The organism is Streptomyces sp. NPDC028331, from assembly GCF_055565775.1.
Window position 1 is genome coordinate 167,307 of the sequence record NZ_JBVHTR010000015.1, and the last position, 44,862, is coordinate 212,168.

40 protein-coding genes and 2 pseudogenes (1 of these 42 cut by a window edge) are annotated in these 44,862 nt (G+C 72.3%); 19 read left to right on the top strand and 23 right to left on the bottom strand.

Going from position 1 to position 44,862, the window contains the following annotated elements:
- Nucleotides 1-621, top strand: the final stretch of a protein-coding gene (locus tag ACZ4SW_RS22800) for a glycoside hydrolase family 16 protein (RefSeq protein WP_468247553.1). 783 nt of this gene lie to the left of the window's left edge; only the last 621 of its 1,404 coding nucleotides appear in the window; its start codon lies off the left edge, out of view; the stop codon is at nucleotides 619-621.
- Between the two features lie 96 nt (nucleotides 622-717).
- Here the strand turns inward: ACZ4SW_RS22800 and ACZ4SW_RS22805 are convergent, their stop codons facing one another.
- Complete coding sequence (locus tag ACZ4SW_RS22805; RefSeq protein ID WP_468247557.1) at nucleotides 718-1,605, bottom strand: helix-turn-helix domain-containing protein; 888 nt, start codon at nucleotides 1,603-1,605, stop codon at nucleotides 718-720.
- 146 nt (nucleotides 1,606-1,751) lie between these two features.
- Between ACZ4SW_RS22805 and tkt the strand changes: the two genes are divergently transcribed.
- The 8 genes from tkt (at nucleotide 1,752) to ACZ4SW_RS22845 (ending at nucleotide 11,234) form a co-directional block, all read left to right on the top strand.
- The gene (gene tkt / locus ACZ4SW_RS22810; RefSeq protein WP_468247562.1) at nucleotides 1,752-3,827 is read left to right on the top strand and encodes a transketolase; all 2,076 of its coding nucleotides are present in this window, start codon (nucleotides 1,752-1,754) and stop codon (nucleotides 3,825-3,827) included.
- 19 nt (nucleotides 3,828-3,846) lie between these two features.
- A complete protein-coding gene (gene tal / locus ACZ4SW_RS22815; protein ID WP_468247567.1) occupies nucleotides 3,847-4,992 on the top strand; it encodes a transaldolase in 1,146 nt (381 codons plus the stop codon).
- A complete protein-coding gene (zwf, locus tag ACZ4SW_RS22820) occupies nucleotides 4,989-6,602 on the top strand; it encodes a glucose-6-phosphate dehydrogenase (RefSeq protein ID WP_468247571.1) in 1,614 nt (537 codons plus the stop codon). The genes tal and zwf overlap by 4 nt, the downstream gene beginning before the upstream one ends.
- Nucleotides 6,599-7,540, top strand: coding sequence for a glucose-6-phosphate dehydrogenase assembly protein OpcA (gene opcA / locus ACZ4SW_RS22825; protein ID WP_468247577.1), 942 nt, complete (start codon nucleotides 6,599-6,601; stop codon nucleotides 7,538-7,540). Before zwf ends, opcA begins: the two co-directional genes overlap by 4 nt.
- Nucleotides 7,533-9,182, top strand: a complete 1,650-nt coding sequence (gene pgi, locus ACZ4SW_RS22830; protein WP_468247581.1) for a glucose-6-phosphate isomerase — start codon at nucleotides 7,533-7,535, stop codon at nucleotides 9,180-9,182. Before opcA ends, pgi begins: the two co-directional genes overlap by 8 nt.
- Before the next feature lie 15 nt (nucleotides 9,183-9,197).
- Entirely contained in the window at nucleotides 9,198-10,079 is an 882-nt protein-coding gene (gene gnd / locus ACZ4SW_RS22835) for a phosphogluconate dehydrogenase (NAD(+)-dependent, decarboxylating) (RefSeq protein WP_468247792.1), read from the top strand.
- Nucleotides 10,080-10,085: 6 nt separating this feature from the next.
- Nucleotides 10,086-10,712: a histidine phosphatase family protein gene (locus ACZ4SW_RS22840; protein ID WP_468247586.1), complete on the top strand. Its 627-nt coding sequence runs from the start codon at nucleotides 10,086-10,088 to the stop codon at nucleotides 10,710-10,712.
- 66 nt (nucleotides 10,713-10,778) lie between these two features.
- The gene (locus ACZ4SW_RS22845) at nucleotides 10,779-11,234 is read left to right on the top strand and encodes a tellurite resistance TerB family protein (RefSeq protein ID WP_468247589.1); all 456 of its coding nucleotides are present in this window, start codon (nucleotides 10,779-10,781) and stop codon (nucleotides 11,232-11,234) included.
- A gap of 40 nt (nucleotides 11,235-11,274) precedes the next feature.
- Here the strand turns inward: ACZ4SW_RS22845 and ACZ4SW_RS22850 are convergent, their stop codons facing one another.
- On the bottom strand, nucleotides 11,275-13,065 hold the full coding sequence (locus ACZ4SW_RS22850) for a TIM barrel protein (protein WP_468247593.1): 1,791 nt from the start codon (nucleotides 13,063-13,065) through the stop codon (nucleotides 11,275-11,277).
- Between the two features lie 13 nt (nucleotides 13,066-13,078).
- Nucleotides 13,079-13,954 (bottom strand): shikimate dehydrogenase, encoded by an 876-nt coding sequence (locus tag ACZ4SW_RS22855; protein ID WP_468247599.1) that lies wholly within the window; start codon nucleotides 13,952-13,954, stop codon nucleotides 13,079-13,081.
- A gap of 157 nt (nucleotides 13,955-14,111) precedes the next feature.
- Between ACZ4SW_RS22855 and ACZ4SW_RS22860 the strand changes: the two genes are divergently transcribed.
- From ACZ4SW_RS22860 to ACZ4SW_RS22870, 3 genes are all read left to right on the top strand, one after another.
- Nucleotides 14,112-14,777 carry a TetR/AcrR family transcriptional regulator gene (locus ACZ4SW_RS22860; RefSeq protein ID WP_468247607.1) on the top strand — a complete coding sequence of 222 codons (666 nt, stop codon included), beginning with the start codon at nucleotides 14,112-14,114 and terminating at the stop codon, nucleotides 14,775-14,777.
- Between the two features lie 172 nt (nucleotides 14,778-14,949).
- Entirely contained in the window at nucleotides 14,950-16,305 is a 1,356-nt protein-coding gene (locus ACZ4SW_RS22865; protein ID WP_468247612.1) for an MFS transporter, read from the top strand.
- Between the two features lie 346 nt (nucleotides 16,306-16,651).
- Nucleotides 16,652-17,869 carry a glycosyltransferase family 4 protein gene (locus tag ACZ4SW_RS22870; RefSeq protein ID WP_468247617.1) on the top strand — a complete coding sequence of 406 codons (1,218 nt, stop codon included), beginning with the start codon at nucleotides 16,652-16,654 and terminating at the stop codon, nucleotides 17,867-17,869.
- Between the two features lie 7 nt (nucleotides 17,870-17,876).
- Here ACZ4SW_RS22870 and ACZ4SW_RS22875 read toward each other — a convergent pair whose 3' ends face one another.
- Entirely contained in the window at nucleotides 17,877-18,287 is a 411-nt protein-coding gene (locus ACZ4SW_RS22875) for a VOC family protein (protein WP_468247624.1), read from the bottom strand.
- Between the two features lie 275 nt (nucleotides 18,288-18,562).
- Between ACZ4SW_RS22875 and ACZ4SW_RS22880 the strand changes: the two genes are divergently transcribed.
- Nucleotides 18,563-19,714 (top strand): PP2C family protein-serine/threonine phosphatase, encoded by a 1,152-nt coding sequence (locus ACZ4SW_RS22880; RefSeq protein WP_468247630.1) that lies wholly within the window; start codon nucleotides 18,563-18,565, stop codon nucleotides 19,712-19,714.
- Nucleotides 19,715-19,738: 24 nt separating this feature from the next.
- On the opposite strand, the gene ACZ4SW_RS22885 is transcribed toward ACZ4SW_RS22880, so the two are convergent.
- The gene (locus ACZ4SW_RS22885; protein WP_468247634.1) at nucleotides 19,739-20,341 is read right to left on the bottom strand and encodes a TetR/AcrR family transcriptional regulator; all 603 of its coding nucleotides are present in this window, start codon (nucleotides 20,339-20,341) and stop codon (nucleotides 19,739-19,741) included.
- A gap of 103 nt (nucleotides 20,342-20,444) precedes the next feature.
- Between ACZ4SW_RS22885 and ACZ4SW_RS22890 the strand changes: the two genes are divergently transcribed.
- A complete protein-coding gene (locus ACZ4SW_RS22890) occupies nucleotides 20,445-21,329 on the top strand; it encodes an NAD(P)-dependent oxidoreductase (protein ID WP_468247640.1) in 885 nt (294 codons plus the stop codon).
- Here the strand turns inward: ACZ4SW_RS22890 and ACZ4SW_RS22895 are convergent.
- Nucleotides 21,326-21,775, bottom strand: coding sequence for a PPOX class F420-dependent oxidoreductase (locus ACZ4SW_RS22895; protein WP_468247646.1), 450 nt, complete (start codon nucleotides 21,773-21,775; stop codon nucleotides 21,326-21,328). The genes ACZ4SW_RS22890 and ACZ4SW_RS22895 overlap by 4 nt on opposite strands.
- Before the next feature lie 312 nt (nucleotides 21,776-22,087).
- On the opposite strand from ACZ4SW_RS22895, the gene ACZ4SW_RS22900 reads away from it, so the two are divergent.
- Nucleotides 22,088-23,332, top strand: coding sequence for a serine hydrolase domain-containing protein (locus tag ACZ4SW_RS22900; RefSeq protein ID WP_468247654.1), 1,245 nt, complete (start codon nucleotides 22,088-22,090; stop codon nucleotides 23,330-23,332).
- Nucleotides 23,333-23,373: 41 nt separating this feature from the next.
- On the opposite strand, the gene ACZ4SW_RS22905 is transcribed toward ACZ4SW_RS22900, so the two are convergent.
- The 4 genes and pseudogenes from ACZ4SW_RS22905 to ribA all read right to left on the bottom strand — a co-directional run bounded on the left by ACZ4SW_RS22905 (nucleotide 23,374) and on the right by ribA (nucleotide 27,903).
- The gene (locus ACZ4SW_RS22905) at nucleotides 23,374-24,429 is read right to left on the bottom strand and encodes a saccharopine dehydrogenase (RefSeq protein ID WP_468247660.1); all 1,056 of its coding nucleotides are present in this window, start codon (nucleotides 24,427-24,429) and stop codon (nucleotides 23,374-23,376) included.
- A pseudogene (locus ACZ4SW_RS22910) lies at nucleotides 24,426-24,527 on the bottom strand (NAD(P)/FAD-dependent oxidoreductase); the annotation flags it as partial. The pseudogene ACZ4SW_RS22910 and the gene ACZ4SW_RS22905, both read right to left, overlap by 4 nt.
- 107 nt (nucleotides 24,528-24,634) lie before the next feature.
- Nucleotides 24,635-27,058: a SpoIIE family protein phosphatase gene (locus ACZ4SW_RS22915; RefSeq protein WP_468247664.1), complete on the bottom strand. Its 2,424-nt coding sequence runs from the start codon at nucleotides 27,056-27,058 to the stop codon at nucleotides 24,635-24,637.
- 161 nt (nucleotides 27,059-27,219) lie between these two features.
- Nucleotides 27,220-27,903, bottom strand: a complete 684-nt coding sequence (ribA, locus tag ACZ4SW_RS22920; protein ID WP_468247669.1) for a GTP cyclohydrolase II — start codon at nucleotides 27,901-27,903, stop codon at nucleotides 27,220-27,222.
- A 55-nt stretch (nucleotides 27,904-27,958) separates the two neighbouring features.
- On the opposite strand from ribA, the gene ACZ4SW_RS22925 reads away from it, so the two are divergent.
- Complete coding sequence (locus ACZ4SW_RS22925) at nucleotides 27,959-28,771, top strand: creatininase family protein (RefSeq protein ID WP_468247676.1); 813 nt, start codon at nucleotides 27,959-27,961, stop codon at nucleotides 28,769-28,771.
- 212 nt (nucleotides 28,772-28,983) lie between these two features.
- Here the strand turns inward: ACZ4SW_RS22925 and ACZ4SW_RS22930 are convergent.
- The 5 genes and pseudogenes from ACZ4SW_RS22930 to ACZ4SW_RS22950 form a co-directional block, all read right to left on the bottom strand.
- Nucleotides 28,984-29,967, bottom strand: a pseudogene (locus ACZ4SW_RS22930) (lysylphosphatidylglycerol synthase transmembrane domain-containing protein); the annotation flags it as partial.
- Complete coding sequence (locus ACZ4SW_RS22935) at nucleotides 29,967-30,893, bottom strand: class I SAM-dependent methyltransferase (protein WP_468247682.1); 927 nt, start codon at nucleotides 30,891-30,893, stop codon at nucleotides 29,967-29,969. The pseudogene ACZ4SW_RS22930 and the gene ACZ4SW_RS22935, both read right to left, overlap by 1 nt.
- A complete protein-coding gene (locus ACZ4SW_RS22940) occupies nucleotides 30,890-32,104 on the bottom strand; it encodes a glycosyltransferase family 4 protein (protein ID WP_468247686.1) in 1,215 nt (404 codons plus the stop codon). Before ACZ4SW_RS22940 ends, ACZ4SW_RS22935 begins: the two co-directional genes overlap by 4 nt.
- Entirely contained in the window at nucleotides 32,101-32,499 is a 399-nt protein-coding gene (locus tag ACZ4SW_RS22945; RefSeq protein ID WP_468247692.1) for a 6-pyruvoyl trahydropterin synthase family protein, read from the bottom strand. Before ACZ4SW_RS22945 ends, ACZ4SW_RS22940 begins: the two co-directional genes overlap by 4 nt.
- 165 nt (nucleotides 32,500-32,664) lie before the next feature.
- Complete coding sequence (locus tag ACZ4SW_RS22950) at nucleotides 32,665-33,645, bottom strand: NAD(P)-binding protein (protein WP_468247696.1); 981 nt, start codon at nucleotides 33,643-33,645, stop codon at nucleotides 32,665-32,667.
- 107 nt (nucleotides 33,646-33,752) lie between these two features.
- Here ACZ4SW_RS22950 and ACZ4SW_RS22955 point away from each other — a divergent pair, with 107 nt between their 5' ends.
- Complete coding sequence (locus ACZ4SW_RS22955) at nucleotides 33,753-34,532, top strand: CDP-alcohol phosphatidyltransferase family protein (protein ID WP_468247700.1); 780 nt, start codon at nucleotides 33,753-33,755, stop codon at nucleotides 34,530-34,532.
- 22 nt (nucleotides 34,533-34,554) lie between these two features.
- Here the strand turns inward: ACZ4SW_RS22955 and ACZ4SW_RS22960 are convergent, their stop codons facing one another.
- On the bottom strand, nucleotides 34,555-35,010 hold the full coding sequence (locus ACZ4SW_RS22960) for an RpiB/LacA/LacB family sugar-phosphate isomerase (protein ID WP_468247705.1): 456 nt from the start codon (nucleotides 35,008-35,010) through the stop codon (nucleotides 34,555-34,557).
- 98 nt (nucleotides 35,011-35,108) lie between these two features.
- Between ACZ4SW_RS22960 and ACZ4SW_RS22965 the strand changes: the two genes are divergently transcribed.
- Entirely contained in the window at nucleotides 35,109-35,711 is a 603-nt protein-coding gene (locus ACZ4SW_RS22965; protein ID WP_468247709.1) for a DNA polymerase ligase N-terminal domain-containing protein, read from the top strand.
- A 61-nt stretch (nucleotides 35,712-35,772) separates the two neighbouring features.
- Here ACZ4SW_RS22965 and ACZ4SW_RS22970 read toward each other — a convergent pair whose 3' ends face one another.
- The 7 genes from ACZ4SW_RS22970 to ACZ4SW_RS23000 form a co-directional block, all read right to left on the bottom strand.
- A complete protein-coding gene (locus ACZ4SW_RS22970) occupies nucleotides 35,773-36,588 on the bottom strand; it encodes a TIGR03943 family putative permease subunit (RefSeq protein ID WP_468247712.1) in 816 nt (271 codons plus the stop codon).
- Nucleotides 36,585-37,598: a permease gene (locus ACZ4SW_RS22975; protein WP_468247718.1), complete on the bottom strand. Its 1,014-nt coding sequence runs from the start codon at nucleotides 37,596-37,598 to the stop codon at nucleotides 36,585-36,587. Before ACZ4SW_RS22975 ends, ACZ4SW_RS22970 begins: the two co-directional genes overlap by 4 nt.
- A 125-nt stretch (nucleotides 37,599-37,723) precedes the next feature.
- A complete protein-coding gene (locus ACZ4SW_RS22980) occupies nucleotides 37,724-39,565 on the bottom strand; it encodes a phosphatidylglycerol lysyltransferase domain-containing protein (RefSeq protein WP_468247724.1) in 1,842 nt (613 codons plus the stop codon).
- 207 nt (nucleotides 39,566-39,772) lie between these two features.
- Nucleotides 39,773-40,405 carry a hypothetical protein gene (locus tag ACZ4SW_RS22985; RefSeq protein WP_468247729.1) on the bottom strand — a complete coding sequence of 211 codons (633 nt, stop codon included), beginning with the start codon at nucleotides 40,403-40,405 and terminating at the stop codon, nucleotides 39,773-39,775.
- Nucleotides 40,406-40,545: 140 nt separating this feature from the next.
- Entirely contained in the window at nucleotides 40,546-41,355 is an 810-nt protein-coding gene (locus tag ACZ4SW_RS22990) for a helix-turn-helix domain-containing protein (protein WP_468247733.1), read from the bottom strand.
- Between the two features lie 213 nt (nucleotides 41,356-41,568).
- The gene (locus ACZ4SW_RS22995; RefSeq protein ID WP_468247737.1) at nucleotides 41,569-42,063 is read right to left on the bottom strand and encodes an SH3 domain-containing protein; all 495 of its coding nucleotides are present in this window, start codon (nucleotides 42,061-42,063) and stop codon (nucleotides 41,569-41,571) included.
- 320 nt (nucleotides 42,064-42,383) lie between these two features.
- A complete protein-coding gene (locus tag ACZ4SW_RS23000; protein ID WP_468247740.1) occupies nucleotides 42,384-43,340 on the bottom strand; it encodes a DUF5996 family protein in 957 nt (318 codons plus the stop codon).
- 218 nt (nucleotides 43,341-43,558) lie between these two features.
- On the opposite strand from ACZ4SW_RS23000, the gene ACZ4SW_RS23005 reads away from it, so the two are divergent.
- Nucleotides 43,559-44,413, top strand: coding sequence for an NmrA/HSCARG family protein (locus ACZ4SW_RS23005; protein WP_468247744.1), 855 nt, complete (start codon nucleotides 43,559-43,561; stop codon nucleotides 44,411-44,413).
- Nucleotides 44,414-44,862: the final 449 nt, after the last annotated feature.

Sequence of the window (44,862 nt, forward strand, 5' to 3'; positions counted from 1 at the left end):
AACCAGGTCGACGCGACGACCTGGGCCAACGCCACGAACCACGGGTTCTTCGTCATCCTGAACGTGGCGATGGGCGGCGGCTTCCCGGCGGCGTTCGGCGGCGGTCCGACCAGCGCGACGGAGCCCGGCCACCCGATGGTGGTGGACTACGTCCAGGTCCTTGCGTCCTCGGGCGGTGGGAGCGGTACCACGCCTCCGCCGCCGGGCAACCGGGACGCCTACGGAGCGATCCAGGCCGAGTCGTACGACAGCCAGTCCGGCGTGGCCACCGAGGCCACCACGGACACGGGCGGCGGCCAGGACATCGGCTCGCTGGCGAACGGCGACTGGGCCCTGTACAAGGGCGTCAACTTCGGCTCGACGCCCGCGAAGCAGTTCTACGGCCGGGTCGCGAGCGGTGCGGCGAGCGGGGTGAGCGGACTGGTCGAAGTGCGCCTGGACAGCCGGAGCAACGCACCGATCGGGAGTTTCGCGGTGGCCGACACGGGCGGCTGGCAGAGCTGGAGGACGGTGCCGGCCAACATCTCTTCCGTGACCGGCACGCATGACGTCTATCTGACCTTCACCAGCGGCCAGCCGAACGACTTCGTGAACGTGAACTGGTTCGACTTCGGGCACTGACCGCCTGCCTCCCCCACGGGAAGGGGGCCCCGCGCGAGCGTGGGGCCCCCTTCCCGTGCACGGAGTTCGGCGCAACCCGGCTTCCGTACACGGAGTTCAGCGCAGCTCCGCCCGGAACGCCGCCGGTGTCGTGTCCGTGTGCTGGTGGAAGAACTTGGAGAAGTTAGCGGCGTCGGGGAAGCCCACGGCGGCACCGACGCGGCCTATCGGCAGGTCCGTGTGCGCCAGCAGGCGCTTGGCCTCGAGGACGACGCGCTTGTCGATGAACCCCTTGGGCGTCTGACCGGTGGCGGCACGGACGGCGCGGACCAGGGTGCGGCGGGAGTACCCGAGGGCGTCGGCGTAGGCGCTGACGCTGTGGTTGGTCGCGAAGTCCTTCTCCACCGCGTCCCGGAAGCGGGTGAAGGTGGTGTCGGCCTGGTCGCGGGTGGCTTCGGCGGAGCTGGTCGCGAGGTGCGCGAGGCGGACCAGGAACGCCGTCAGCGAGTGCCGCAGCACCTCGGTGTGCAGGCCGAGGGGCAGCGTGGTGGTGTCCTCGTACTCGCGCCTGAGCTGGGCGAGGGCCGCCCGGAGCGCGGCGAGCTGGGCGGGGTCGGGGTGCAGCAGCGGCGGCAGATCGTAGCGGTACAGCCCCGTGGCCTCCACCGTGGCGCGGGGCAGAAAGCCCGGTTGCATGGTCAGCACGATGCCGCGGTACTCGCTCGCCCGGGAAAAACGGTGGACCTGCCCGGGGCGGATCCACAGAAGGTCGCCGTCGGTCATCTCGTACTCGGCGAAATCCACCATGTGTGTCACGGGGCCGCCAGTGAACAGCATCACCACGTGGAAATCGATGCGGTGGACGCGCTCGAGCGGCGCGTCCCGGTGCCAGGTGCGCTCCGGCTCCATGGGGCCCACCTGCATACCGACGCCGCAGACGCTCAGGTCGACCGGGAACGCGTATGTCCTGATCCCGTCACCGTCTTGGGGGGTTCTGTCCGCCATGTCCTTCTCGTGCCGCCTCGGTACCACTGTCGATGTCCCACTTTCACCGAAGGCTGACACAGGCGCACCTTCCCCGGCAAAAGTCAGACTTTTAGGTTTGAACGCGTTCCACCAGTGATTCCGCATCCAGTGAGGACTTCTTGAAGATGAGTGCGCAGAGCACCGACCGATTCGAATGGACCGAGCTCGACCGGCGTGCCGTCGACACCGCCCGCGTCCTGGCCGCCGACGCCGTGCAGAAGGTCGGCAACGGCCACCCGGGCACCGCGATGAGCCTGGCCCCGGCCGCGTACACGATCTTTCAGAAGGTGATGCGCCACGATCCGGCGGATCCGGAGTGGACGGGTCGCGACCGCTTCGTCCTCTCCCCCGGCCACACCTCGCTGACCCTCTACACGCAGCTCTTCCTGTCCGGCTACGAACTGGAGCTGGACGACCTCAAGGCGTTCCGCACGCACGGTTCGAAGACGCCCGGGCACCCGGAGTACGGGCACACGGCCGGTGTGGAGACCACCACCGGCCCGCTCGGCCAGGGTGTCGCGAACGCGGTGGGCATGGCGATGGCCGCCCGCTACGAGCGCGGCCTGTTCGACCCGGACGCCCCCGCGGGCGAGTCCCCCTTCGACCACACGATCTGGGCGATCGTCTCCGACGGCGACCTGCAGGAGGGCGTCTCCGCCGAGGCCTCCTCGATGGCCGGCCACCAGAAGCTGGGCAACCTCGTCTTCCTCTACGACGACAACCACATCTCCATCGAGGGCGACACCGCGACCGCGTTCTCCGAGGACGTGCTGAAGCGCTACGAGGCCTACGGCTGGCACACCCAGCGCATCGAGCCCACCGAGAGCGGCGACATCGACGTGCACGCGCTGTACGCGGCGCTCAAGGCGGCGCAGGCCGAGACGGAGCGCCCCTCGATCATCGCCATGCGCACGATCATCGCCTGGCCGGCTCCGAACGCGCAGAACACCGAGGCCGCCCACGGCTCCGCGCTCGGCGCGGACGAGGTCGCCGCCACCAAGCGCGTCCTCGGCTTCGATCCCGAGAAGTCCTTCGAGGTGGCCCCCGACGTCCTCGCCCACACCCGCCGGGCCCTGGACCGGGGCGCCGAGGCGCACGCCGCCTGGGACAAGCGCATCGCCGAGTGGCGCGGCGCCCAGCCCGAGCGCGCGAAGCTGTACGACCGGGTCGTGGCCGGTCAGCTCCCGGACGGCTGGGAGGAGGCGCTCCCGGCGTTCGAGGAGGGCGCGTCCGTCGCCACCCGTGCCGCCTCCGGCAAGGTGCTCCAGGCGCTGGGCGCGGTGATCCCCGAGCTGTGGGGCGGCTCCGCCGACCTCGCCGGGTCGAACAACACGACCATCGACAAGACCTCGTCCTTCCTGCCGAAGGGCAACCCGTTGCCGGAGGCGGACCCGTACGGCCGCACGATCCACTTCGGCATCCGCGAGTTCTCCATGGCCGCGGAGATGAACGGCATCGCCCTGCACGGCAACACCCGTATCTACGGCGGCACGTTCCTGGTGTTCTCCGACTACATGCGCAACGCCGTGCGCATGTCCGCGCTGATGCAGCTTCCGGTGACGTATGTGTGGACGCACGACTCCATCGGTCTCGGTGAGGACGGCCCCACCCACCAGCCGGTCGAACACCTCGCGGCGCTGCGGGCGATTCCCGGTCTGAACGTCGTCCGCCCGGCCGACGCCAACGAGACCGCGATCGCCTGGGCCGAGATCCTCAAGCGGCACTCCACCAGCCCGGCCCCGCACGGCCTCGCGCTCACCCGCCAGGGCGTGCCGACGTACGCCCCGAACCCCGACGCGGCCAAGGGCGGTTACGTCCTGAAGGAGTCCTCCACCGGGACGCCGGACGTCATCCTGATCGCCACCGGTTCCGAGGTGCAGCTCGCCGTCGCCGCGCGGGAGCGGCTGGAGGCCGAGGGCGTGGGCACCCGGGTGGTGTCGATGCCGTCCGTGGAGTGGTTCGAGGAGCAGCCCGCCGAGTACCGCGAGCGCGTGCTGCCGCCGTCCGTGAAGGCCCGTGTGGCGGTCGAGGCCGGTATCGGCCTGACCTGGTACCGGTACGTCGGCGACGCAGGGCGCATCGTGTCCCTGGAGCACTTCGGCGCCTCCGCCGACGCGGGGACCCTGTTCGCCGAGTTCGGCTTCACCCCCGAGAACGTGGCCGCCGCCGCCAGGGAATCTCTTACCGCCGCCCGCGGTTGATCCGATCGCCAGAAGGAAGATGATCACAGTGACCGAAGCAACCGCAGCAGCGGAGCCGTTGAAGCGCCTGTCCGAGGCGGGCGTGTCGATCTGGCTGGACGACCTGTCCCGCAAGCGGATCGCGTCCGGCAACCTCGCCGAACTCATCGAGACCCGGCACGTGGTGGGCGTCACCACCAACCCGTCCATCTTCCAGGCCGCCATCGGCTCCGGAGAGGGTTACGAGGACCAGCTCGCCGACCTGGCCGTGCGGGGCGTGACGGTCGCGGAGGCCGTCCGCATGATGACCACGGCCGACGTCCGGGCCGCCGCCGACATCCTGCGGCCGGTGTACGACACGACGGACGGCCGGGACGGCCGGGTCTCGATCGAGGTCGACCCGCGGCTGGCCCACAACACGGCGGCGACCATCGCCGAGGCCAGGCAGCTCGCCTGGCTCGTCGACCGCCCCAACGTGATGATCAAGATCCCGGCGACCGAGGCGGGCCTGCCGGCCATCACCGAGGTCATCGGCCAGGGCATCAGCGTCAACGTGACGCTGATCTTCTCCCTGGAGCGCTACCGCCAGGTGATGGACGCCTACCTCGCGGGCCTGGAGAAGGCCCGGGCGGCCGGGCTCGACCTGTCCGCCATCCACTCCGTCGCCTCCTTCTTCGTCTCCCGCGTCGACACCGAGATCGACAAGCGCCTGGCGAAGCTCGGCACGGACGAGGCGCTGGCCCTGAAGGGCCGGGCTGCGCTCGCGAACGCGCGCCTCGCGTACGAGGCGTACGAGAAGGCGTTCGCCTCCGAGCGGTGGAGCGCGCTGGAGAACGCGGGCGCCAACAGGCAGCGCCCCCTGTGGGCCTCCACCGGTGTGAAGGACCCGGCGTACAAGGACACCCTGTACGTCGACGAACTGGTCGCGCCGGGCACGGTCAACACCATGCCGGAGGGCACCCTGAAGGCCACCGCCGACCACGGCGACATCCAGGGCGACACGGTGACCGGCGGCTATGAGCAGGCCCGCGCCGACCTCGCGGCCGTGGAGCGTCTCGGGATCTCCTACGACGAGATCGTCAAGCAGCTCGAGGACGAGGGCGTCGCGAAGTTCGAGACGGCCTGGCAGGACCTGCTGGACGCCGTGACGAAGTCCCTGAACAGCAAGGGAGTTGACGCGGAATGAGCGACGGGAACATGGCACAGGGCGCGGCTCCGGCCGACAGCACGCTGGTCCTGGAAGCCGCACTCACCCCTCCGGACAGCGGTTCGCCCGCGTGGGACAACCCGCTGCGCGACGCCCGGGACCGCCGTCTGCCCCGTATCGCGGGGCCGTCGGGGCTCGTCATCTTCGGTGTCACCGGCGACCTGTCCCGCAAGAAGCTGATGCCGGCGGTCTACGACCTGGCCAACCGCGGTCTGCTGCCGCCGGGCTTCTCCCTCGTCGGGTTCGCCCGGCGCGACTGGGCCGACCAGGACTTCGCGCAGGTGGTGCACGACGCGGTGCGCGAGCACGCCCGTACGCCGTTCCGTGAGGAGGTGTGGCAGCAGCTCGCCGAGGGCATGCGGTTCATCCCCGGTGACTTCGACGACGACACCGCGTTCAAGCAGCTCAAGTCCGCCGTGGACGAGTTGGACGCCTCCCGGGGCACCAGCGGCAACTACGCGTTCTATCTCTCGGTGCCGCCGAAGTTCTTCCCGAAGGTCGTCAAGCAGCTCAAGAAGCACGGCCTCGCCGACGCTCCGGAGGGATCCTGGCGGCGCGCGGTCATCGAGAAGCCGTTCGGCCGCGACCTGGCGAGCGCCCGGGAGCTGAACCGGATCGTGCACGAGGTGTTCGAGCCGGACCAGGTGTTCCGCATCGACCACTACCTGGGCAAGGAGACCGTCCAGAACATCCTGGCGCTGCGCTTCGCCAACCAGATGTACGAGCCGATCTGGAACCGGTCCTTCGTGGACCACGTGCAGATCACCATGGCCGAGGACATCGGCATCGGCGGCCGGGCGGGCTACTACGACGGCATCGGCGCCGCCCGGGACGTCATCCAGAACCACCTGCTCCAGCTCATGGCCCTCACGGCCATGGAGGAGCCCATAGCCTTCGACGCGGAGTCGCTGGTCACCGAGAAGCTGAAGGTCCTGAAGTCGGTGAAGCTGCCGGCGGACCTCGGTGGGCACACCGTGCGCGGCCAGTACGCGGCCGCCTGGCAGGGCGGCGAGAAGGTGCGCGGCTACCTCCAGGAGGAGGGCATCGACCCCTCGTCCACCACGGACACCTACGCGGCGATCAAGCTGGAGGTCGACAACCGCCGCTGGGCGGGCGTGCCGTTCTACCTCAGGACGGGCAAGCGCCTGGGCCGCCGGGTCACCGAGATCGCGGTGGTGTTCCAGCGGGCGCCCCACTCCCCGTTCGACACCACGGCCACCGAGGAGCTGGGCCAGAACGCGATCGTCATCCGGGTGCAGCCCGATGAGGGGATGACCGTTCGCTTCGGTTCCAAGGTGCCGGGTACCTCGATGGAGATCCGGGACGTCTCGATGGACTTCGCGTACGGCGAGTCGTTCACCGAGTCCAGCCCGGAGGCGTACGAACGGCTGATCCTGGACGTACTGCTCGGCGACGCCAACCTCTTCCCCCGTACGGAGGAGGTGGAGGAGTCCTGGAGGATCCTCGACCCGATCGAGGAGTACTGGGCGACGCACGGCAAGCCCGCGCAGTACGCCTCGGGCAGCTGGGGTCCCGAGGAAGCCGACGAGATGCTCGCACGAGACGGACGGAGCTGGCGCAGGCCATGAAGATCGACCTGACCGACACCACGGCAAGCAAGATCAACAAGGCGCTGGTGCAGGGCCGCCGCGCCCTCGGCACCCCCGCGGTGGGCATGGTTCTGACCATGGTCATCGTGACCGACGAGGAGAACGCCTACGACTCGATGAAGGCGGCCGAGGACGCCTCGCACGAGCACCCCTCGCGGACCCTGGTGGTCATCAAGCGGCAGGCCCGCACCCCGCGCGACCGCACCCGGTCGCACCTGGACGCCGAGGTCCGGGTGGGCGCCGACGCCGGCACCGGCGAGACGGTCGTGCTGCGGCTGTACGGGGAGGTGTCCGACCACGCCGACTCGGTGGTCCTGCCGCTGCTGCTGCCCGACGCGCCCGTCGTCGTGTGGTGGCCGGTGGACGCGCCGGACAACCCGGCCAAGGACCCGCTGGGCGCCCTCGCACAGCGCCGCATCACCGACCTGTACGCCGTCGAGGACCCGCTGCGCGTGCTGCGGGCCCGGGTCTCCTCCTACGCGCCGGGCGACACCGACCTGGCCTGGACGCGGCTGACGCCGTGGCGGTCGATGCTGGCCGCCGCGCTCGACCAGGCCCGGACGAAGGTCATCTCCGCGGCCGTGGAGGCCGAGGCGGAGAACCCGGCCGCCGAGCTGCTGGCCCGCTGGCTGGAGGCCCGCCTGAAGGTGACCGTCGACCGGGTCGTCACCGCCGGGCCGGTCGTCACGGCCGTCCGGCTGGGCACCGACAAGGGCGAGATCGTCATCGACCGTCCCGAGGGCCCGCTGGCCACACTCACCCTGCCGGGCCAGCCCTCGCGCACCCTGGCGCTGAAGGTGCGCCCGACCTCCGAACTGATCGCCGAGGAGCTGCGCCGCCTCGACGCGGACGAGATGTACGCCATCGCCCTGCGCGGCGAGGGCTCGGACACCGAGGAGGCCGGCGCTCATGTCTGACCGCCCGAGGCTCGACCGCCGCCCGGAGTGGACGGCCCTGGAGGACCACCGTGCCCAGTGGCACGCGCATCTGCGGGAGTTGTTCGACCAGGACCCGGGGCGCGCGGAACGCTATGTCGTGCGCGCCGGTGATCTGCGCATCGACTACTCCAAGCACCTGGTCACCGACGAGACCCTGGCCCTGCTCCAGGAACTTGCCACCGCCACCGACGTGTTCGGGCTGCGCGACGCCATGTTCCGCGGCGAGAAGATCAACGTCACCGAGCGCCGGGCCGTGCTGCACACCGCGCTGCGCGCGCCGCGCGACGCGGTGATCGAGGTCGACGGCGAGAACGTGGTGCCCAAGGTCCACGCGGTGCTCGACAAGATGACCGACTTCGCGAACCGGGTCCGCTCGGGTGAGTGGACCGGCCACACCGGCAAGCGGATCAGGAACGTCGTCAACATCGGCATCGGCGGCTCCGACCTGGGCCCGGCGATGGCCTACGAGGCGTTGCGCGCCTACACGGCACGGGACTTGACGTTCCGGTTCGTGTCGAACGTGGACGGTGCCGACCTGCACGAGGCCACCCGTGACCTGGACGCGGCCGAGACGCTGTTCATCGTCGCCTCCAAGACGTTCACCACGATCGAGACGATCACGAACGCGACGTCCGCCCGCTCCTGGCTGCTCGACGCGTTCGAGGGCGACGAGAAGGCCGTGGCCAAGCACTTCGTGGCCCTGTCCACGAACGCGGAGAAGGTCACCGAGTTCGGTATCGACCCGGACAACATGTTCGAGTTCTGGGACTGGGTCGGCGGCCGGTACTCGTACGACTCGGCGATCGGGCTGTCACTGATGATCGCGATCGGCCCGGAGCGGTTCCGGGAGATGCTGGACGGCTTCCGCATCGTCGACGAGCACTTCCGCAACGCACCGGCCGAGGCCAACGCGCCGCTCATCCTGGGCCTGCTGGGCGTCTGGTACGGCGACTTCTTCGACGCCCAGTCGCACGCGGTGCTGCCGTACTCGCACTACCTGTCGAAGTTCACCGCCTACCTGCAGCAACTGGACATGGAGTCCAACGGCAAGTCGGTGGACCGCGACGGGCACCCGGTGCAGTGGCAGACCGGTCCGGTCGTGTGGGGCACGCCGGGCACCAACGGGCAGCACGCCTACTACCAGCTCCTCCACCAGGGCACCAAGCTGATCCCGGCCGACCTGATCGGCTTCGCGAACCCGGTCGCCGAGCTGAGCGACGAGCTCAAGGCACAGCACGACCTGCTGATGGCCAACCTGTTCGCGCAGGGGCAGGCGCTCGCCTTCGGCAAGACGGAGGAGGAGGTGCGCGCGGAGGGCGTGCCCGAGGAGCAGGTGCCGCACCGCACCTTCAAGGGCAACCACCCCACCACCACGATCCTGGCCACCGAGCTGAACCCGTCGGTCCTCGGCCAGTTGATCGCCCTCTACGAGCACAAGGTGTTCGTCCAGGGCGCGATCTGGAACATCGACTCCTTCGACCAGTGGGGCGTCGAACTCGGCAAGGTGCTCGCCAAGCGCGTCGAGCCCGCCCTCAGCGAAGGCGCCGACGTCCCGGGACTCGACCCGTCCACCGCCGCCCTCGTGGCCGCCTACCGCACGCTCAAGAACGATCGGAAGTGAACTGACATGGAATCGATGCAGTTGGGCCTCATCGGTCTCGGCAAGATGGGCGGCAACATGCGCGAGCGGATCCGCCGCGCGGGCCACACCGTCGTCGGCTACGACCGCAACCCCGAGGTCTCCGACGTCAAGAGCCTGAGCGAACTCGTCGAGAAGCTCGAAGCACCGCGCCTGGTCTGGGTGATGGTCCCGGCCGGCGCCCCCACCCAGTCCGTCATCGACGAACTCGCCTCCCTGCTCTCCCCCGGCGACGTCGTGGTGGACGGCGGCAACTCCCGCTGGACGGACGACGAGAAGCACGCCACGGAACTCGGCATCAAGGGCATCGGCTTCGTCGACGCCGGTGTCTCCGGCGGTGTGTGGGGCCTGCAGAACGGCTACGCGCTGATGGTCGGCGGCGACAAGGAGCACGTCGACCGGCTCCAGCCGATCTTCGACGCGCTCAAGCCGGAGGGGCCGTACGGCTACGTCCACGCGGGCAGGGTCGGCGCCGGGCACTTCTCCAAGATGGTCCACAACGGCATCGAGTACGCCATGATGCAGGCGTACGCCGAGGGCTGGGAGCTGCTGGAGAAGGTCAAGTCGGTGGACAACGTCCGCGAGGTCTTCCGCTCCTGGCAGGAGGGCACCGTGATCCGCTCCTGGCTGCTCGACCTCGCGGTCAACGCGCTGGACGAGGACGAGCACCTGGACAAGCTGCGCGGCTACGCCGAGGACTCCGGCGAGGGCCGCTGGACCGTCGAGGCCGCCATCGACAACGCCGTGCCGCTCCCGGCGATCACGGCGTCGCTGTTCGCCCGCTTCGCCTCGCGGCAGGACGACTCCCCCCAGATGAAGATGATCGCCGCACTGCGCAACCAGTTCGGCGGCCACGCGGTCGAGTCCGCGAAGGAGTAACGAGCCGTGGGCGACCTCCTGCTGGTCCGCCACGGCGAAACCGAGTGGAGCGTCACGGGACAGCACACCAGCTTCACCGACCTCCCGCTCACCCAGCGGGGCGAGGAACAGGCCAAGTCCCTCGCCCCGCTGCTCGCCGGACGCACCTTCGCTCGCATCCTCACCAGCCCCCTCGGACGTGCGATACGCACCGCCGAACTCGCCGGACTCTCCGGCGCCGTCCTTGACCCGGATCTGCACGAGTGGGACTACGGCGGCTACGAGGGCATCACCACCGCCGAGATCCACCGCACCCGCCCCGACTGGTACCTGTGGACCGACGGGGTGGCACCGGGCCCGCCCGGGCACCCGGGCGAGTCGCCGGACGCGGTCGGGGCCCGCGCCGACCGGGTCCTGGCCCGGATCGCGCCCGCCCTCGCCGAGGGCGATGTGATCCTCGTGGCCCACGCCCACTTCCTGCGCGTCCTCACCGCGCGGCACCTCGGGCTCACGGCCGCCGAGGGGCGGCTGTTCCAGCTCGCCACGGGCACGCTCAGCCGGCTCTCCACCGAGCACGGCCGACCCGTGATCGCGGAATGGAACACGGCCGGAACTTCCGCGACTCCCCGTCAGTTCTCCTCCGGGTTGCTGTAGAGATCTTTCAGGGACGAGGGCCCGCCCGCCGGGGGCGGGCCCTCCTCCACGACGTAGGGAGTCCACATGGCTCTGTGGGACCGCATCAAGGAATCCGCCTCGACGATGCAGACGCAGCTCGTGGCGAAGAAGAACGACCTGAAGAGCGGCGCGTTCCGCGACGCGAGCATGGCGATGTGCGCGCTCGTCGCGGCGGCCGACGGGACCGTCGATCCGTCCGAGCGGCAGCGCGTGGCGCAGCTCATCGCCACGAACGAGGTGCTGCAGAACTTCCCGGCCGACGATCTGCGCCGCCGCTTCGCGGACAACCTGAACAAGCTGACCACCGACTTCGACTTCGGCAAGGTCAGCGTGTTGCAGGAGATCGGCAAGGCGAAGAAGAAGCCGGCCGAGGCGCGGGCCGTGATCCAGATCGGCATCGTCATCGGCGGCGCCGACGGCGACTTCGACAAGGACGAGCAGGCGGTGGTCCGGGAGGCGTGCTTCGCGCTCGACCTGCCCCCGCACGAGTTCGACCTGTAAGGGCCTTCGGCGCTCTGAGCCCTGGCGCGTCCCCTTTGCGTCAGCGCACCGGTCGGCCCGCGTGCTGTGCCGCCAGCCGCACCGGTGCGTTGCGGGCGCCGTACCCCTGGTACCCGCCCTCCCGCTGGACCAGTTCGAAGAAGACGCGGCCGACGGTATGCGTGTAACAGTGCAGGAAGACGCCGTCCGCGTCGCGGTCGTGCAGGATGCCCAGCTCCCGATACGTCTCCAGCTCCCCGTCCGCGAACTCGTACCGGGCGGCCAGGTCGTCGTAGTAGTTCGCGGGCACCTCCAGGAGCCTGCCGCCCGCCGCGCGGAAGCGGCGGGCCGCCGCGACCACGTCCCCGGTGGCGAGCGCGATGTGCTGGGCGCGGGCGGCGTCGCCGGTCGGGGCGGGCCCGATGCTCAGCGCGATGCGCACAGTGCCGTCGGCGTTGGCGACGGCCCGGCTGCGGTGCAGTCCGTAGGGGTCGGCGACGTCGACGCTCTCCTGGGCTGCCAGCCCGAGCACACCGCGGTGGAAGAGGGCCGCCTCGTCGAACTGGTGCCAGGGCTGGGTGAGGGCGAGATGGTCGACGCGGTCCACGCCGGGCGCCGGGGCCTCGTGCGGGACGTCCTCGAAGTCGCCCCGCCAGTCGGGCGGTTCCGGTCGCCCGGTGGCGCAGAAGAACAGCTCCGTGCCGTCGGGCGCGGACACCGCCTCCAGTGGCGCGTCCTGCGGTGCGCGGCGGCGCGGCAGGACCGGGGCGAGCAGTGCCTCGGCGCGCCGGGCGGCTCCTTGCGGATCCGGGGACTCCAGGCCGATGGCGGCGAGGGCGGTCCCGTCGCGGCGTGCGGCCGGGCCGGTGTTGACCAGGACGCGGGCCGCGCCCTGCTCCCACAGGTCCACGGGTTTCGTACGGTGCCGGGCCGTGCGGGCGAAGCCGAGCGCGCGCAGGACCGCGGAGACCGGATCGACGTCCGGGGTGACGAGTTCCGCGAAGGCGACACCGGTCGGCACCACGGGCGGGGGCGGGGCCGCCAGTCCGGTGGCCTCCTCAAGGACGAGCAGCGAGCGGCGGGCGTCCACGGCCGTGGGGGCGGCCTCGGCCTGCCGGAAGACGTCGTTGAACACCTCGAGGGACAGCGGTCCCGCGTAGCCGGCACGTATCACGTGGGTCAGGAGCCCGGCGAGGTCGAAACCGCCCTGGCCGGGGAAGCAGCGGTAGTGGCGGCTCCACTGCAGGACGTCCATCGCCATCGGCGGGGCGTCGGCCAGTTGCAGGAAGAAGATCTTCTCGCCGGGGATGTCCTCGATGCCCTTGGGGTCGCTGCCCCGGGCGAGGATGTGGAAGCTGTCCAGGCAGACGCCGAGCGACGGGTGGTCCGCGGCCTCGACGATGCGCCACGCGTGGTCGTACGTGCTCACGTGCCGGCCCCAGGCCAGCGCCTCGTAGGCGACGCGGATCCCGAACTCCCGGGCGAGGTCGGCGAGTCGGCGCAGATGCCAGGCGGCGAGCGCGTCGTCGTCCTCCGCGAGCGGGGAGACGCTGGAGCAGACCAGCACCGTGTCCGCGCCGAGCCGGTTCATCAGCTCGAACTTGTGCCGGGCGCGGCGCAGATTGCGCTCGAACTCCTCCGCCGGGACCGCCTCGATGTCCCGCATCGGCTGGTAGAGGTCGATGGTGAGGCCGAGGTCGGCGCAGCGGGCCCGGACCTCCTCGGGGCTCAGGGGGCTGGCGAGCAGGTCGTTCTCGAAGATCTCGACGCCGTCGAACCCGGCCCGGGCCGCGGCGGTGAGCTTCTCGGTGAGGGATCCGCCGATGGAGACGGTGGCGATGGAGGTACGCACCAGGAGTCCTTCCCTACTGACGGGCGGCCGCGGTCCCGGCCAGTTCGGCGATGTCCGCGAGCATGCGCGTGGTGTCGGGTTCCCTGCCCGTGAACAGGCGGAACGCGTCCGCGGCCTGGAAGACGGCCATGCCGCCGCCGTCGAGCGTGGCGCAGCCCAGCGCGCGGGCGGTGCGCAGCAGTTCGGTCTCCAGCGGGCGGTAGACCACTTCGGCGACCCACAGCCCGGAGTGCAGCGACCGGGCAGGCAGGGGCAGTCCGGGGTGGGCGGCCATACCGGTGGGGGTGGCGTGCACGAGGCCGTCGGCGCCCGGCAGGACCGTCGACAGGGCTTCGGGGGCGGCGGCTGCCGCACGCTCGGGGCCGAAGTGCCGGCCCAGTGCGGCGGCGAGGTCCGCGGCACGCTCGGGCAGGGCGTCGACGACGGTGACATGCCCGGCGCCGAGCGTCAGCAGGGCGTGCGCCACGGCCGCGCCCGCGCCACCCGCCCCGAGCTGCACCACCCGCTCCAGCGGGGCGTCGGGCAGTCCGCGGGCGAAGGAGGCGGCGAAACCGGTCACGTCCGTGTTGTGGCCGACGGTCCGGCCGCCCTCGAAGACGACGGTGTTGACCGCGCCGAGCGCCTTGGCCTGCGGGGAGAGCGCGTCGAGGTGCGGGATGACGAGCTGCTTGCACGGGTGGGTGATGTTGAGCCCGTCGAAGCCCAGGTCGCGGGCGGCCCGGACGAGATCGCCCACGGTTTCCGGACCGGCTCCGAGCCGGTCGAGGTCGATCAGCCGGTACAGGTAGCGCAGGCCCTTCCGGTCGGCCTCCCGCTCGTGCAGGGCCGGGCTGAGCGAGGGACCGATGCCCGCACCGATGAGACCGACGAGATACGAGTCCTGGGGCACCGCGGTCCTCCTGACAGCAATGTACGAACTAGTACGTTAGTCATAGCAGCAGTGCCCGGGCGGCGGAAGACCTCCGGGGAACGGAACGCTTCCGGGCTTCTACAATCGCGGGCACGCGAACGAGCCCGCGTGCTCGCCCCTCGTCCGAAGGAAGCCGATGACCAGCGTCGACGAACCGGCACGACCGAACGGCCGCATCCGCGACGCCGCCCGCACCAAGGCCGAGATCCTCGACGTGGCCACCCAGGAGTTCGCGCGCGCCGGGTACGACGGGGCCCGCGTCGACGAGATCGCCGCCCGCACCCGCACCACCAAGCGGATGATCTACTACTACTTCGGCGGCAAGGAGCAGTTGTTCACGGCCGTGCTGGAGCGGGCGTACGGGGTGATCCGCCAGGCCGAGCAGGAGTTGGACGTCGAGCATCTGGACCCGGTCGCGGCCATCCGCCGGCTCGCCGAGGTCACCTTCGACCACCACGAGCAGCACCCCGACTTCATCCGCCTGGTCAGCATCGAGAACATCCACGGCGCCGAGCACATCGCCGCCTCCGAGGAACTGGGCACGATCGGCTCGCCGGCCCTGGAGGTGACCGGCCGCATCCTGGCGGCGGGCAGGGAGTCCGGGCTGTTCACGGCCGATGTCGACGCCGTCGACCTGCATGCGCTGATCAGCTCGTTCTGCTTCTTCCGGGTCGCCAACCGGCACACTTTTGGCGCCCTGTTCGGCCGGGACCTGGTCGCCGCCGACCAGCGCGAGCACTACCGCCGGATGCTCGGGGACATGGTGATCGCGTACCTGACGGCGGACCGCGCGGAGGACTGAACGCCGCGCGCACGGCGCGGCACGACTCTTGACACCGGGGAAACGCAGGCGCAACATCCCACGCACCGCTACTAACTATCCAGTGGGTTAATTAGCCGTATCCGGCGCCTCTCCCCGCCCCTCGCCCTCTCCCCCCGTGCGTCTACGGTGGAGTCCCCCGAAGGAGCCCGTCGTGTCCGTCCCCGTCCCGCCCGACGCCGCCGCCCCGCCCGGCCAGCCGAAGCAGGCCGCGGCGGCCGCCTGGATCGGCAGCGCCCTGGAGTACTACGACTTCTTCATCTACGGCAGTGCGGCCGCGCTCATCTTCCCGAAGGTCTTCTTCGACGCCTCCGACCCGGCCACCGCGACCCTGCTGTCCCTGGCCACCTTCGGTGTCGCGTACGCGGCCCGTCCCGTCGGCGCGCTGTTCCTCGGCCACTTCGGCGACCGGGTCGGACGTAAGAGGATCATGGTGTTCACGCTGGTCCTGATGGGCATCGCGACGTTCCTCATCGGCTGTCTGCCGACCCGCGCGCAGGTCGGCGGCCTCGCCCCCGTGCTGCTGGTGCTGTGCCGCGTGCTCCAGGGAGTCTCGGCGGCCGGCGAGCAGGCCGGCGCCAGTTCCCTGAGCCTGGAGCACGCGCCGCCGCACCGGCGCGGCTTCTTCACCAGTTTCACCCTCAGCGGCACCCAGGGCGGCCAGCTCATCGCCACGCTCGTCTTCCTGCCGGTGGCCGCGCTCCCGGAGAGGGAACTGCTGTCCTGGGGCTGGCGCGTGCCGTTCTGGCTGAGCGTCGCGGTCGCCGTCGTCGGGTACGTCATCCGCCGCAGGCTCGCGGAGACGCCTGTCTTCGCGCGGCAGGCCGGTGGCGAGGGCGTGGCCCGGCTGCCGCTGGCGGTGCTGGTGCGGGAGCACTGGGCGGATGTGCTGCGGGTGATCGCGGGGGCCCTCGTCGCATCGGTCAGCACGATCTTCACGGTGTGGGCGCTGGCGTACGCGACCAGCGACGCGGTGGGCATGCCGCGCTCGTCCATGCTGTGGGTGGGCGCGCTCGCCAACCTCGTCGCGCTGGCCGCGATCCCGCTGTGGGCGGCGCTCTCCGACCGCATCGGGCGCCGCCCGGTGTATCTGATCGGCGCCGTCGGCAGCGCGGTGACGATGTTCCTGTACCTGTGGGCGATCTCGACCGGTTCCTACCCGCTGACCCTGCTGCTGGGCATCGTCGCCTTCGGTGTCGTCTACAGCGCCGCGAACGGTGTGTGGCCCTCCTTCTACGGTGAGATGTTCTCGACCCGGGTCCGCATGTCCGGCATGGCGATCGGCACGCAGATCGGTTTCGCGGTCGCCGGGTTCGCGGTGACGTTCGCCGCCGAGATCGCCGGGCCGGACGGCACCGACTGGTCGTCGGTGGCCCTGTTCACCGCGGCCCTGTGCGTCCCGCCGGTCGTGGCGGCGCTCACCGCCCGCGAGACGCACACGGTACCCACCGAACGGCTCGGCGAACGCCCGGCGGACGCGGCCGCGAACCGCGAGACGGTCACCGCCTGAGGTGCCCTCACCCCGAGTCCCCGACCGCGCCCGGCGGTTCGGGGACTCGGAGGCTGCGCCTCGCCCCTCACGACGAGCGCCCGCGCACACGCGGCACCCCCGCGCCCGCACCGGCCCGGACCGACCACCGCGCACGCCCGCCGTCCGAGTGGCCCGCTACCCGTGTGACCCGCCGGTCACCCGGGCGCCCTAGCCTGACGGCATGCCGCGCCGTGCGTCCCGTCGCCCCGTCCGCGCCCTCACGCTGGGCGCCTCCCTCCTCGCCGGACGGGCGCGCCCGTCCGGGCCGCCGGCCGAACCGTCCCCCGCGCCCGTGCCGGCGCCGGCCGGGCGTCCCATCCGGCCCGTGCCCGGACGTGTGCTGCACCTGGTCACCACCGGGCTGCCGCACCGGCGGACGGGCTACACCCTGCGCACCCAGGCGCTCGCCCGGGCGCAGTCGGAGGCGGGGCTCGATCCGCACGTGGTGACGCGCATCGGGTTCCCGGTCACCCACGGCGTGTTCGACGCGGGGACGCTGGACCTGCTGGGCGGGGTGCCGCAGCACCGGCTCCTGCCCCGCTGGCTGCCCCACGGCCGAGAGCCGCTCCTCGCGCGCCACGCCGAACTCGCCGCGCGGCTCGTCGAACGGCTGCGGCCGGCGGTGCTGCACGCGGCGAGTGACCACGGCAACGGCCGCGTGGCGCTCGCCCTGCGCGAGACGTACGGGCTCCCCGTGGTCTACGAGGTGCGCGCCCACCCGGAGGAGCCCTGGCCGGCGCCGGCCCCGGAGCGGTCCGGCGACGACGGACCGTGCCTCGCCCGCGGCGTGACGGAGACGTACTGCCTGCGTGAGGCCGACGCCGTGCTGGCGCCGAGCGAGGCGATGAAGGCCGAGATCGTCGCACGCGGGGTGCCCGAGGAGCGGGTGCGCGTCGCGCCGGACGCCGTCGATCCCGTCTTCCTCCAGCCCCTGCCCGACGGCGGCGTTCTGCGTGCCCGCCTCGGCATCGGCCCGGACGAACGCGTCGTCGGGGCGATCGGCGGCCTCACCCGCCGCGCGGGCCTGGACACGCTGCTGGAAGCCGGAGCCGAACTGTGTCGCCGGGGCGTCCCGCTGCGGCTGCTGCTGGTAGGCGACGGCCCCGAGCGCCGGTCGCTTCAGGCGCTGGCCGCGCGGTTGGGACTGGACGACGGGACGGCGCTGTTCACCGGCCGGGTACCGCACGACCGGGTGCGCGCGCATCACGCCGTGCTGGACGTGTTCGCGATGCCGCGCGCCGACGAGCCCGGCCGCTGTCCGGTGGCCCCCCTGGCGCTGGTCGAGGCGATGGCGAGCGGTCTTCCCGTGGCGGCCAGTGATCTCACCGCGCTCGGGGAACTGGTCGAGTCGGGTGTGAACGGGCAACTCGTGGTGCCGGGTTCCCCGCTCGCCTGGGCGGACGCGCTCGAAGTGCTGCTCCGCGCTCCGAAGGGACGGCAGGACCTGGGAGCCGCCGCACGGGCGTTCGTCGCTCGGGACCGCACCTGGTCGCAGGTCGCCGCCACGACCCGCGCGACGTATCAGGCGCTCGGCTGCCTGTGAGCCGGGCCTACGCGTTGGACCAGCCCCGCCGGCACAGCACCAGCCGGTAGCCGTCCGGGTCCTCGACGGTGACACCCCACTCGTTCCAGTACGGGTTGGGCGAGAGCACCCGCTTGCCGCCGTGCTGCTCCAGCCGGGCGACCAGGTCGTCCGGTACGGGCTCGTCGAGGTAGAGGACGAGGAGGTCCTCCTCGGTGGGGCGGGGCTCGACCGGCCGGGCGGCCTCGTGGACGAGTTCGAGGTGCCAGGAGGCCTCCGGCCAGCCGAGCATCAGCAGATCGTGCTCGCCCGGTTCCGCACCGCCCTCGGCGCGGTACAGCACGGACAGCCCGAGGCCCGCGACCCAGAACCGTTCGGCCGCGGCCAGGTCCCGGGAGGGACGGGCGATGCGGAGGTGGCTGTGACCGTCGACGGGCATGGGGCTCTCCTCAAGGACTCACGGACCGGCGGGCGCGCGCACGCGGGGGCGCACGGAATGCTGCCGCCAGCCTAGGAAGGCGGTGATCAAGGGGCCATCGGCCGTACGTCCTGCGTCCGAGGACCTAGTGCGCCGACAGGCTGTTCGACGCCCGGCATACAGCGCACCTCCGATCTGTTCACAAAGGTGAGGGATGTGCCGGTCGACCCCCTCCCCCGCGCGGCCGTCTCCCGCGCACCGCGGCCACTCACCGGGCCGGCACGATCGGAGCAGGAATGAGCGTTGCGACCACCACGACATCCGTGACCAGGGTCCTCAAGGTCTGGAGCCGGGCGGCGCTGCACCCGCTCTTCCTGGTCGTCCCCCTGGCCCTGATCGTCTCCATCCCGGCGGCCGACGCGTTCCTGCCTCCGGACATCCACCTCGCCCATCTCCTGGTCGTCGCCACGGCGGTGACCGCCATGGGCGCGGGCCCGCGCCCCACGGCTCTGATCGGCGGCCTCGCGATACTCGCGCTGATCGCCGCGGGGGCGGAGCGGCGGACCCTGGGCACAGAGAGTGTGCTGGTCGAACTCGCTTCGCTCACCGTGCTCTCCGCCCTGCTGTTCGCCTTCACCATCCTGCGGGACCGGCACCAACGGGAACTGAGCAGAGCGCGCACCGTCTCCGACACCGCACAGCGGGTCGTCCTGCGCCCGCTCCCCCGGCGGGCCGGGCCGGTGTCCCTCGCCGCGGAGTACCACAGCGCCGAGGCCGACACCTACATAGGCGGCGACCTGTACGCCGCGGCCCGTACCTCCGACTCCACCCGACTGATCATGGGCGACGTCCGGGGCAAGGGCCTCGCCTCGATCAGCGACACGGCGATCGTGCTGGGTGCCTTCCGCGCCGCGGCCCATCGGCGGATCCCGCTGACGGAGCTGGTCGCCTACCTCGAGGACGCCGTCCGCTGGGGCCTCGCGGAGTTCTCGGAATGCGAGCCCGACGCAGCCGAACGTTTCGTGACCGCCGTGGTGCTCGACATCCCGGACGACGAGCCGGTGGTGCACATGATCAGTTGCGGCCATCCGCCGCCCCTGCTGCTGCGCCGGGCGACCGGGACCGTCACCGCGCTCCAGGTGAGCGAACCCGCCCCGCCGCTCGGCCTCGGCGCCATGTCCGACGACACGTACACGGCGGCGACCTTCCCCTTCCACGAGGGGGACAGGATCCTGCTCTACACCGACGGCGTGACCGAGACCCGCGACGGCGCGGGCACCTTCTACCCGCTCGCCGAACGCCTCGCGAGGTGGGTCGACCACGCCCCCGGGCCGCTCCTGAAGCAGATCACCGCCGACCTGCGGGCCTATGCGGGCGGTCTGCTGGACGACGACATGGCCATGATGATCGCCCAGCGCGGCCAGGCACCGGCGGCCGCCCGAGCGTAGTCGGGATGGGCCGGCGCCCCCGGACTAACCGGAGGCGCCCTGGGCCACGCTCGCGTCGAGCAGCGGTCCGAGTTCGCGCACCACGGTCGTCAGGGCCCGGTCGTCCCGTTCGGCGCGGGCGATCAGCAGGGCCCCCTCCAGGGCACTGATCATGAGCGTGGCGAGGGATTCCGCCCGGGCCGCCGGGACACCCATGTCCGTCAGCGCGTCGGCGACCGGGCGCGTCCAGCGGGTGAACGCCGCCGCGGCCGCCGCGCGCGTGGAGTCGGTGGACTGCGCGCAGTCCACGGCCGCCGCGGCCACCGGGCAGCCGCCCTCGAAGCCGGTCCTGGCGTATTCCTCCGTCCACTGCCGGACCATCGCGGCGAACAGCCCGCTCGGGGTCGGCTCGGACATCGACGCGAGGAAGCGGGCGACCCGCTTGGCGGCGTACCGGCCGGCCCAGTCCACCGCCTCGTTGACGAGCTGTTCCTTGCCGCCGGGGAAGTAGTGCTGGAGGGAGCCGCGCGGGGCCCGCGCGTGCGCGGCGACGTCGCGCATGCCCGTCGCGGTGACGCCGTCGCGCCGGATCAGCTGGGCCGCGCTGAAGACCATCCGCTCACGTGGCCCGCGCTCGGACACCGCCATCGTGACCTCCCCGGCTCGACACTTCGGCACCACCCTATGACCGGTGTCATAAGGCCCGCTACTATGACCGCTGTCATAGTGGCGCGCACGGAGGGCGGTCCCCATGGACGTCGGCTTCATCGGACTCGGGGTCATGGGTCAGCCGATGGCACTCCGGCTGGCCCGGGCCGGCACCCCGCTCGTGGTGTGGAACCGAACGGCCACCCGCACCCAGCCGCTGCGCGCGACAGGCGCCGAGGTGGCGGCGGATCCCGGGGAGGTGTTCGCACGGACGGACGTCGTGATCCTCATGCTGGCCGACGACCTGGCGATCGACTCCACCCTGGGCCGCGGCACCCCGGACTTCGCGGCGCGCGTCACCGGACGCATCGTGGTCCACATGGGCACGACCTCGCCCGCATACTCGCGCGCTCTCGATGGGGACGTGCGGGCGGCGGGCGGGCGCTATGTCGAGGCGCCGGTCTCCGGATCCCGGGTGCCCGCGGAGAACGGGCAACTGGTGGCGATGCTGGCCGGGGACGAGTCGGCCGTGGAGGTCGTACGGCCGCTGCTGGCCCCCTTGTGCCGGGAGACGTTCGTCTGCGGTGCCGCGCCGAACGCCCTGCTGATGAAGCTCTCGGTCAACCTGTTCCTGATCACGCTGGTGACGGGTCTGTCGGAGGCGTACCACTTCGCGGACCGGAACGGCCTGGACCGGCGGCTCTTCCTGGACGTCCTGGACGCGGGGCCCATGGCCAGCGGGGTGTCCCGTATGAAGGCGCCGAAGCTGTACGCCCGCGACTTCGCGGTGCAGGCGGCGGCCCACGACGTGCTGAAGAACAACCGGCTGATCGCCGAGGCCGCCCGCAAGGCGGGGGTCGCCTCCCCGCTGCTCGACGTCTGCCACGCCCTGTTCGAGGAGACCGTGACGCTGGGCTACGGCCACGAGGACATGGTGGCCGTCCTGCGCGCGATCGAGTCCCGCACTCAGGACGGCCCCCAGGGTTAGCCCCGGTTCGCGCCCTTCGGGATGCCGTACGCGCGCTCGGCGCGCAGGCGCAGGACCAGGCGGCGGTCCTGGACCATGGCGGCGCGGTACTCCTCCCAGTCGGGGTGCTCGCCCAGGACGTCGCGGTAGAGCCGGATGAGCTCCTCCACCGTCTCGTCGTACGGGTCCTTCGCGACGGGCGAGAGTTCGGCGGTGCCCTCGACGACCGTGTACGCACGCCGGTCGGGGCTCGTGACGTGGTACGAGACCCTGGGATCCCGGCGCATGTTGCGGGTCTTCGCGCGGTCGTCGGTGATCGAGACCCGGATGATCCGCTCGTCGGGGTCGTAGGCGTGGCTGACGTTCGAAAGCTGGGGCCGGCCGTCCCGCTTGAGGGTGACGAGCACGCCACCGCGGTCTTCGGAGAGCAGCGCGAGCAGCGCGTTCTGTGTCGCGTCCTGAGTCATACCCGGGTCAACTCGCTGCGGCGAGCGCGGCATTCCCGCGCAGGTCCCGCCGTGATGGTCCTCGCGCTCGGCGTTCTCCCGCTCTCCCGGCCGGCCGAGGCTTCCGCGGGGGTGCGGGCGGGAATGGGGTTCCTGCTGGTGGGTGCGGGTTCCGGCAGTGGCCGGCCGTCCCTGCCGGGCGTGGCGCTCGCGCCGCGCCCGCCTGGCCGGTCCGGAACCCGGGCACGGCCGCGCAGGGATCGGCCCCTGTTCCGTATCGAATCATGAAAGGTTTGGTCCCGGGACCGCACCGGAAGAGACCGGAGGAGAACGATGCGACACCTGCGGCAGGAGGTCGAGCCGGAGGAGGTCGGCCTCGACGGGAAGGCGCTGGCCCGCCTGGACCGGCACTTCGCGCACCAGGTCGACGACGGCCGGCTGCCCGGCTATCTGGTGGCCGTCGCCCGGCACGGCCGCATAGCCCACCTCACCACGTACGGACACCGCGACATCGCCGAGCGGCTTCCGGTCGAGACCGACACGCTGTGGCGGATGTACTCGATGACCAAGCCGGTCACGTCCGTCGCCGCGTTGATCCTCATGGAGGAGGGCCGTTTCGGGCTGGACACGCCCGTCGCCGACTTCCTGCCGGCGTTCGCCGAGCCGCGGGTGTACGTGGACGGCTCCGGCCCGGCCGTGCGGACCCGCCCCGCGGAGCGGCCCATCCTGGTCCGCCATCTGCTCACGCACACGGCGGGCCTGACGTTCGGCTTCTACCACTCCCACCCCGTGGACGCGCTGTACCGGGAGGCGGGCATCGACTCGTCGGTGGTGCCCGGCACGGACCTCGCTCAGACCTGCGAGGCGTACGCGCGGCTGCCGCTGCAGTTCGAGCCGGGCACGCAGTGGAACTATTCGGTGGCGACCAACGTCCTGGGCCGGCTCGTCGAGGTCGCCTCGGGCCAGGACCTGGACGCCTTCCTCGCCGAACGGGTGTTCAGACCCTTGGGCATGGACGACGCGGGCCTGCACGTCGACGAGTCCCAGGCTCCGCGCCTCGCCGAGCTGTACGGCGAGACGGAGAGCGGCGGCATCACCCCGGTCCCGGGCCTGCCGGTGCACGAGCGGCCCCGCCTTCTCTCGGGGAGCGGCGGCATGGTGGCGTCGGCGTACGACTACCACCGCTTCATGGAGTTCCTGCGCCGCCGCGGCGAACTCGACGGCACCCGGCTGCTGTCCGCCGACACGGTCGCCGCGATGACCTCGAACCACCTCCCGGGCGGCGCCGATCTGCGGTCCTACGGCAGCCGGGTGCACCGCGAGCCCGGCAAGGCGGGCCTCGGTTTCGGCCTGGGCGTCTCCGTCGTCACCGACCCCGAAGTCACCCGGTCTCCGGCGGTGCGGGGCGCGTTCGGCTGGAGCGGGGTGGCCACCACCACCTTCTGGGTGGACCCGTACCACGACCTGACGGTCCAGTTCCTCACCCAGCTCCGGCCCACCGGCTCGCACACGGTGTACCCCGAACTGAAGCGGCTCGTGCACGGGGCCCTGCCGCGACGCGTCACGTCCGCGGCCTGAACTCCCGCCCGTCCAGGGCCGGTTCCGCGAGCCGCTGCGGCTCAGACGTCGCCCGGCTCCCCTCCCCCGGCGCCCAGTGCTCGGACGGCCGCGTCGAAGTGTTCCCGGCAGCGCCCCCAGGCGCCGCCCACCTCGAAGTCCAGCAGCAGCGGGGTGAGCGCGGCCGAGAAGTCGGTGCTCGCCTCGAGGGGCAGCAGCGACGGGAGGTTGTCGATGGCGATGAGGTCGAGCACGGGCTGTTCGCGCAGCCGGCGCACCGGGTGCTCCCAGTCGGTCGGGGTGTCGTAGACCGGCAGGAGGTTCAGGGGCGACCCCACGTCGGCCGTCACGTCACACAGGGTGCGCAGCCGGCGGCCGGGTTCGTCGAGGTCCTTGTCCGTCAGGAAGGGCGGGACGGGTCGGGTGGTCAGGACGGTGTTGACCATCAGCTCGTGGGCGAGCAGGGCCTGCCGGTCCAGGTCCCGGGTCTCGGCCAGATCCCAGCAGGTGGGGTCGGCTCCGGCGACGCCGAGCGCGACCCGGGCCCCGCGTCCGCTGCGGCCCAGGGCGCCGATCACCAGCGCCCGCACCTCGCCCGAGGCGGCGCGCAGTTGCTCGTCCAGCTCCTCCTTGGACGTCGGCCGCAGCGGCCCGGTCAGCCGGCCCCGGTGCTGGAGCAGGGCGAGGGCGGCGCCCAGGTATCCGGCCCAGTAGCCGAACGCGACGAGCCGCCGCCCGTCCTCGTCGACCAGGTACTCCAGGTCCAGCAGGGCGCCGCCGCCCGCGACGAACCGGCGCAGCAGGGCCTCGGCGCCCGGCTGTCCCTTGTAGGCGTGCCCGAAGAACAGGTGGCGGTGGACCAGCGCGGCAGGCTCGTCGGGGAGTTCCTTCAGGCCGGCGATCACCGCGTCGGGCGGTGCCGTCACCCAGGAGCCGGGCTCGGCGACACGGCAGCCCACCTGCTCGTACGCCTCGGCCGGGAACACCCGCTGCGGCGAGTCCTCGACGGTGAGGGTCAGGCCGCTCTCGACCAGGCGCCGGGCGTCGGACGGCACGATCGGTGTGCGCCGTTCGGTGGTACGGGACTCGTGGCGGAGCCACAGGTGGAGTGCGGTCATACGCGGTTGACCTCCGGGCGCGGGGCGCCGGCGGCGAACGGGCCGACGCTCACGGGGCTGACGTTGACGAAGGGTACGCGCCCCGGGCGGAGTTCCCGGTGTTGTCGTCGGGCCCTTGACGACATGCCCTGGAACGGGCTCTTGCGGGCGTCCCGCACGGTCGGGCCCACGGGGGTCTCGCGGTCGGCCCCACGGGGTCTCCCGGTTACGGCACGCCGATCAGGAGCAGCGTCACGTCGTCGTCATGGGCGGCCGTGTCCGGAATGAGGGTCCCGATCAGCCGGGCCGTGGCCTGGTCCAGCGTCACCGGGTCGGGTGGAGCGCCCGTCAGGGCGCCGTGAAGCGTGTCCGTGAGGACGTCGATCTGGGCGTCGATGTCGGTGCCGGGCCTCTCGACGAGTCCGTCGGTGTAGAGGGCGAGCGTGCTGCCCGGCGGCAGCCGATGGGTCACCTGCCGGTACGGCCCGCCGCCGCACACGTCGCCGACTCCCAGCGGCACGCTGACCGGTGCGTGCAGCCGGCGGGCGGGCCCGTCAGGGGGAAGGGCGACGACCGGCGGGTGTCCGGCCGAGCACAGGGCGACCTCGCAGGCGTCCTGGTCTATCACCAGGTAGGCGCAGGTGACGAGCTGGTCTTCCAGGTCGCTGACGAACGCGTCCAGCCCGGTCATGAGCCGGCTGGGCGCTGTGCCGGTGCGGGCCAGCGCGTGGGAGGCGGCGCGGAGCTGGCCCATGACGGCCGCCGCGTCCAGGCCCCGGCCCATCACGTCGCCGATGACGATGCCGGTGCGGCGCCGGTCGAGGGGGATGATGTCGAACCAGTCGCCGCCGACTCCGGGGCCCTGCGCGGACGCCAGGTACCGGTGGGCGCTGGGCAGGTGCGGCAGGCGGGGCGGTTCGCCCATGAGGCTGTGCTGCAGGGTGTAGGCGATGCGCCGTTGCTGCTCGTAGCGCTCGGCGCGTTCGGCCTCGGCCTGTCGGCGTTCGGTGATGTCCCGCACGGTCAGGAAGGCCACGGTTTCCTGTTCGGCCCGCAGGCTGCTGACGCTGACCTCGACGGGGAACTCACCGCCGTCGCTGTGCTGCCCGTACAAGCCCCTGTCGAGGACCATCGGCTTCGGGTCGCGCAGTCGCAGATAGGCGTCGAGGAGCGCGCTGTGCCGTCGGCGTCGCGGGCCGGACACCAGATCGACGACCTTGGCGCCGACGAGGGCGTCCGGGTCGCGGCCGAACAGTCGTCGCACCTGTGCGTTGGCCATGACGATGGTGCCGTCGCCGTCCGTGATCAGGGTGGCGTCGGGCGCCGATTCCAGCAGCGCGAGGAAGCGCCGGTTGGCCCGCTGGACCTCGCGCTGGGCCGCGACCCGTTCGGTCACGTCGGTGACGACCCCGCACAGGGCGTACGGCCTGCCGGACGGATCGTTGAGGGCGAACAATGTGGTCAGGACGTCCCGTGGGCCCGCCGGGAGGACGATGCGCTCCTCCCGCTGCACGGGGTCGCCCCGGGCCAGCACGGCGAGGTCGGCGGCCCACGCCCGACGGGCGCGGTCGGGCGGCAGCACGTCCAGGTCCCGGCGGCCCAGAACCTGTTCACGGGACAGGCCCGTGCTCTCCTCGAAGGTCGTGTTGACCGCCAGGAAGCGGCCGTCCGGGTCCTTGATGAACACCGCCGCGGGCGTGTGGTCCATGAAGGCCTGCAGCAGTTCGTTCTGCCGCACCTGCCATTCGGCACGGGCGTGCGCCACCTCGATGCGGCGGCCCACGATCAGGGCGACGAAGAAGACGACGACGAACACGGACGTGACGCCGCAGACCAGCAGCGCGGTGCCCAGACGCGTCCCGTACAGCCCTGCGTCCTCGCCGGCCAGCACGACCCAGCCCAGCAGCAGCGGCACCACCAGCGTGGTGGCGAACAGCCGGCGGCCCAGCGCGCCCGTGGTGCCGGCGTTCGTCAGAAGTCCCGCGGGGCCTTCGTCCGGCCTGGCCAGGAACGCGGCGACGCCCAGCAGCACCAGGGCGACGGCGGTGTGCAGGGCCATGCCGGTGTAGGCGCCGAACCGCTCCAGCACGGGCACGGCGTAGGCGAACCCGTAGAGCCGCAGCATGCCCAGGGTCAGGACGGCCAGGCCCGGGATCTGACTCGTCCAGGCGGGCAGTCGGGGTGTGCTCGCGCACAGTGACGCCCCGCCGCAGAGCGTCAGTGCCGCGGCCGTGTTCGGTGCCATGCGTCCGGGCACCCCCGTCGCCACTCGGGCGGTGTCGTCCGTGAAGAGGAGCTGATCGATGCCCAGGCCCGTCCCGGCCGCGTACTCCAGTACGGTGAGCCCGCCGATCAAAGCGGCCAGGACCGCGGCCGCACGGGCCGCGGCGATCATCCGCGGCGATGCGGGTCTGAGAGCCACCAGGAACACGGACAGGCCGAGCGCCAGCAGGGCCACGGCGGTGTTCGGCTTCATGGAGGCGGCGACGCCCGGGAGCACGCTCTTCAGGACGCCGATCCCGAGGATCCAGCCGGACAGGCCCACCGCGCCCAGCACGGCGGCCATCAGGGAGGCGCTCTGGGCCACGATGCGGGCAGCGGCCACGGCAGGCTCACGGAACGGCAGCCCCCCGGCCTGCTCTGTACGCATCACCCATCATCACCTTGGTCGACACGACCTCATCGGCTCAATTGGCTCAAGTATTGCAAAAGCGCCATCGAGCACTGACAGCGATAAAAGCGACACTTTATGACACGACAGGTACGTCGGGCGCGCGGCGGCCGGCGCCGGACGGCCGCCGCGCAGGCCGCTCAGGAGGACTGCACCACCGCGTCCAGGTGCGGCAGGTAGTGGTCGAGCCGCTCCCGCTTGGTGCGCAGGTAGGTGATGTTGTTCTCGCACGGCGGGATGAGCAGGGACACCTGCTCGTCGACCTTGATGCCGTGCCGCAGCAGCGCCTCCCGCTTGCGCGGGTTGTTGGAGAGCAGGCGCACGGACCGGATGCCGAGGTCGTGCAGGATCTCCGCCGCGACGCGGTAGTCGCGGGCGTCCACCGGCAGTCCGAGGGCGAGGTTGGCCTCGACCGTGTCCAGGCCCTCCGACTGGAGCTTCATGGCGCGCAGCTTGGCCAGCAGGCCGATGCCGCGGCCCTCGTGGCCGCGCAGGTACACGACGATGCCGCGGCCTTCGGCCACGACCTGCCTGAGGGCGGTGGAGAGTTGGGGCCCGCACTCGCAGTGCGTGGAGCCGAAGGCGTCCCCGGTCAGGCATTCGGAATGCAGGCGGACGAGCATGCCCTCTTCCTCGATGTCGCCGTACACCAGCGCCACTTGTTCGTCGCCGCGGTCGTGGTCGAGGTAGCCGACGGCCTGGAAATCGCCGTACTTGGTGGGCAGCGGGGCATTCACGACTCGGGTCACCCCGGTGGGCACGTTCGCGATCCGGGTGACTCCCGAGGGGGCATTCCCGCCGAGCACGCCGTCAACGTCTGTCATGATCTGATTCCTATCTGGTAAGCGCAGGCGGTACGAGACGAAAGGCCGTGAAAAGATGAGCGGTTCGGGAACTGCGGATACTGCCGGTGGCCACACCTCGGGTGTGCTGCCGTCGGACACCTCGCGGGACGTACGGGAGCGGGCGAAGGGTCCGCACCGCCAGGTGGCCGTCCTTCCCGTGGGCAGTTTCGAACAGCACGGCCCGTACCTTCCGTTGGCGACCGACACCCTGGTCGCCTGCGCGATCGCCCGCGAGCTGGCCGCCGCGTATCCGGTTCACCTCCTTCCTCCGGTGACGATCTCCTGCTCGCACGAGCACGCGGCGTGGCCGGGAACGGTGAGCATCTCCTCCGTCACTCTCCACGCGGTCGTACGGGACATCGCCGCATCGCTCGAACGCTCGGGCGTCGAGGCCCTGGTCCTGGTCAACGGTCACGGCGGTAATTACGTCCTCGGCAATGTCGTCCAGGAAGGCAATGCCGTCCGGGATTCCTCGGGCAGCGGTGTGCGGATGGCGCTTTTCCCGGCCCCGGAGGACTGGGAGTCGGCCCGGGAGCGGGCCGGGGTGCAGACCTCGCTGCTCAGCGACATGCATGCCGGGGAAATCGAGACCTCCATTCTTCTGCACTGTCATCCCGAATTGGTCAGGCCCGGTCACGAGACCATGGATTTCATCGCCGACGACCGACGGCATCTGCTCACCCTCGGTATGTCGGCCTATACGGAGTCCGGTGTCATCGGGCGTCCTTCGCTGGCTCGTGCGGAGAAGGGGAAGAAGTTGCTCGCGACGCTCGCGGACTCCTTCGAGCCGTATTTCTCCCTGGTCGCGTCGGACGGCGGCGATGACGGCGTGACACATCGCCGGTGACCCCGCGTCAGGAGACGTGCGGAGGCCGGGCGGGTGTGCCGGGTGCGGGGACGGGGGGCGCGGAGCGCGTGGGGGGTGCGCTCCGCGCCCGGTACGGGGGGCCGGGGGCGCGTCGCGGAGGTTTCGTCCTCCGCGGCGTTCTCCGTCCCGGTGCGCGGGTGCCGCAGGCCGGTGTACCAGCGGGCGAGGAGGACGAGGACGCCGGGCAGGCTCGCCACGAAGCTGAGGACGCCGTAGACGACCGCGACGCTCAGTCCGGTGTCCGCGCCGAGGCCGGCCGCGCCGAAGGCCCAGGCGGTGACGCCTTCCCGGGGGCCGAAGCCGCCGATGTTCAGCGGCAGGCCCATCGCGATGAGTGCGAGCAGGGCCAGGGGCAGGAGCGTGACCGGGGAGGCGTGCGATCCGGCGACCCGCGCGGCCACCAGGAACATCAGCAGGTGCCCGGCGAGCACGATGACGGACGACAGCAGGACGGAAGGCCAACTGCCGCGGGCCAGCAGGGCGGTGCGCGCCTCGGCGAGCGCGGCGCCGACGGCCCGGCGCCGGCGTGACGGGCGGGGCGTGCGGCCCATGCGGACGGCCACGACGATGGCGAGCGCGCCGAGTGCGGCGAGCGCGAGCAGGCCCGCCAGGTGGCGGGCCTGGGTCAGCACCGGCGAGGGCAGCGTGAGCAGGGCCGGGACGCCCACCGCCACCAGGGCGACCTGGCCGGCGGTGCGTTCCAGGACGACGGCGCGGACGCCGCGGCCGACGTCACCGGCGCTCTGCCCGTGCCGCACCGCGCGGTGCACGTCGCCGAGGACACCGCCGGGGAGCGCCGCGTTGAGGAACAGGGCACGGTAGTAGTCGGCGACGGCGGCGCCGAACGGCAGCCTGATGCCGAGCGCGTGGGCGACCCGGCACCAGCGCCAGGCGCTGAACACAGTGGTCAGCACGCCGATCCCGAGCCCGGCGAGCAGGGTCGGCGCGTCGATCCGCCGCAGCCCGTCGAGGAACACCCCGGTCCCGAGCCGCCACAGCAGCACCCCGAGGATGAGCGCCCCGGCGACGGTCCCGAAGTGGGCGCGCAGGGCGCGCAGGACCCGGCGGCGCAGGGATGCCCCGGTGTGGGATGCCGCCGCCGCGGGGGCGGTCTCCACCACGGGCACGCGCGCCTCCTCCGCCACCGTCGCCGAAGCGGCCGTCCGCGTCGTCATCAAGCGCCTCCCGTCGGGCGGGGCAGGACCAGTACGTCGCTGTGGTGGACCGTCACGTCCAGGTCGCCCGCCGCGCAGGCGGCCAGGCGGTCCTGCAGATACGTCTCTGCGCGGGGCGCGAGGTCCGGGCGCTGGTCCACGGCCGCGCCGACCCAGCCGCGCAGCCATTCCTCGGTCAGCTCCCGCTGGTCGGCGCCGAGCCGCCAGGGGCTCGGATGGACCCTTACGCTCGCGCCGAGCCGGTCGAAGGCCTCGCAGGCCACGCGCACCGCGTCGGGGCCGAGCAGATCCCCGCGCCGCTGGTGGGCGTTGAACGCCTCCCCGATCTCCCGGTCCATGGGGTGACCGGGCGTCAGTTCCACGCGGCCCACGACGGACAGCGTCAGCAGCGCCGGGCAGCCCGCGCCCACGCAGGCCCGGGCGAGCGTGTCGATCTCGTCGGCGGTGAGGACGTCCAGCAGCGCGGACGCGGTCACCAGCGACGCCCCGGTCAGCGCGTCCGGGGTGAGCCGGCCGATGTCGCCGCGCTGGGTGGTGACGCCCACCCGGCTGCCGTCGGCCGCCGCGCGGGGCGCCCCCACCGAGGCGAAGTGCAGCAGGTAGGGGTCCCGGTCGTGCAGCACCCAGTGCTGGGGGCCGTCGAGCAGCGGGGCCAGCCAGCGGCCCATGGAACCGGTGCCGCAGCCCAGGTCGTGCACGATCAGCTCGGTGCCGTGCCGGGGCCGGTTCGCGAGGCGGATCCGCAGCGGGTCGAGCAGTTCGTGGGCCCGCGCCGCCGCGTCGGCGGGCTCCCGCAACCTCAGCCACTGCGGGGCGTATCGGGGCACTTCGGTCTCGCCTCCACCGGGCGCGGGGATCGCGGGGAGCCCCGCGGGCCCGGGTTCCGTGGACGCCTCGGACCCCGTCGATGTCGTACCCGTGCTCATGCCGCCCTCCGAGGCTCGTGAGGCAGCCGGCCCAGCACGGCCGCCAGGCTGCGCGCCGTGGTCGCCCAACCGTCCAGTGCCGCCCGCCGGCCGCGCGCGGCGGCCTTGAGCCGGCGCCGCACGTCCGGCTCGCCGAACCAGCCGCGCAGCTCGGCGGCGATCGCGGCCGGGTCCTCCGGCGGGACCAGGATGCCGGGCACCCCGCCGTCCGGCGCGCGCCCCACCGCCTCGGGCAGGCCGCCGACATCGGTGGCGAGGACGGGGATGCCGCGCGCCAGGGCCTCGGTGACGGCCATGCCGTACGTCTCGGCGTACGAGGTGAGGACCATGAGGTCGGCGGAGGCGTAGCTCGCCTCGAGTTCGGCGCCGGACTTCGGGCCTGCCAGGTGCAGCCGGTCGGCCAGGCCGTGCTCGTCGATGAGGGCGCGCAGCCGCTGAACGTACTCGGGGTCGTGGCCGAGCCCGCCGACCAGTGCGCAGGTCCACGGCAGGTCCTTGACCGTGGCGAGGGCCTCGATGAGCCGGTGCTGCCCCTTGCGGGGGGTGACGGCGGCGACGCACAGCAGCCGCGAGACGCCGTCGGTGCCCGGGGCCAGGGGTGCGATGTCGGCTCCGGGGGCGGCGACGTGGACCCGTTGGGGCGCGAGCCCGTGGTGGGAGACCAGCCGGCGCACCGCCCAGTCGCTGGTCGCGATCACGGCGGGCACCGCCCTGAGGGTGGCGCGCTCCTTGGCGTCCAGGTCGGCCGCGGTCTCGGGGTCGAGACCGGTCTCGTCACCGAGCGGCAGGTGCACGAGGACGGCGAGGCAGAGCCGTTCGGCCTCGGGCACGACGATCTCGGGGACGCCGCAGGCCACCAGGCCGTCCAGCAGCACGACCGTGCCGTCGGGCAGGTCCCGCAGCGTACGGGCGAGTTCGGCCCTCGCCTGCGCGCCGGGACGCGGCCAGGAGCCCTCGACCAGGTGCTTGTGCACCTGCCAGCCGAAGCCGGGCAGGTCCAGGCAGATCCGGCGGTCGTAGGCGTTGCCGCCGCTGGGGGTGGCCGGGTCGTCGACGCCGCCCGGCATCACGAAGTGCACGGTGCGCAGCGACATGGGGATGATGCCGGCGTTGCTGAGGGCCGTGTTCTGCACGGGCACGTAGCCGAGACGGGGCTGGGCCGGCCGGCCGGCGGTGTTCACGGACGCGTGGTCGATGGTCGTGTCGGTCACAGGGCACGCTCGTAACTCGCCCAGGCGATGTGCGACTCGTGCAGCGTGACGGTGATGCCGGCGATGCCGCGGGCGCTCTCGCCCAGCGCGCCCTTGTGGATCCGTTCGGCGAGACGGTCGGCTATCACCTTGGCCAGGTACTCCGTCGAGGTGTTGATGTTCGCGAAGTCCGGTTCGTTGTCGAGGTTGCGGTAGTTGAGCTCGCTCACCACCGCGCCCAGCTCCTGCGTGGCCAGTCCGATGTCGACGACGATGTTGTCGTCGTCCAGCTCGGCGCGGCGGAAGGTGGCGTCCACGAGGAACGTCGCTCCGTGCAGGCGCTGCGCGGGTCCGAAGACCTCGCCGCGGAAGCTGTGAGCGATCATCAGGTGATCGCGGACGGTGATGCTGAACAACGGACGACCCTCCAGGTGCGGTGCGTCTGGCCCCCTTCCGGGGCATGTCGTGTAGTACGGCTGACCCCTGCGCGTTGTTCAGCTGCCGGTTCTCCTTGTTCGAAGGTTCCTTGGGAATTCCTTGGGAGTTCGCCCCAAGGCCGGGCAACTCGGGCGGCGAGGAGGTCAGTCGGCGGTGTACCGGACTCGGTGGCACAACCCCTTGATCTCACCACGGGTGAGGCGTGGCAGCAGGTCGGGGAGGTCTTCGAAGGCGGACTCGCCGGTGACGAGCGCGTCGAACGCGGGGTCGGCGAGCAGGTCGAGGGCGAGAGCCATGCGCTCGGCGTAGCCGCGTCCGGCGCGGGCGCGCGGCGAGACGGTGCCGACCTGGCTGCTGCGGATCGTGAGCCGGCGCGAGTGGAAGGCCTCGCCGAGCGGCAGGGTGACGCGCCGGTCGCCGTACCAGCTCAGTTCGACGACGGTCCCCTCGGGGGCGAGGAGTTCCAGGGACCGTACAAGTCCCTGTTCGCTCGCGCTGGCGTGGACGACGAGGTCGCGGTCGCCGAGCGCGTCCCCGGGCAGGGCGAAGTCGACGCCGAGCGCACGGGCGACCTGGGCGCGCTCCGGGTCGGCGTCGACGAGCTGGACGCGGACGCCGGGGTGGCGGGCGAGCAGGGCGGCGACGGAGCATCCGACCATGCCGCCGCCGACGACCGCGATCCGGTCCCCGACCTGGGGGCCCGCGTCCCACAGGGCGTTGACGGCGGTCTCGACGGTGCCGGCCAGGATGGCGCGGTGGGCGGGCACGGCGTCGGGGACGACGGTGACGGCCGTGGCGGGGACGACGTACCGGCTCTGGTGCGGGTACAGGCAGAAGACGGTCCGCCCGACCAGCTCGTCCGGCCCCTGCTCCACCTGCCCCACGCTGAGATACCCGTATTTCACGGGGGCCGGGAAGTCGCCCTCCTGGAACGGGGCTCGCATGGCGGCGTGCTGGCTCTCGGGGACACCGCCGCGGAAGACGAGGGTCTCGGTGCCGCGGCTGACCCCGGAGTACAGGGCGCGCACCAGCACCTCGCCGTCGCCGGGCTTCGTCAGCTCCACCTCCCGCAGCTCCCCGTGGCCCGGCGAGCGCAGCCAGAAGGCGCGTGCTGTGAGGTCCATGTGCGTCTCCCTGAACGATCCGGCGTTTCACCACGTACGCAGCTACGAGAAGTCGCGCACAAGGTACGCGCGAAGATCGAATCTGTCACTTGGCCGGAGGGTGAGCGGTGGCCCTGAACCACACATACGAGGCGAGGCTCTTGCAGCAGGAGACGACCGTGGGGGCGGGCGTGCAGGTGCTGCTGCTGACCTTGCTGGGCACGGCGATCGGCATGGGCCCGGCCGGCTGGCTGACGGGCCTGGCGTTCGCGCTCGCCACCTGGGGCGTGCTCACCCGGGCCGTGCTCCGCTCCCGGCTCACCTCGTTCGGTCCGGCCAACCGCGTGACGCTGGGCCGGGCGATCCTGGTCGGCGGGGTGACGGCGCTGGTCGCGGACTCGTTCGAGAGCGCGCCGCCGGTGACGGTGTTCGTGGGGCTGACGGCGGTGGCGCTGATCCTGGACGGCGTGGACGGCAAGGTGGCCCGCCGCACGGGTACGTCGACGGCGCTGGGCGCGCGTTTCGACATGGAGGTCGACGCGTTCCTGATCCTGGTGCTGAGCGTGTACGTGTCGACGTCGCTGGGCCCGTGGGTGCTGCTGATCGGTGCGATGCGGTATGTGTTCGTGGCGGCGGCCCGGGTCCTGCCGTGGCTGAACGGCGAGCTGCCGCCCAGCATGGCCCGCAAGACGGTGGCGGCGGTGCAGGGCGTCGCGCTGCTGGTGGCCGCGTCGGGGCTGCTTCCGTACGCGGCGGGCGCGGCGGTCGTCGGATGTGCTCTGGCGTCGCTGGTGTGGTCGTTCGGGCGGGACGTGCTGTGGCTGTGGAGTGTGCGGGACGGCGCGGTGGTGGCGGCGCCCGCCGAGGTGCTGGTCGAGCCGGTCGCGGAACTGGTGGCGGGCGGCTGACCGGCGCCGTCGCCTCAGGTCCTCAGGAGGCGGCCCTGCGGCCGTCGAGCCGTCCGATGCGGGCCACGTTCTCCCGGTCCTCGGGGTCCTCGCTGGGGCGGGCGGCGAACCAGGCGTCGAGGATCTCCTTGAGGAGCGGCTCGGAGGTCAGGCGCAGGCTGAGCGCCAGCACGTTGGCGTCGTTCCAGCGGCGGGCGCCGTCCGCCGTGTACGCGTCGGTGCACAGGGCCGCCCGTACGCCCGGCACCTTGTTCGCGGCGATCGACGCGCCGGTGCCGGTCCAGCAGCACACGACCGCCTGGTCGGAGCGCCCGTCGGCGACGTCGCCGGCCGCGGCCTGGGAGCAGGCCGCCCACTGGGCGTCGTCCCCGGGGCTGAGCGCGCCGTGGGTCAGCACCTCGTGGCCGCGGGCGCGCAGTTCGGCGACCAGGCCGCGGGCGACGGGTTCGTCCATGTCCGAGGAGACCGAGATCCGCATGTCCCGGAGGGTACCCGCTCACACCCGCCGGTGGTCCCTGCGGCCTGCTGGGTACTCGGGTCCCGGACCGTCCCGGACCGAGTCGGAAGGAGCCGGACGTGAGCGGCGGCGACGGGCTGCGGGAGTACCGCGGCAAACGTGACTTCGACCGGACCGCCGAGCCCCGGGGCGACGCGGCGGCATCCGGCGCGGAGCCCCGCTTCGTGGTGCAGATCCACGACGCGAGCACCCTGCACTTCGACTTCCGGCTCCAGGTGGGCGACGTCCTGAAGTCCTGGTCGATCCCCAAGGGCCCGTCCGCGGACCCCGGTGACAAGCGGCTGGCCGTGCCCACCGAGGACCATCCGCTGGAGTACGAGGACTTCGAGGGCGTCATTCCGCGGGGCGAGTACGGGGGCGGCACCGTGATCGTCTGGGACCGGGGCACCTACCGGCCGCTGAGCCACGACCGGCGCGGGCGGCCCGTGCCGTTCGAGGAGTCGCTGGAGCGCGGGCACGCCACGTTCCGGCTGGACGGGTCGAAGCTGCACGGCGAGTACGCGCTGACCCGGTTCCGCGGCGGGAAGGGAGAGGCCTGGCTGCTGGTGAAGGCGGGCCGGGCCGGCTCCGGAGGGCACGGCACGCCGCATCCGCGCCGCGCCCGCTCGGTCCGCAGTGGACGCACCCTCGCGCAGGTGGCCGCGGACGGCGCCGAGGAGTGAGGGCCCTGACGACGGGGCGCCCGGCCGTCCTTCGGCGGCAGGGCCGGGTGCGCGAGTGAGCTCAGTTGTTCCAGCTCTCGTCGTACGGGTCGCCGGGGGTCGGGACCGGCTTCGCCTGGATGACGTCGAGGTACGGGATGACACCGCCGTTGACGGGGTCCTTGGTGCGCCGGGCGGTGTAGGTGCCGGTGACGTCGAGCCAGGAGTCCGGCTGCAGGACGGGCGGAAGCTTGCCGGTCAGGCCTATCTTGACCGGCTGGGCGTCGGCGGCGCAGCAGTTGAGGGCCATGCGGACCAGGTAGGGCGTCCCGCCCCGGTCCAGGGCCACGAACCCGGTGATCTCCACCGTCCGGCCGCCGAGGGAGCGCCCGTGGCCGTATGCCGCGCGGCCCGCGTAGTCCACCAGCCCGAGCCTGACCGGGTCGCCGGACGGCAGGGCCGGATAGGCCAGGGGCTGCTGGAGGGCCGTACCGGAGCGCACGGCGGTGTAGGAGCCGAGCGCCGGCGGGGCGACCAGGATGAGGGCGAACAGGGGGAGGACGAGGAGCCAGGAGATCCTCGGCTCGTGGTGGGCGTGGCCGTGGCCGTCGTCGTGTGCGTGGTCCTCCGGTACCGCGTGTACCTCCGCTACCTCGTGTACCTCGCGCCCGTCGCGTTCGTCGTGCGCCGCGCCGCCCGGGCGCCGTCGGGCCGCCCGCACGCCGCGCAGTTCGTACCAGACCGTGGCGGCCGCCGCGACGATCAGGACGGCGCCGGCCGCGAGCAGCAGCGGCTGCAGGCCCGCCTTGACGTAGCGCAGGTACAGGGTGGTGGTCCCGGCGTGCAGCAGTGCTCCGCCGACCAGGAACAGGATGGCCGCTTGTGCCTGGCGGTTCACAGCAGCACCGCCCCGGTCAGGACCGACACCAGGATCGCCAGCGTGAAGGTGGCGGGCGCGAACCGCAGCGCGAAGGAGCGGCCGAAGGTGCCGGCCTGCATCGCGAACAGCTTCAGGTCGATCATGGGCCCGACCACGAGGAACGTCAGCCGGGCGGTGAGCGAGAACTGCGACAGCGAGGCCGCCACGAACGCGTCCGCCTCGGAGCAGATCGACAGCAGCACCGCGAGGACGGAGAGCGCGAGGACCGCCACCACCGGGTTGTCCGCCGCCGTCCGCAGCCAGCTCGCCGGTGCCACGGCCTTGAGGGTGGCCGCAGCCATGGCGCCGACGACCAGGAAGCCCCCGGCGTGCATCACGTCGTGCCGTACGGATCCCCAGAACGCGGCACCCTTGGTCCGCCCCTCGTACGACGCCCGGGCCGGCGGCCGCAGCCAGTCGGTGCGCCCGAGCCGCTGCCACAGCCAGCCCATCGCGCACGCCACCAGCAGGCTCGCCAGGAACCGGGCGAGGACCATCTCCGGGTCACGAGGGAAGGCGACGGCGGTCGCGGTCAGCACGATCGGGTTGATCGCGGGCGCGGACAGCAGGAAGGCCAGTGCCGCCGCAGGCGTCACCCCCCGGCGCACCAGCGCCCCGGCGACCGGCACCGAGGCGCACTCACAGCCCGGCAGCATCGCCCCGGCCACCCCGGCGACCGGCACCGCGAGCGCGGGCCGTTTCGGCAGGGCGCGAGCGAAGAACGACGGTGGGACGAACACCGCGAGCGCCGCGGACAGCAGGACGCCGAGGACGAGGAACGGCAGCGCCTGGACGACCACCGCGAGGAACACGGTCATCCAGCTCTGCATCACCGGCGCGCCCAGCGCCCGGCGGATCGGGCCCTGCCCGACGACCAGCACGAGCAGCAGCAGGGTCAGGCCGAGGGAGGAGTTGAACTGCCAGCCCTGCGCAGGTTCCCCGTCACGGCCCCGGTCGACCGGGGCCGGGGGTGCTTTGACGATGGTCACGGGCGGGGTACCTCCGGGAAGCGGCGGGCGGCGCGGGGGGCTTGCCCCCTCCCCACCTGTACGAAGTCCCGGGCGCCGCGTCTCACCGCGGGCCCGGGACTTTGCCGCTCAATGACCTTCCGCCGTCACCGGCCGCTCCCGTACGCCGGTTTCGGCTGTCCCTGGGCGGCCGGGACGTGCCGGCGGCCGAAGAGGGACGGCAGGCTCGGCACGGTCAGGAAGCCCTCGGCCCGTGCGCTGGCGATCCCGATGCGGGGTATGTCGCGGGTGTTCTCGAACAGCAGGAAGCGGGGCTCCCACACCGGCCGGTACTTGGCGTTGGCGCGGTACAGGGACTCGATCTGCCACCAGCGGGAGAAGAACGTGAGCACGGAGCGCCACAGCCGCAGCACGGGGCCGGCGCCGAGGCGCGAGCCGCGTTCGAAGACGGCGCGGAACATGGCGAAGTTCAGGGACACCCGCTCGATGCCGAGGTCGCGGGCGCGCAGCAGCAGCTCGATGACCATGAACTCCATCAGGCCGTTCTCGCAGTCGCGGTCGCGGCGCATCAGGTCGAGGGAGAGACCGTGCTCGCCCCAGGGGACGAAGCTGAGCAGGGCCCGCGGCTCGCCCTCGCCGTCGCGGCACTCCAGCATGACGCAGCAGCCGTCGTCCGGGTCGCCGAGGCGGCCGAGCGCCATGGAGAAGCCGCGCTCGGTGGCGCCGTCGCGCCAGTGGTCCGCCTTCTCGATCAGCTCGGCCATCTCCGACTCGGGGATGTCCCCGTGGCGGCGGATCGTCACGGTGTACCCGGCGCGGCGGACCCGGTTGTGCGCCTGCCGCACGACCCTCATCGCGCGCCCCTCGAGGCTGAAGTCGGCGACCTCCACGATCGCCTCGTCGCCCAGTTCGAGGGCGTCCAGGCCGTGCCGGGCGTAGATGGTGCCGGCCTCTTCGCTCGCGCCCATGACGGCGGGCGTCCAGGCGTGCCGGCGGGCCTCCTTCAGCCACTCCTCGATGGCGCCGGGCCAGGCCTCGGGGTCGCCGATCGGGTCGCCGGAGGCGAGTGTGACGCCGCCGACCACACGGTAGGTGACGGCGGCCTTGCCGCTCGGGGACCAGATCACGGCCTTGTCGCGGCGCAGCGCGAAGTAGCCCAGCGAGTCGCGCTCGCCGTGTTTGGCGAGCAGGTCGCGCAGCCGCCGCTCGTCCTCCTCGCCGAGCAGCTCGCGGCCCCGGGGCGCGCGGAAGCAGGCGTACAGGACGAGGAGGAAGGTCGCGGCGGTCAGGACGTTGATGGTGATGTCCACCCAGCGCGGGGCGTGCACGTGCTCGATGTGGTCGGCGAGCGGACCGACGCTGACGCCGCGCAGCAGCGCGTACACGATCTTGTCCGCCAGGGAGGCCGAGGCTTCGGTGTGCGCCTTGTTGGTGGCGTCGACCAGCCAGGTGCCGATTCCGCCGCTGACGACGATGCCGCAGGCGGCGACGATCAGCGCGAGCTTCGGGTTGGAGCGGTCGCCCACGGCCCGGAACTGCGTGCGGCCGAGCAGCAGGGCGGTCACGAACAGGCCGGTGAGCAGGGCGGAGATCCAGTTGAAGACGTGCCGGTTGTAGGTGTGCTGGGTCAGGGCGGCCACGTACAGCGCGAACAGCGGACCGGCGAGCAGCAGGTTCACGATCCACGCCGCCCGCTTGCGGCGCCGCATGACCGCGGCCAGGAACAGGGCGAGGACCGCCGAGACCAGACCGGCGGTGGCCAGGTACGGAGTGAAGAACTGGCCGCCGTTGTGCTCGTGCACCTCTTCGCGGAAGGGGAGCGAGAGGACGGCCACGATGTTCAGCACGGCCATCAGCCGCAGGTACCAGACCGTGGCGACGGCCGCCCCGGGGCCGAGGCGCGCGGGCAGCGAGGGTCCCTCTCCCGCCGCGCCCCGCGGACGCCGGGCGCGCTGCTGGTCGATCACTGCTTGTTGCTGTGCGGGCACCGCGATGACTCACCTTGACGAGAGACAGGCCGGAAGGACCGGCGTGGACAGAGGCACTCGCATCGACCCTACATTTCGTAGGGGTAACGGTGGCCTTTCCCAGGGTAGGAGTCCGGCAAGGAGGATCCCAGCCCCGCGGTCCCGGCGGGGGTGCCGCGGGACGGTCGCCGGGGGCGACAGGTTCACCCGTACGGGGACCCGGGAAGTCTACGGGGCTCTCTCCTCGGCGTGCTCCAGACCGGCGCGCTCGAGGTCCGCGTGGTCGAGCAGGAACGGCACGATCGCCCGCTCCAGCAGGGCGCGCTCCCAGGCCTCGCGGGCCCGGCGCACCCGGGGATCGCGGTCCGCCGGGTCGCCGTCGTCGCCGCGGCGGGCGCGGGCCAGGAGCCAGGCGAGGTCCCCGAGGGCCGCTCCCGCCGTCACGACGGCGGCGATCACCCCGGACATCACGAGCCCGTCGCCGATGTGCGGGCGCACGGCGAAGGCCCGCAGCCCGAAACCGCACAGCAGGAAGACCCCTGTGGCCGCGGCCCCCAGGCTCGGCACCAGGACCGCGAGCGCGGGCAGGAGTCTTCTTTGCATACGATCCCCGCCGTCGCCCTCCCGCCCGTCACGGTCGGCGGCCGCGGCCCGCAGCGCGAGATAGTGGTCGTACTCGTCGGCGGCGACCCCGGCCAGGCGGTCGCGCGCCTCCAGGGCCCGCGCCCGCAGCCGCTCGCGTACCGGTCCGGCACCGGCGGCTCCGATCGCCGACGCGATCCGCGGAAGGCCGAGGGCCCGGTCCACGACCCGTTCGAAGATCGGGCCGTCCGCTGGTGACGGCTCCTCGGACTCCCGCACAGATCCCCCGATCGGCACACTACGGGCCGGCCGATACGGACCGGCGGACGGACGAGCCAAACCCTACAACATGTAGGACATCCGGAAGGGGCGGAGTACGGACACCGCGCACCCTCCGTGGCGACGACTCGAACATGCGGTCAGCGTTCCTCGGCGGGCTCGGCGTCCAGACCGGTGCACGCCAGCTTGCCGTCCACCTTGGCGCACGCCTCCACGTCGTCGGGCGACGTCACGGCGAGCATGGGGCTCGCCGAGTCACCGGAGCCGTCTCCCGGATACGCGGCGGAGAGCACGTCCCGCCCCTTGCGGACGGAGATGACGCGGGCGTCGGAGGCGTCCGCGTCGACCTCGGCCCAGGCGGTGCCGCAGGTCGGGGAGTACTCGAGGCGCACCGCGTAGGAGGCGTCGCGGACCTTGCTCTTGGTCTGCGCGTCCCGGTCGCAGGAGGACACGTCCGGAAGCTGCCCCTGGCAGGCGCCGCCCCGGCACCGGGGGGTGGCCGCGGCGAGCCGTCCGCCCGGCGTGCCGGAGCGGTCGGCCGCGAGGAGGGCGACGGCGACCGCGGTGACCGTGACGATCAGGGCGAGCGCCGACAGCGGCAGCCGGCGGAGCCGGGGGGCCCGCGCCGAGGCGCCCTCGAACGGCGGCGTGTCGGTGCCGGCGGGAGGCGGGCGGTCGGCCGCCTCCCACAGGGCCAGAACGGGGGCGGGGTCGGCGCCGGCGAGTGCGGCGAGCGCCTCGACCGCCGAACCGGGGGGCCGCTGGGCGCCGTTGAGATAGCGGTGCCAGGCGGACTTGCTGTACGGGGTGCGCGCGGCGAGGGCCGCGAGGCTGAGACCGGTGCGCTCCTTCAGGTCGCGCAGCGTGGTCACGAACGCCTCGTCCGTCTGTGCGGGCGGTGCGACCGGTGGGTCGCAGGGCTCCGTCGTCCGTGCCGCGCCGGCTTTCACGGTCTCGATCCTTGGGGCTGTCGCATGACCTGTCCCTCAACACCTGATCCTGTTTGGGCGGTTCGCCCTGGTTGTCGAGATGTGTTCCCGAGGGTGCGGTGCCGCCACACATCGGGACCGGTATGAGAAATGGGAGACGGAAGTCGCCGGGGACGGAGCGCGCCGACGGCCTGCCCGGTCACATGAGACCGGGCAGGCCGTCCCTTGGAGGGGTCAGCACCAGGGCAGGGTGCTGCGCGCGCGGACGTAGTGGGCGGAGACGTAGCCCTGGTTGCCCGAGAGCTTGTACCAGCGCCGGTTGCCGAAGACGTACGAGCCGTTCTTCTTGCAGACCAGTACCAGGCGGCCGTTGACGTGCCGGTGGCCGACGACGCGGTAGCGGAAGCCGGGGCCGGAGCGGACGTTCAGTCCGATGTGGCGCGTGGCGACGTGTCCCACGACGCGGACGGAGCGCCGGTGGCGGACCGGGCGCGTGCTGTGCCGGGTGTGGCCGACGGGGTGGGAGCACCGTGGCGAGCGGTGTGCGCGATGCCGGGCCGGGATGTGCCGGGCCGGGGCGGGGAGCAGGATGTGCGGGCGGTGCGGGGCCGTCCGGACGACCGGCGCCGGGGTGGGCCGGCTCCCGTCGGCGGCGACTGCGGCCGTTGGCACCAGCGCGAACATCGCGACCGCGGCCACCAGGCCGCTCTGCAGTGTCCGGCGAATCATGGGAACCTCCGTGCTGACGTTGCCGATCACGGTCTGCGTGATCTCATGTCGCCCAGCGTTTCCGTGCCGACGGCCGGGGATTCCGTCCCGTTGTGCCAGGGATACGGGAAACGTCCCGTGGGACGAGCGGCGGCGACGAGCCGCCGGGGCACGGGCCGCGCACCACGGCGCACGACACGCGGTCAGCCCCGCGCCACCCGCCGGATGACGTCGTCCCACCGGAGCCGACCGAGGACGCACAGCCGTACGGACATGCGAACGGCCCCGTCTCGGGGCCGGTCCACCGCTGCCGCCGGGTCATTGCGGGTCGTCATGCCCGCTCACCCGGGTGATGATCCACGGTGCTGTCGCCACCGGTTCGGATCCTCCTCCAGGGCCGCCCGGTCCCAGCCGCCGCGTTCCGCGGCGGCCTCGTAGGTCGTGTGCAGGAAACCGGCCAGTACCCGGTCCGGGTCGGCCGCAGTACGCACCGCCTCGTACGGGAGAAGGAACTGACGGTGGTCGGAGCTGTAGAACGCGTCGGCCGGGGTGACCGGCTGCGCGGCGAAGCCATCCGGCTCGGGATAGGCGTAGGAGTAGAAGGCCCCCTCTTCCCCGCCGCCGGGCCAGAAACCGCAGCTGCTCAACTCGCGGGAGTAACCCTCCACCATCACCCAGTCACCGCAGTTCGGGGCGCCGCCGGGATGCGGCGGGGCCGCCCGCCCCGAGAACCTCGTGCAGGCCAGGTCCATGGCACCCCAGAAGAAGTGCACGGGGCTGACCTTGCCGACGAAGTACGAGCGGAACTCCCCCAGCACCCGGTTGGCCTGCAGCAACTGCTGCCAGAAGAGCTGTGCGGCGCTCGGGTCGTAGGAAGCGTGCTGGTAGTCCTCATCGAAGGGGATCGCCGGGTCCACCTCGTTCGGAGACGCCTGGATCCTCGTCTCGATTCCCAGCTCACTCAGGGCGCGCATCGTCGCACGGTAGAAGTCGGCCACCGGTCTCGACTCCAGGGCCACGCTGCGGTTGGCGCCGTCGCTGCTGCGGACGCACAGCCGATGGTCGAGGAAGTCGAACTCGAGGTCGAAGACCCCTGAGCGGTAGGGGATCGCCGACGTGGTCAGGCCGCGCGGGCTGACGTACAGGGTGACCTGCCACCAGTGATTGACCAGGGGCGCGTGGGCCAGCCGGATCTTGCCGACGATCTGGGTCCACATGTGCAGTGTGTCCCGGGTCTCGGTCCAGTCGGCGACCCGCAGCCGCGGCCACATCGTCCGCGACGCCCCATGGGAGACCATGGCCACAGCCCACTCCTCCCAGGACGACTGACCGATACCGACCACGCTGCCCTCAGCCGGAGAATCAGGCAACCCGGCGCGCCTCACCGGCCATCGGACCGGAACGCTTGGCATGCTCCACGAGCAGCCGCTGCGCCTGCCTCGCCACAGTGATCCAGCAACCGGTCCCACCAGAGGCGGGAGGCCCTGCCGGGCCGGTTCGGAAGGAGTCCCCAATCATGAAGGTCGACCAGCCGGTGCTGGTACTCGCGTCCACCGGAGGGCAGGGCAGTGCCGTCGTCAGCGCGCTGCTCTCCCGCGGTGTGACCGTCCGTGGCCTGGTCCGCAACCTTGGATCCGCTTCGGCCCGGCGCCTGGCCGCCCGCGGTGTCGAGGTTGTCGGCGGAGATCTGGGGGACCGGGAGTCCCTGGCCTCGGCCATGCGGGGAGTAGCCGGTGTGTTCGCGATGACCACGCCCTTCGAGTCAGGGCCGGCCGCCGAGATCGCACAGGGCCGGGCCGTTCTCACCGCCGCCCATGAGACTCGTGTGCCGCATTTGGTCTTCAGTTCCGTCGCAGGTGCCGACCAGGACACCGGCGTCCCGCACTTCGAGACCAAGGCGGTGATCGAACGGGAACTGGCCGCGGGCGAGGTGCCCTACACGATCTTGGGTCCCACCTATTTCTTCGACAACGCCCTCGGCGGCGTGGACCGGATCCTCCAGGGGGTGCTCGATCTGCCGCTGCCCCCGGACCGCCCGCTGCAACAACTGGCACGCCCCGACCTGGGCGGGTTCGCCGCCGCCGTCTTCGCCGAACCTGACAGCTTCATCGGACAGCGCATCGAGCTCGCCGGCGACGCCCCCACGCCCGATGACATGGCCGCCACGTTGAGCACGGTGCTCGGTCGGACCGTTCGCCACAACGAAGTGCGGCTCGACGAGATCGGCAACGACGACATGCGGGCGATGTGGGCGTTCCTGCGTGGCCACGGCTACCGCGTCGACGTGCCGGCGATGCACGCCGCTCATCCCGGTCTGCGCTGGACGTCGTTCGCCGACTGGGCCGAGAGCGCCTTCTCATCGACACCATGACAGGCCGCCTGGCCCACGGGGGCGTTCCGCCGCCTGCGGCCGCACCCGGCCGTCCGGCAGCGGCTGGTAATCCAGCCGTGATGCGCGAGAAGCCCCTCAATTTCAGGGGCGGCAAAAGACGAAGGCAAGGAGAGTCTTCTCCTTGCCACTCTCAACGTATAGCGCACCGGGGGGCTTGCGGCAAGACCCGGGCCCCGGCGCAGAATCGTCGGCCGAGGCCACAACCTGCGGAAACGGGGGCAAGACGTGCGTGTGTCGTTGTCGACGCGTTCAGGACGCGGTGACGTCGGACCAGTGACGGGACCGGAGTTGCGATTGCGGGCGCTCGGGGCGGAGGTGCGGGGGTGCGCGCCGGCCGACAGGGCGGCGCGGCCGGCCGACAGGGCGGCGCGGCCGACCGACAGGGCGGCGCGGCCCAACAACAGGGAGGCCCGGACGACCCCCCCGGC

What these genes read in the sequence shown, in the direction of transcription:
- ACZ4SW_RS22875 (WP_468247624.1), bottom strand. Translation starts at nt 18,287, where the DNA reads ATGCCCGTCGACGGTCACAGCCACCTCCGCATCGCCCGTCCCTCCCGG.
- ACZ4SW_RS22960 (WP_468247705.1), bottom strand. Translation starts at nt 35,010, where the DNA reads ATGCGGATCTCGGTCTCCTCGGACATGGACGAACCCGTCGCCCGCGGC.
- ACZ4SW_RS22915 (WP_468247664.1), bottom strand. Translation starts at nt 27,058, where the DNA reads ATGCGTACAGAGCAGGCCGGGGGGCTGCCGTTCCGTGAGCCTGCCGTG.
- ACZ4SW_RS22995 (WP_468247737.1), bottom strand. Translation starts at nt 42,063, where the DNA reads ATGATTCGCCGGACACTGCAGAGCGGCCTGGTGGCCGCGGTCGCGATG.
- ACZ4SW_RS22890 (WP_468247640.1), top strand. Translation starts at nt 20,445, where the DNA reads ATGGACGTCGGCTTCATCGGACTCGGGGTCATGGGTCAGCCGATGGCA.
- opcA (WP_468247577.1), top strand. Translation starts at nt 6,599, where the DNA reads ATGAAGATCGACCTGACCGACACCACGGCAAGCAAGATCAACAAGGCG.
- ACZ4SW_RS23000 (WP_468247740.1), bottom strand. Translation starts at nt 43,340, where the DNA reads ATGGTCTCCCATGGGGCGTCGCGGACGATGTGGCCGCGGCTGCGGGTC.
- tkt (WP_468247562.1), top strand. Translation starts at nt 1,752, where the DNA reads ATGAGTGCGCAGAGCACCGACCGATTCGAATGGACCGAGCTCGACCGG.
- ribA (WP_468247669.1), bottom strand. Translation starts at nt 27,903, where the DNA reads ATGACAGACGTTGACGGCGTGCTCGGCGGGAATGCCCCCTCGGGAGTC.
- gnd (WP_468247792.1), top strand. Translation starts at nt 9,198, where the DNA reads ATGCAGTTGGGCCTCATCGGTCTCGGCAAGATGGGCGGCAACATGCGC.
- ACZ4SW_RS22895 (WP_468247646.1), bottom strand. Translation starts at nt 21,775, where the DNA reads ATGACTCAGGACGCGACACAGAACGCGCTGCTCGCGCTGCTCTCCGAA.
- tal (WP_468247567.1), top strand. Translation starts at nt 3,847, where the DNA reads ATGATCACAGTGACCGAAGCAACCGCAGCAGCGGAGCCGTTGAAGCGC.
- ACZ4SW_RS22805 (WP_468247557.1), bottom strand. Translation starts at nt 1,605, where the DNA reads ATGGCGGACAGAACCCCCCAAGACGGTGACGGGATCAGGACATACGCG.
- ACZ4SW_RS22950 (WP_468247696.1), bottom strand. Translation starts at nt 33,645, where the DNA reads ATGGACCTCACAGCACGCGCCTTCTGGCTGCGCTCGCCGGGCCACGGG.
- ACZ4SW_RS22925 (WP_468247676.1), top strand. Translation starts at nt 27,959, where the DNA reads ATGAGCGGTTCGGGAACTGCGGATACTGCCGGTGGCCACACCTCGGGT.
- pgi (WP_468247581.1), top strand. Translation starts at nt 7,533, where the DNA reads ATGTCTGACCGCCCGAGGCTCGACCGCCGCCCGGAGTGGACGGCCCTG.
- ACZ4SW_RS22905 (WP_468247660.1), bottom strand. Translation starts at nt 24,429, where the DNA reads ATGACCGCACTCCACCTGTGGCTCCGCCACGAGTCCCGTACCACCGAA.
- ACZ4SW_RS22880 (WP_468247630.1), top strand. Translation starts at nt 18,563, where the DNA reads ATGAGCGTTGCGACCACCACGACATCCGTGACCAGGGTCCTCAAGGTC.
- ACZ4SW_RS23005 (WP_468247744.1), top strand. Translation starts at nt 43,559, where the DNA reads ATGAAGGTCGACCAGCCGGTGCTGGTACTCGCGTCCACCGGAGGGCAG.
- ACZ4SW_RS22845 (WP_468247589.1), top strand. Translation starts at nt 10,779, where the DNA reads ATGGCTCTGTGGGACCGCATCAAGGAATCCGCCTCGACGATGCAGACG.
- ACZ4SW_RS22885 (WP_468247634.1), bottom strand. Translation starts at nt 20,341, where the DNA reads ATGGCGGTGTCCGAGCGCGGGCCACGTGAGCGGATGGTCTTCAGCGCG.
- ACZ4SW_RS22860 (WP_468247607.1), top strand. Translation starts at nt 14,112, where the DNA reads ATGACCAGCGTCGACGAACCGGCACGACCGAACGGCCGCATCCGCGAC.
- ACZ4SW_RS22935 (WP_468247682.1), bottom strand. Translation starts at nt 30,893, where the DNA reads ATGAGCACGGGTACGACATCGACGGGGTCCGAGGCGTCCACGGAACCC.
- zwf (WP_468247571.1), top strand. Translation starts at nt 4,989, where the DNA reads ATGAGCGACGGGAACATGGCACAGGGCGCGGCTCCGGCCGACAGCACG.
- ACZ4SW_RS22900 (WP_468247654.1), top strand. Translation starts at nt 22,088, where the DNA reads ATGCGACACCTGCGGCAGGAGGTCGAGCCGGAGGAGGTCGGCCTCGAC.